General features: G+C 38.9%; 53 protein-coding genes, 2 riboswitches and 1 other annotated feature (1 of these 56 running past the window's edge). Of the genes, 15 read left to right on the top strand and 38 right to left on the bottom strand.

What is annotated here, in order from left to right:
* The 4 genes from alr to acpS form a co-directional block, all read right to left on the bottom strand.
* Positions 1-41 carry the beginning of an alanine racemase gene (gene alr, locus ACFSFW_RS22270; protein WP_304219391.1) on the bottom strand. 1123 nt of this gene lie to the left of the window's left edge, so 41 of the gene's 1164 nt are visible here — the first part of the coding sequence; it begins with the start codon at positions 39-41; the stop codon falls past the left edge of the window.
* Between the two features lie 189 nt (positions 42-230).
* Complete coding sequence (locus ACFSFW_RS22265; RefSeq protein WP_417398466.1) at positions 231-2606, bottom strand: immune inhibitor A domain-containing protein; 2376 nt, start codon at positions 2604-2606, stop codon at positions 231-233.
* A 291-nt stretch (positions 2607-2897) separates the two neighbouring features.
* Positions 2898-3914, bottom strand: a complete 1017-nt coding sequence (locus ACFSFW_RS22260; protein ID WP_099363883.1) for a LolA family protein — start codon at positions 3912-3914, stop codon at positions 2898-2900.
* A 252-nt stretch (positions 3915-4166) separates the two neighbouring features.
* Positions 4167-4526 carry a holo-ACP synthase gene (gene acpS / locus ACFSFW_RS22255; RefSeq protein WP_304219395.1) on the bottom strand — a complete coding sequence of 120 codons (360 nt, stop codon included), beginning with the start codon at positions 4524-4526 and terminating at the stop codon, positions 4167-4169.
* Between the two features lie 121 nt (positions 4527-4647).
* On the opposite strand from acpS, the gene ACFSFW_RS22250 reads away from it, so the two are divergent.
* Entirely contained in the window at positions 4648-5367 is a 720-nt protein-coding gene (locus ACFSFW_RS22250; protein WP_388041512.1) for a rhomboid family intramembrane serine protease, read from the top strand.
* A 38-nt stretch (positions 5368-5405) separates the two neighbouring features.
* Here the strand turns inward: ACFSFW_RS22250 and ACFSFW_RS22245 are convergent, their stop codons facing one another.
* The 9 genes from ACFSFW_RS22245 to ACFSFW_RS22205 form a co-directional block, all read right to left on the bottom strand.
* On the bottom strand, positions 5406-6869 hold the full coding sequence (locus tag ACFSFW_RS22245) for a PH domain-containing protein (RefSeq protein WP_388041509.1): 1464 nt from the start codon (positions 6867-6869) through the stop codon (positions 5406-5408).
* Complete coding sequence (locus tag ACFSFW_RS22240) at positions 6859-7338, bottom strand: PH domain-containing protein (RefSeq protein WP_304219402.1); 480 nt, start codon at positions 7336-7338, stop codon at positions 6859-6861. Before ACFSFW_RS22240 ends, ACFSFW_RS22245 begins: the two co-directional genes overlap by 11 nt.
* 597 nt (positions 7339-7935) lie before the next feature.
* Positions 7936-9441: a degradosome RNA helicase CshA gene (cshA, locus tag ACFSFW_RS22235; RefSeq protein WP_099355755.1), complete on the bottom strand. Its 1506-nt coding sequence runs from the start codon at positions 9439-9441 to the stop codon at positions 7936-7938.
* A 395-nt stretch (positions 9442-9836) separates the two neighbouring features.
* The gene (locus ACFSFW_RS22230; RefSeq protein ID WP_304219405.1) at positions 9837-10544 is read right to left on the bottom strand and encodes an alpha/beta hydrolase; all 708 of its coding nucleotides are present in this window, start codon (positions 10542-10544) and stop codon (positions 9837-9839) included.
* 430 nt (positions 10545-10974) lie between these two features.
* On the bottom strand, positions 10975-12348 hold the full coding sequence (locus tag ACFSFW_RS22225) for a UDP-N-acetylmuramoyl-tripeptide--D-alanyl-D-alanine ligase (RefSeq protein WP_388041503.1): 1374 nt from the start codon (positions 12346-12348) through the stop codon (positions 10975-10977).
* A gap of 243 nt (positions 12349-12591) precedes the next feature.
* A complete protein-coding gene (locus ACFSFW_RS22220) occupies positions 12592-13677 on the bottom strand; it encodes a D-alanine--D-alanine ligase (protein WP_388041500.1) in 1086 nt (361 codons plus the stop codon).
* A gap of 342 nt (positions 13678-14019) precedes the next feature.
* Complete coding sequence (locus ACFSFW_RS22215) at positions 14020-15342, bottom strand: hemolysin family protein (RefSeq protein ID WP_388041533.1); 1323 nt, start codon at positions 15340-15342, stop codon at positions 14020-14022.
* 208 nt (positions 15343-15550) lie between these two features.
* Positions 15551-15952 carry a MerR family transcriptional regulator gene (locus ACFSFW_RS22210; protein ID WP_304219497.1) on the bottom strand — a complete coding sequence of 134 codons (402 nt, stop codon included), beginning with the start codon at positions 15950-15952 and terminating at the stop codon, positions 15551-15553.
* Between the two features lie 116 nt (positions 15953-16068).
* Entirely contained in the window at positions 16069-16473 is a 405-nt protein-coding gene (locus ACFSFW_RS22205) for a rhodanese-like domain-containing protein (protein ID WP_388041498.1), read from the bottom strand.
* 337 nt (positions 16474-16810) lie between these two features.
* Between ACFSFW_RS22205 and ACFSFW_RS22200 the strand changes: the two genes are divergently transcribed.
* On the top strand, positions 16811-17248 hold the full coding sequence (locus tag ACFSFW_RS22200; RefSeq protein WP_388041495.1) for a VanZ family protein: 438 nt from the start codon (positions 16811-16813) through the stop codon (positions 17246-17248).
* A 199-nt stretch (positions 17249-17447) separates the two neighbouring features.
* Here ACFSFW_RS22200 and ACFSFW_RS22195 read toward each other — a convergent pair whose 3' ends face one another.
* From ACFSFW_RS22195 to nagE, 5 genes are all read right to left on the bottom strand, one after another.
* Positions 17448-18365: a DUF7916 family protein gene (locus tag ACFSFW_RS22195; RefSeq protein WP_388041492.1), complete on the bottom strand. Its 918-nt coding sequence runs from the start codon at positions 18363-18365 to the stop codon at positions 17448-17450.
* A 16-nt stretch (positions 18366-18381) separates the two neighbouring features.
* On the bottom strand, positions 18382-19107 hold the full coding sequence (locus ACFSFW_RS22190) for a GntR family transcriptional regulator (protein ID WP_388041489.1): 726 nt from the start codon (positions 19105-19107) through the stop codon (positions 18382-18384).
* Positions 19064-19858, bottom strand: coding sequence for a glucosamine-6-phosphate deaminase (gene nagB / locus ACFSFW_RS22185; protein WP_388041486.1), 795 nt, complete (start codon positions 19856-19858; stop codon positions 19064-19066). The genes ACFSFW_RS22190 and nagB overlap by 44 nt, the downstream gene beginning before the upstream one ends.
* Before the next feature lie 3 nt (positions 19859-19861).
* Entirely contained in the window at positions 19862-21031 is a 1170-nt protein-coding gene (gene nagA / locus ACFSFW_RS22180; protein ID WP_388041483.1) for an N-acetylglucosamine-6-phosphate deacetylase, read from the bottom strand.
* Positions 21032-21207: 176 nt separating this feature from the next.
* The gene (gene nagE, locus ACFSFW_RS22175) at positions 21208-22653 is read right to left on the bottom strand and encodes an N-acetylglucosamine-specific PTS transporter subunit IIBC (RefSeq protein WP_388041480.1); all 1446 of its coding nucleotides are present in this window, start codon (positions 22651-22653) and stop codon (positions 21208-21210) included.
* A gap of 321 nt (positions 22654-22974) precedes the next feature.
* On the opposite strand from nagE, the gene ACFSFW_RS22170 reads away from it, so the two are divergent.
* Complete coding sequence (locus tag ACFSFW_RS22170) at positions 22975-23124, top strand: hypothetical protein (protein WP_304219426.1); 150 nt, start codon at positions 22975-22977, stop codon at positions 23122-23124.
* A 71-nt stretch (positions 23125-23195) separates the two neighbouring features.
* On the opposite strand, the gene kynB is transcribed toward ACFSFW_RS22170, so the two are convergent.
* Entirely contained in the window at positions 23196-23825 is a 630-nt protein-coding gene (kynB, locus tag ACFSFW_RS22165; RefSeq protein WP_388041479.1) for an arylformamidase, read from the bottom strand.
* Between the two features lie 173 nt (positions 23826-23998).
* Here kynB and ACFSFW_RS22160 point away from each other — a divergent pair, with 173 nt between their 5' ends.
* Positions 23999-24832: a CAP domain-containing protein gene (locus ACFSFW_RS22160; protein WP_304219430.1), complete on the top strand. Its 834-nt coding sequence runs from the start codon at positions 23999-24001 to the stop codon at positions 24830-24832.
* A gap of 81 nt (positions 24833-24913) precedes the next feature.
* Here the strand turns inward: ACFSFW_RS22160 and tyrS are convergent, their stop codons facing one another.
* The 3 genes from tyrS to ACFSFW_RS22145 form a co-directional block, all read right to left on the bottom strand.
* Positions 24914-26158 carry a tyrosine--tRNA ligase gene (gene tyrS, locus ACFSFW_RS22155; protein WP_388041477.1) on the bottom strand — a complete coding sequence of 415 codons (1245 nt, stop codon included), beginning with the start codon at positions 26156-26158 and terminating at the stop codon, positions 24914-24916.
* 280 nt (positions 26159-26438) lie between these two features.
* Positions 26439-26662: a binding site (T-box leader), on the bottom strand.
* A 117-nt stretch (positions 26663-26779) separates the two neighbouring features.
* Positions 26780-27199, bottom strand: coding sequence for a GreA/GreB family elongation factor (locus ACFSFW_RS22150; RefSeq protein ID WP_304219434.1), 420 nt, complete (start codon positions 27197-27199; stop codon positions 26780-26782).
* Positions 27200-27465: 266 nt separating this feature from the next.
* Entirely contained in the window at positions 27466-28317 is an 852-nt protein-coding gene (locus tag ACFSFW_RS22145) for a VOC family protein (RefSeq protein ID WP_388041474.1), read from the bottom strand.
* A gap of 135 nt (positions 28318-28452) precedes the next feature.
* Between ACFSFW_RS22145 and ACFSFW_RS22140 the strand changes: the two genes are divergently transcribed.
* Positions 28453-28770, top strand: coding sequence for a winged helix-turn-helix transcriptional regulator (locus ACFSFW_RS22140; protein WP_388041472.1), 318 nt, complete (start codon positions 28453-28455; stop codon positions 28768-28770).
* A 156-nt stretch (positions 28771-28926) separates the two neighbouring features.
* Positions 28927-29778 (top strand): LiaG family protein, encoded by an 852-nt coding sequence (gene liaG, locus ACFSFW_RS22135; protein ID WP_388041469.1) that lies wholly within the window; start codon positions 28927-28929, stop codon positions 29776-29778.
* A gap of 217 nt (positions 29779-29995) precedes the next feature.
* Here the strand turns inward: liaG and ACFSFW_RS22130 are convergent, their stop codons facing one another.
* Positions 29996-30883 (bottom strand): polysaccharide deacetylase family protein, encoded by an 888-nt coding sequence (locus ACFSFW_RS22130; protein ID WP_388041466.1) that lies wholly within the window; start codon positions 30881-30883, stop codon positions 29996-29998.
* Positions 30884-31030: 147 nt separating this feature from the next.
* Between ACFSFW_RS22130 and ACFSFW_RS22125 the strand changes: the two genes are divergently transcribed.
* Positions 31031-31774 carry a metallophosphoesterase family protein gene (locus ACFSFW_RS22125; RefSeq protein ID WP_388041463.1) on the top strand — a complete coding sequence of 248 codons (744 nt, stop codon included), beginning with the start codon at positions 31031-31033 and terminating at the stop codon, positions 31772-31774.
* A 151-nt stretch (positions 31775-31925) separates the two neighbouring features.
* On the top strand, positions 31926-32093 hold the full coding sequence (locus ACFSFW_RS22120) for a hypothetical protein (protein WP_165918242.1): 168 nt from the start codon (positions 31926-31928) through the stop codon (positions 32091-32093).
* A gap of 37 nt (positions 32094-32130) precedes the next feature.
* Here ACFSFW_RS22120 and ACFSFW_RS22115 read toward each other — a convergent pair whose 3' ends face one another.
* From ACFSFW_RS22115 to ACFSFW_RS22070, 10 genes are all read right to left on the bottom strand, one after another.
* Positions 32131-32973 (bottom strand): SAM hydrolase/SAM-dependent halogenase family protein, encoded by an 843-nt coding sequence (locus ACFSFW_RS22115; RefSeq protein WP_388041460.1) that lies wholly within the window; start codon positions 32971-32973, stop codon positions 32131-32133.
* A 218-nt stretch (positions 32974-33191) separates the two neighbouring features.
* On the bottom strand, positions 33192-33755 hold the full coding sequence (locus tag ACFSFW_RS22110; RefSeq protein WP_304219499.1) for an undecaprenyl-diphosphatase: 564 nt from the start codon (positions 33753-33755) through the stop codon (positions 33192-33194).
* Between the two features lie 118 nt (positions 33756-33873).
* Positions 33874-35325 (bottom strand): cardiolipin synthase, encoded by a 1452-nt coding sequence (gene cls / locus ACFSFW_RS22105; RefSeq protein WP_304219450.1) that lies wholly within the window; start codon positions 35323-35325, stop codon positions 33874-33876.
* 204 nt (positions 35326-35529) lie between these two features.
* Positions 35530-36387, bottom strand: coding sequence for an MBL fold metallo-hydrolase (locus ACFSFW_RS22100; RefSeq protein WP_388041457.1), 858 nt, complete (start codon positions 36385-36387; stop codon positions 35530-35532).
* A gap of 285 nt (positions 36388-36672) precedes the next feature.
* A complete protein-coding gene (locus ACFSFW_RS22095) occupies positions 36673-36963 on the bottom strand; it encodes a DNA-binding protein (protein WP_099355730.1) in 291 nt (96 codons plus the stop codon).
* A 121-nt stretch (positions 36964-37084) separates the two neighbouring features.
* The gene (locus ACFSFW_RS22090; protein ID WP_388041528.1) at positions 37085-37567 is read right to left on the bottom strand and encodes a DUF1189 family protein; all 483 of its coding nucleotides are present in this window, start codon (positions 37565-37567) and stop codon (positions 37085-37087) included.
* 89 nt (positions 37568-37656) lie between these two features.
* On the bottom strand, positions 37657-38112 hold the full coding sequence (locus ACFSFW_RS22085) for a flavin reductase family protein (RefSeq protein ID WP_099363890.1): 456 nt from the start codon (positions 38110-38112) through the stop codon (positions 37657-37659).
* A 325-nt stretch (positions 38113-38437) separates the two neighbouring features.
* Complete coding sequence (locus tag ACFSFW_RS22080; protein ID WP_388041454.1) at positions 38438-39337, bottom strand: 2OG-Fe(II) oxygenase; 900 nt, start codon at positions 39335-39337, stop codon at positions 38438-38440.
* 603 nt (positions 39338-39940) lie between these two features.
* Complete coding sequence (locus ACFSFW_RS22075) at positions 39941-40708, bottom strand: MerR family transcriptional regulator (RefSeq protein ID WP_388041452.1); 768 nt, start codon at positions 40706-40708, stop codon at positions 39941-39943.
* Positions 40709-40852: 144 nt separating this feature from the next.
* Positions 40853-43936, bottom strand: a complete 3084-nt coding sequence (locus ACFSFW_RS22070; protein ID WP_388041449.1) for an efflux RND transporter permease subunit — start codon at positions 43934-43936, stop codon at positions 40853-40855.
* Positions 43937-44034: 98 nt separating this feature from the next.
* On the opposite strand from ACFSFW_RS22070, the gene ACFSFW_RS22065 reads away from it, so the two are divergent.
* Entirely contained in the window at positions 44035-44862 is an 828-nt protein-coding gene (locus tag ACFSFW_RS22065; RefSeq protein ID WP_388041446.1) for a TetR/AcrR family transcriptional regulator, read from the top strand.
* A 62-nt stretch (positions 44863-44924) separates the two neighbouring features.
* Here the strand turns inward: ACFSFW_RS22065 and ACFSFW_RS22060 are convergent, their stop codons facing one another.
* From ACFSFW_RS22060 to ACFSFW_RS22045, 4 genes are all read right to left on the bottom strand, one after another.
* Entirely contained in the window at positions 44925-46187 is a 1263-nt protein-coding gene (locus ACFSFW_RS22060) for a glutamate-5-semialdehyde dehydrogenase (RefSeq protein ID WP_388041444.1), read from the bottom strand.
* A gap of 13 nt (positions 46188-46200) precedes the next feature.
* Positions 46201-47322 carry a glutamate 5-kinase gene (proB, locus tag ACFSFW_RS22055; protein WP_388041443.1) on the bottom strand — a complete coding sequence of 374 codons (1122 nt, stop codon included), beginning with the start codon at positions 47320-47322 and terminating at the stop codon, positions 46201-46203.
* Positions 47323-47413: 91 nt separating this feature from the next.
* Positions 47414-48268: a pyrroline-5-carboxylate reductase gene (gene proC, locus ACFSFW_RS22050; protein WP_388041440.1), complete on the bottom strand. Its 855-nt coding sequence runs from the start codon at positions 48266-48268 to the stop codon at positions 47414-47416.
* Between the two features lie 321 nt (positions 48269-48589).
* A complete protein-coding gene (locus tag ACFSFW_RS22045; protein WP_388041437.1) occupies positions 48590-49567 on the bottom strand; it encodes an asparaginase in 978 nt (325 codons plus the stop codon).
* 171 nt (positions 49568-49738) lie between these two features.
* Here ACFSFW_RS22045 and ACFSFW_RS22040 point away from each other — a divergent pair, with 171 nt between their 5' ends.
* Complete coding sequence (locus tag ACFSFW_RS22040) at positions 49739-50449, top strand: MOSC domain-containing protein (RefSeq protein ID WP_388041435.1); 711 nt, start codon at positions 49739-49741, stop codon at positions 50447-50449.
* Between the two features lie 265 nt (positions 50450-50714).
* On the opposite strand, the gene ACFSFW_RS22035 is transcribed toward ACFSFW_RS22040, so the two are convergent.
* Positions 50715-51857 carry an alpha-hydroxy acid oxidase gene (locus tag ACFSFW_RS22035; RefSeq protein ID WP_388041432.1) on the bottom strand — a complete coding sequence of 381 codons (1143 nt, stop codon included), beginning with the start codon at positions 51855-51857 and terminating at the stop codon, positions 50715-50717.
* A gap of 146 nt (positions 51858-52003) precedes the next feature.
* Positions 52004-52121, top strand: a riboswitch (SAM riboswitch).
* Positions 52122-52214: 93 nt separating this feature from the next.
* Between ACFSFW_RS22035 and ACFSFW_RS22030 the strand changes: the two genes are divergently transcribed.
* From ACFSFW_RS22030 to ACFSFW_RS22010, 5 genes are all read left to right on the top strand, one after another.
* On the top strand, positions 52215-53324 hold the full coding sequence (locus ACFSFW_RS22030) for an iron-containing alcohol dehydrogenase family protein (protein ID WP_388041430.1): 1110 nt from the start codon (positions 52215-52217) through the stop codon (positions 53322-53324).
* Between the two features lie 74 nt (positions 53325-53398).
* Positions 53399-54235: a MetQ/NlpA family ABC transporter substrate-binding protein gene (locus ACFSFW_RS22025; protein ID WP_388041427.1), complete on the top strand. Its 837-nt coding sequence runs from the start codon at positions 53399-53401 to the stop codon at positions 54233-54235.
* A gap of 139 nt (positions 54236-54374) precedes the next feature.
* A complete protein-coding gene (locus tag ACFSFW_RS22020; RefSeq protein ID WP_388041425.1) occupies positions 54375-55412 on the top strand; it encodes a methionine ABC transporter ATP-binding protein in 1038 nt (345 codons plus the stop codon).
* Positions 55396-56058, top strand: coding sequence for a methionine ABC transporter permease (locus ACFSFW_RS22015; RefSeq protein WP_388041525.1), 663 nt, complete (start codon positions 55396-55398; stop codon positions 56056-56058). The genes ACFSFW_RS22020 and ACFSFW_RS22015 overlap by 17 nt, the downstream gene beginning before the upstream one ends.
* Before the next feature lie 140 nt (positions 56059-56198).
* Positions 56199-56276, top strand: a riboswitch (ZMP/ZTP riboswitch).
* 131 nt (positions 56277-56407) lie between these two features.
* Positions 56408-57607, top strand: coding sequence for a phosphoglycerate dehydrogenase (locus ACFSFW_RS22010; protein ID WP_388041422.1), 1200 nt, complete (start codon positions 56408-56410; stop codon positions 57605-57607).
* Positions 57608-57671: the final 64 nt, after the last annotated feature.

Here is a 57671-nt window from a genome sequence, read left to right as displayed (position 1 = left end):
ACTTCAACCCAAGTATCACGATAAAAATGGGTAGAGTCCATGAATAAACACCTTCTTAGATTATTAACTACTATATGAATTCGATTATTAAACTTAGTTGTGTCCATGTCAATGGTAGTTTTTCATCATACCCATCTTAACATATGACGAAAAAAAGAAAATATGTTGAAGAAAAACTAAAATGCACGCCAAAGACCCCTTTGGGTGGTCAAAGGGGTCTAAAAATATTTTTATTTAAAAATTAACACCTTACCTACTGTGCCATCAGCACTTTGGCCAACAACACGGAATTTCAGGCCGTACTCAGGAATGTTACGTCCTGCATCGACTAAGCCTGGGTTACTATAGTCAGCACTATCATCAAATAAAGGTGTGCGTTGTGTGAAGTTGTCTTTCATTGTAAATTGACCTGGGTAATCTAAGAACATTTTTTCTGATTTATCTAAGCTGAATGCAGCATCATGGAGCTGATAACGCGAAGATCCAACAGCTTTGTCATTCCAACTTACGGCGTGCTGATCCGCATCGACAACTCCTAAGAAACCATCACCCGGATGTGCCCCAGTCCAGTTATTGTCATAGCTTTCATCGACATACCAAACCACTAGACCTGGGTCATATGACATTAGGCTCTCTCCACGGCGGATGTTCTTTAAGCCTTCATCGACTCCATTATGGGATCTCCATTCTAGTAAATAGTAATGGTTTGTTTCATATTTCCCATCATGTTTTTCAAAGCCATCTAATGCAAATTGTGGTTCTCCTTCTGCTCCATCAGTGAACACTGTAGTTCCGTCCGCCGTTACTGTTACATTATCCGCAAAGAAACCATCAAGGTTTGTTGCCCAATCTGTCATTGAACGGAATTGTAGTTGGATTTCTTCACCAGCATAATCGCTTAAATCAATCGTTTCATGGACCCAACCATTACTAGAACCAGTATAACCTGGTAGGTTTTCACTAATTGCTGGATAACCATTAGGATCAAGAGTTGTTGATGTTCGGTCGCTTGACAGCGATGTCCAAGTGCCTCCTCCATCAGTTGAAACTTGAACCATAGCATAATCCCAATCTTGTTCGATATTATACCAAGCATCAAAGTCAAGGGTTGCACTTGAAGCCCCTGTCAAGTCAACCTTTGTCACCATTTTATGGTCTACTTCGTCTCCTTTACCACCGTAATACTCATATGATCCATCAGCAGGTGAATTTAGTACATTCAACTTTCCTGGCAAATCAATACGTACGGCATCATGATTGGTACCTTTTGTTACACCCTCATCTAGAAGGACAGTCGTACCATCACCAGTGATATCATTGGCATGAATTGTTGTCCCACTTAACCAGTTACCACCATGCCATGCTTGAAGCTTTTCTTTTGCATATGCACTCATACCTGGTGGTTCTGTTCCAGGAATATCTCCAGCCCAGCTTCCACTAGCCATTACTGACCAGTAGGCAACAGCCTCACCAGCTCCACTATATACAGTGTCATATTCATCCGGAAGACCTAGATCATGACCAAATTCATGGATGAAAACACCTGCAGCTCCGTCTTCAGGTTCAATCGTATAATCGTAGGCACCTAAAAGCCCACCAAAACGGTCACTATTTGAAGTTCCACCTGGTACTGCAACTAGATCACCAAGGTTCCAACGGTGTGACCAGATTGCATCCCCACCAAGAGAACCACCGCCTGCTTCTTCACCTACACCTGCATGGATAACCATAAGATGGTCAATAATTCCGTCTGGCTCATTATATACACCGTCTTCGTCATAATCGTCACGATCCCAAACATCGTATTCACTTAAGTCTACATTTGGGTCCGCTCCAGCTTTTGTTAATGCTTCATACACTAATGTACGTGGACGAGCATCACTGTCATCTTCCGTTGGGAAATTCCCACCATAATAAGCTGCGGGGTGATCCGCTGTATACCAACCTGCTACAGTTCCATCAACTGTATAACTACCACCTGATTGTTGATCATAGTACTGCTTCATGGATATTAAATTTTCACCGTTTGGTCCTTCATACCCATCCTCACCGAAAATCATGTTTTGGAAATGATCATGGGTATAGTCCTCATACCACATATCTGTTTCTTCTTTTGTTATTGAGCTTTTTTTATAGTCTGGGAAGTCAATGGCAAGGACTAGAACCTTATCACTACGAACCTCACCGTCATAGTCCTCTTCCTGCACAGGATCCACTGTATTTTTCTTAGCTTGTCCAAGCTTGTTCCCCTTTCCGTTTTTCAAACCATTATCATTTGATTTTTTTGCAGATTTAAGATTTGCATCAAGCCCTTTTGGTAGCTTGTCCTTTGTTTGACCAGAGTTCGCTGCTTTTGCCTGTAAAAACTTTTTCAACACCTTCTCCGCTTCTGCTGGGGAAGCGTCTTTTGCGATTTTGCCATTTTTCTTGAGCATTTCAATGAGTTTTTCATCGTTTGCGATTCCTAAATCGATTGGTGAGCCTTGTGAAGCTAGTTTTGAGGATACATCTGATGCGCTAGCGTTTGGTGACATGGCTGGACCTGCTAATAGTCCAACGCTTAGTGATAAAGCAAGTGCTGTGGAAAAAATCTTTTTCTTCTTCAATTTCATACCCCTCCAAATATCTGTTTTGCGTTCCGTACACTTTGTCCTAAGTTTCTTACAATCCCAGCCCCCTTCCACACTTGGACATGTCTCGCTTAAATAATGTAACAGAGTCTTTTAGAAAAATTTGTAGAAATTCAATATATAGAACTTTTTTCGTTCGTTAAATTCTACGTTCTATCAACTTCATCCGACAACTTCCTTCGGTTTCTGAAATAAATCTCAAAGGATGCTGTCGATATTTAGAGACAAAAAAAAACAGACCCGATTATTCGGGCCTGGGTTCGGAGTTTATTTTACAGCCTTGCCTTGTACTGTACGTGCAACTGAGATTAACTCTTCTTGAGTTAGATCATCTGATGCAATCATAAATTCTGCACCATTGTGTGTCCATGAAATTGCCTTATCAGTAAGAGTACCAACTGTGAATCCAAGGTCAACAGGCTCACCGCTTAATGAAATCGTTGTAGCAACCTCAGCAACCCGGGCATTTTCTTGGATCAATGTGAAGGTCTTCTCTCCACCAAAAGTCATAATGACACGTGTTCCGTTTTCCGTTTCGATTTTCTTTTCTTCTTTTAATTCAACACCAGCAAGTGCATCCTCTGAAGGATATAGAACTTCAAGTGGTTGCTTATCAACCTCACCCATAACTGGGATTTCACCAATATTGGCAGAAGACATATTCTTCTCAACATCAAATGCTGACTTATCAAAGCTTGCATCAAATTCAACCTTAGTGAATTCAACTAACAATAATACTTTACGATCAGGGTCCATTACCTTTACAGATACTGGAGCTAAGTCCTTTTTGCTAAATGTAATTTCTTGTTTTGGAAGCATATTATTATTTTTGTAATTTGTTTTTGTTTCAAAAATGTATTGATCCTTTGTAGCTGTAAATTTCGCTTCTGGATCTTCCTGAACATCATGTACTAAAGATTCAAAAAGATAAGCTTGGCTGCTGTTTTCAGGCCAGTCACTTTGGAATCGGAAGCTTTTGTTAAGAGCAGGTGTCAGAACAAATACGCCTTCTTCATTACGTAAAATCATCTGGCTTTGATCTTTTTCTGCATTCTTAAGGTTTACACGATAGAATGTCGGCTCCTTGTGCCAAATTTCCACTTCGTATACTTGTGGATCATTGCCTGTTTGAAGCGTCATCTTCGCATCTGCCTTATAGCCAGTCATTTTTTGGACCTTTGCATCTAATGCACTAACCACATCTTCCTGTGATTTTTCCCCACATGCTGCGAGTACAAGGGCAATGAGTAGCCCTAATAACAACAAAAATACCTTTTTCTTCATTTCCTCTTCAACCCCTTTGCCTCTTATCGCCTATTGGTTGAGACAAAGTGTATTATGTGACGAACAGGTAAGGAATCATTTCCGTGCGTATTAGGACCCCATTATTTTCCTAGTGTTCTTTCCAACTCAACTTTGCAGCTTACTTACTAAAGCATGTAAACTAAGTGAAAATCACACAGTTCATCATATTCATACACCTTGTCTCACCTACCGCACTAAAAATATATGAGGCAAAGTTGTGTAATATGCAGACTAGCTTGACAAGCTTTCAAGAATTACTTGCGCAACGGCATAATCTTTACTGTGCGTAATGGATAAATGGGCCTTTTGATTCATTGGTTTTGTAAGGACTGGCTTACCCTTTTCATCTGATAAAACTTCAATATCCAAAAAGCTCAAATTCTCACCAATTCCAGTTCCAACGGCCTTTGAATATGCTTCCTTTACGGCAAACCGACCTGCAAGAAACTCAACCTGGCGGGACTCAGCAAGACGAAAAAATTTTTCTTTCTCTGCATTTGTTAATATCCGATCTACGAACTTTTTCTGTCTATGTAAAATTTTTTTAATTCTTTCAAGCTCCACAATATCAATACCTGTTCCAATGATCATTTCAAAATCCTTTCTTCTATAAAAAAGCTTTCAATCATAAGATGGTACAAACCGTTAAAGGATGTTCGCCATCTTTTAAAGAATATAGTACGATAAGATAACTACACAAAGGAGTTATAAGATGTTTATAAGAACTGAAAGCTTTCGTCAATTTTTACGATTATATCCTATTATATCAATATTAATCGGGATTCATATTTTTCTTTGGTTGTTGATTTTATTATCTCTTCCATTTGGAACAACTCTTATGCAGCACATGATTGGGTTTAATTTCTTAATTTCTGAAGGCGAGTATTGGAGATTAGTCACTCCTATTTTTGTCCATAGTGGGTTTGGCCATATGTTGTTTAATTCATTTTCACTTGTCTTGTTTGGGCCTGCTTTAGAAAGCATGTTAGGTAAATTCAAATTTATCGTTGCCTATCTTTTAACGGGGGTAGCTGCAAACCTAGCAACCTTTTACATAGAGCCACTAGAGTTTGCCCATGTTGGTTCTTCAGGGGCTATCTTTGGATTGTTTGGTATTTACTTATATATGGTCTTGTTCCGTAAAGACTTAATTAATCAAATGAATTCGCAGCTCATCATGACGATTTTAATTATTGGTTTGGTCATGACATTTATAAATACAAATGTCAATATTATCGCCCATATCTTCGGATTCCTTGCTGGCGCTATTGTTGCACCACTCATTTTACCGAAAACCTCAGGTCAGCCACAGGTCATCATGGCAGGAAATTCATCTTACAGACCACGAATGAGGATTCCTAGACAATTTTCTACCAAGCACATTATTTGGTTGATTATTATCATCTTAGTGATTCTCGGAATTTTTCTCTAAAAAATTCAAGAGCTAAAGCGGAATGGCTTTAGCTCTTTTTAATCATTCATCGATATATCTTCTGTTATTGTCTTGTTTCTTTTTCTGTACCATTCCCAAATGATCCAGCAATCGGAAATCTGCAGATCCTTCACTTCAAACCCTTTGCCTGCGACAGCTGATTTAATAAAGGTTTTAACTGATCCAAGTTCTTTTTTCCTTTGGAAGTGGGATTGTTTCTTGTCCAAAGATTGGATTCGTTTTTTGTGATGAAGAACGGTTACTTTGCTAAAAAAGCGAAACTGCAATGTTAACTGGTCTTCTTCTATCTTCCAGCCAGCTACTTTATAGCGGCTATAGCCGAGCATTGCCCCAATTGGTAAAAGAAGCAAACTGAGATATCCCCATGAACTAAAGACATAAGACAACATGACAATTGCCGGGACAAGTGCTAGAAAAGGTAACATCCCCCTAAACATATATCTCCACTTTGCATTGGAAGGTGCGTAATTTTCAATTTCTTGCATCTGATAGTCAGGAACAAAATGATGTAACAAATGATTAATAGCATCTTTCTTTACTAAAGGAAATAGCACGGTTGAGAAATCTTCTCCTTTATTAATCGAGCCACCTGCACTTTCAATATATACCGTTGCATAGCCTAAAGGCTGCCTGATTAAATTCTCACCAATACGTATCGCCTGTATCCGTGTTAACGGAATGGTTGTCTGCTTTTTTTCAATCAATCCTCTAGTTATAAAAAGCTCATCTTCTCGTTTTACGACTGTGAAATTGGCGTATCGAAGGGTCATAATTAAAATTCCAACAAACCACGCGATCAATAAGAACAAAGCAATTAACACAAAGATATAGAGTAAAATCGATAGACTGACATAATTTTCAATCGTATTATATAGTTTTTCAAATGGTAAGTATTCTGCAAACTGACTCAGAAATGCAAGTACACCGGAAATAACAATCCCGATTCCCCCTGAGGTGGATGCAAGGACAAGCAGTTCCTTTGGTGTAATTTGATAGGTAAATCTCATTTTTTGAGTTTCGGTTTCTTCTTCCTGATGCTTTTTCGAACGAGATAAGATTTCACGTAATTGATTGGCTTCTTCTTCTTTAATAGCCGTTAGAACAGCCTCAGCCTGCATGCCCCCACCGGCTGTTTCAACCTGTAGTTTTACCAATCCGAAAATTCGTTGAATAATACCAGCGGAAACATCTATCGTTTGAATTCGCTCTATGGGTATATAGCGTTTTTTACGGATAATCACTCCATATTCAATTCGTAACTCTCCATTTTCAATCCGATAGGTGTAACGATACCAATGCAAGATCCCATAGATCAACATTAATAGAATAAAAGCAAAAGCACCTAATATATAATATTTTTCAAAATCATCGCCCGGCCCCACAAAAAAGAGGAATATTAAAGGAAGTATCATTTCCTTAAGCTGCTTTAAGAAACTTAAAATGCCAGCAACCGGATGCATTCGGCGTGATTCAAACATCATCTTCATCCACCCTTGCTAATCTTGAGATTGAGTCACGCAACTGGTCTGCTTCCTCCAAATCAAGTGCTGGTATTTCATGAACTGTTGCCGCTGTCGAAATGGTAACAGTAGCTAAATGATGTTTACGCAACAACGGTCCTTGCTGGGTATCTACGTGTTGAACGCGGTTCATTGGAATAATTGTTCTTTTCACAATGAAAACACCACGTTGGAGGTCAATTTCATGTTCATGCACCTCATATCTCCAACGCTTCCACTTTAGCTTCGGTAAAATGAAAATCGTTAATATTGATTCAATAATGCAAAGGATGAGTAGGCCTGTTAAAACCCAGTACGTCCAATCAAAAATAATCGTAAGGACTAAGACAGTTATGGCTAAAGTCCAACCAATCATAGACGAAATGATTGCAGATGTTTTCCATACTGTTAAGGCACGTGTACTAATCCGATTTTTTGGGATGTCCCTCATAATCCAACAAACCCTTCTCAATTGGAATATTATTCTTGCCAACCTTTTCAGTATAAATGATTTTGAGAAAATTTGACATAAGAAAAACAGTGCTTTTAGTGTGACACTCCAGTAATAACTTGACTAATTGATATACGAGTACATTCTGGAGGGTATGAAGAGGATTTCGAATAGAATTTTTTCTACTTTTCCTCTTCATATATCGCAATGAAGGGGATTTCAGCCAGATTCTCTTACACTTTCCCCCTTCATCTACGTTATGAAGAGGATTTCGACCAGATTCTCTATCGCTTTTCCCCTTCATCTAAGCTATGAAGAGGATATCAACCAGGTTCTCTATCGCTTTTCCCCTTCATCTACGTTATGAAGAGGATTTCGACCAGAATCTCTACCGCTTTTCCCCTTCATCTACTCTATGAAGAGGATTTCAACCAGATTTTCTACCGCTTTTCCCCTTCATCTACTCTATGAAGAGGATTTCGACAAGATTCTCTAGCGTTTTCCCCTTCATCTACTCTAAATCGTTCATCATTCTCACATACAAAAAAGGCGTGTAAACTGGTGTCAGTTTACACGCCTTTTTTTGGTTTGATAAAATTATTCTTCGTTTTTACGGAAGTTGCCGCGACGATTGCTACTTGAAGAGTAACGATTTCCGCCTGACCCTTGACGACCACCTGAACCTTGTCGTCCACCATTTCCACGACCGCGGTCGCGACTACCTTTATAACGCCCACGGTCACGTCCACCACCGCGGTTATTATCTCGGTTGTCTCTCTTTACGCGAAGAGGTGCTTCCTCAGTTAGTTTAATTGGAGTTGCATCTGGCTCTTTAGTCATTAACTTAATTGCAGCTGCAACAACAGAAACTGAATCATGCTCTTCTAAAAGCTCTTCTGCGATACGAGTATAATATGATAAATTATTGGCCTCAATCGTAGATACGATTTTTTCCATCGTGATCTTTTGTTGACCTTCTAAAGCCTCATCCAATGTAGGTGGCTTCATTTTGTCCATTTTACGTTTTGTGGTATTTTCCACGTTTTTAAGTTGGCCGATTTCTCGAGGTGTTACGAAAGTCATCGCCATACCATGTTTTCCTGCTCTACCTGTACGTCCAATTCGGTGTACATAGCTTTCAGGATCTTGTGGAATATCAAAATTATATACATGTGTAACACCGGAAATATCTAGTCCACGTGCTGCAACATCTGTCGCAACTAGTACTTCGATAGATCCTTCTTTAAATTTACGTAAAACAGAAATACGTTTAGCCTGACTTAGGTCACCATGGATTCCCTCTGCCGCATAACCTCTTAAAGTTAATGCTTCTGAAAGTTCATCAACACGACGCTTCGTACGTCCAAAGATAATCGCTAATTCTGGTGATTGGATATCTAATAAACGTGTTAGGACATCGAACTTTTTCTTTTCTTGTACTTCTAGGTAATATTGTTGAATATTTGGTACTGTTACTTCTTTCGCTTTTACTTTCACAATTTGTGGGTCTTTCATGAAACGTTCAGCAATGCGTTGGATAGGACCTGGCATCGTTGCAGAGAAAAGCAAAGTTTGACGTTCATCGGGAACACCTTTTAAAATTGCCTCAATATCCTCAATAAAGCCCATGTTTAACATTTCATCTGCTTCATCTAGGACAACCGTTTTTACATTTTGAAGCTTAAGCGTTTTACGATTAATATGGTCAATCACACGTCCCGGTGTACCAACAATGATATGAGGGTGTTTCTTAAGTGAACGAATTTGGCGGGAGATGTCCTGTCCACCATAGATTGGTAAAATTCGAACGCGGTTGAAGTGCCCGATTTTATGAAGTTCTTCTGATACCTGAATCGCAAGTTCACGAGTTGGTGCAATGACAATTCCTTGGATGTTGTCGTCTTTTACATCGACATTCTCGATAAGAGGAATTCCAAATGCTGCTGTTTTTCCTGTTCCTGTTTGAGCTTGACCAATTACGTCATGCCCTTTTAATGCTAATGGAATCGTTTGTGCTTGAATCGGAGTTGCCTCTTCAAACCCCATTTTACTAATTGATTTCATTAGGTCTTGACTAATCCCTAGTTCGTTAAATACTGCCAATTTTTTCATACTCCTTTTTGCTAATCTATTTGTACAATGACAAAATTGACTATTTAGACGGGAAATCTGTATAGACACTGGGCTTTTCGCCTCGAATAATACGATTTTAAGCTGGATACAACAATAGGCTGCATCATGATCGCAAAACCTACACATGAAGATAAGTGCGCGGTAGGTAGGCAACTGCCTAGTATTTATAGTAGATCAGAATCTAATTCTGCTTAAAAAAAGGACATTTTCCGTGAAATAACGGAAGTAATGCCCTCAGGGTTCACGTCCAAAAAGTTAATAAAAGGGTGTTACCAATTAATTAACAAGCTTTGCCCTTTTTAACACTGTAGTTGTAATCTTACCACTACCCCTTTATAAATGCAATAAAGCTGAATTTTCAATGATTAGTATATACATTCTTTTGTTGTTTCATGTAAGAATGAATCTACCTCTTTAAATAGTGTTTCCTGGTCCCCTCCATAACAAACATGATGCTTTGCACATGGTAAAAAAAGGAGTCTTTTTTGTGTAGATGAGATGACTTGATTTAAGTAATGTGCACTTTTAACTGGAACAATCCCATCACATTCGCCTTGCACAATTAAGGTAGGTACATTGATTCGGTTTAGCAATGGCCTAATCTTTCGCACAAGCTTTCGAAATTCAATTGTTGCGGACAGAGGAGTGTCCACGATTTTCTTCTTATATCGTAAATAGAGTTCGTTTTTATGAAGATTTTTGTTTAGACCATCACGAAGCATAAGTTTTATATCAGAAACGAGTTGCTTTGGGTTGATATAGTAAGCAGCAGCACTAAGTAAGACGAGTTTTTGAATTGGAAAACGCGTTGCTAAGTAACCAGCGATAATTCCTCCCATCGAAAAACCGATGACAAAAACCTGATCACAAGTATGAAGAAGCTCAACTAGTTCTTTTTCGGCATATTCAATCCATTCTGAGTAATGGGTTCCTTTTAAATTCAAGGTCTCGCCATGACCGGGCAAGGTTGGTGTTCGGACGACCCAATCTGTTGAATGGCGGATATGCTCTGCAAGTGGCTCAACTTCATATGGAGCCCCAGTAAAACCATGTATGAACAAACAGCCAATCATCAAAATTACTCCTTTCATTCAAATGCGCCTTGGCGTATTTGCGCCCGATTTTTAGGCCCACAGGAAGTGGGTCATAAAGACGTTGCCACAGGACGTGGCGTTCTTAGTCTTTGAACTTACTGCTCGAAAAATTACCTCTGAAAAATCGTGGCATCCGCCGGGGCTTTTTTACTTTATTCAATCAGAGGATGAATAAAGTAAAAAAGTATTTTTGAAATAATTGTAATATTTCTGTAACATTTATCGTTTTCAAACGTACTAATAAGTAAGAAACATATTTGGGAGGGTTTTAAATGGACAAGCTATTCAATGAAAACTCAGATTTTATGAAAGAATTATTATCATACTCCTTAGGAATCTTACTGACTATTCTAATTATACTACCATTTATAAACTAGAAAAGCTCGGCAGATGCACGCCGAGCTTTTTCTTATTTTTTGAAGGCAAAAATAACTTCTTCGAGCTTCATCCCTCTTGAACCTTTTACTAAAAGAATATCCCCTTCTGATAATAGGTTTCGTAATGCTTCTATTAGTTTTACCTTGTCTTGGAACGCGGAAACACGTTCTTCGGGAAACTGTTCTTTTGCCCCATTGGCGATATGCTCACCTAACGTACCGTATGTGAATACATAATCAACCTTGTCAGGCTGAATGAAGCGCCCCACTTCTTCGTGGTATTCATTTTCTTTGTCACCAAGCTCTAACATGTCACCCAATACAACTATTTTTTTACCAGAAGTCTTTAAATCATGAATGAGGCTGATGGCTGCTTTCATGGATAGTGGGCTTGCATTGTAAGCATCATTAATTAGTTTTGTCCCGTTGACTCCCTCAATTAGCTCAAGCCTCATATTCGTAATCTTTATTTGTTGCAAGCCACTTTCGATTTGGTCCCAGGATAATCCGAAATGACGAGCAACTTCAATTGCAGCCATTGCATTATTAACATTATGTTTACCTAAAACCGGCACATAAAATTCTTTGTTTTCTTGCTCATTAATGGAAAAATAGGTACCCTCATTTTCTTGTTTAATGCTTAATGGATACAGATCATTTTTCGTTGACTCACCAAAGGTTGTCGTATGGATATCCATTGCTTTAACCCGTTCTGTTAAAAGTGGTTCGTCTCCATGATAAATAAGCAAGCCGTCCTTCGCTAACCCATCAACAATTTCAAGCTTCGCCTTGGCAATTCCTTCACGAGAACCGAGATCCATCATATGAGATTCACCAATATTCGTTATAACTGCCACATCAGGTCGTGCTAATAATGTAAGGAATTCAATTTCGCCAAAAGCGCTCATTCCCATTTCGAGTACAGCAACTTCCGTATCTTCTTTTAATCGTAAAAGAGTTAAAGGCAAGCCGATATGATTATTGAAATTTCCTTCTGTTTTTTGAACACGCAGATTCCTTGATAAAACAGCGGTGACCATATCTTTTGTTGTTGTTTTTCCATTGCTTCCTGTAATCCCGACGACTTTTATCGAGAGCTCATCACGATAGTTTTTTGATAGAGTTTGAAGAGCTTCTAATGTGTCCTTTACAAAAATAACAGGAATTTGCTGTGGTGGATTTGGCTGGTCACTACCCCAAAGTACCGCTGCTGCACCATTATCAATCGCCGACTCCACAAATTGATGGCCATTAAAGGTTTCGCCAATGATTGGTATGTACAGATTTCCAGGTGAGATTGTTCTTGTGTCAATGGATACACCTTCAATCACGACATTTTGGAATTGTGGATCAAGCTTTTCACCGTTTGCCATCTGTGCGATTTGGGCCAACGTCTTTTTTATCATGAGTTTCTCTCCTTTCATAAAGAAACACTATTCAGAAGGAAGAATAGTGTTTTTTAATCAAATGCGCCTTGGCGTATTTGCGCCCGATTTTTTCGAGCTTGCTCGAAAACTTTCCTTTGAAAAATCGTGGCATCCGCCGGAGGCTTAACTTTATTCAATCTAGGTCTCAGCCCTTACTAAATTGTATATCTTAATTACATTCATTCCACCCAAAAGAGTGAGATTTGTATTGAATAAAGTTTTTTAGATGGTGTATTTAATCGTTTGTTTTTCGTTATGGCGCTCGATTGCAAGCTCGACTAATTTTTCAATAAGTTCTGGATAGCTCACACCAGCCTCCTGCCAAAGTAACGGGAACATACTGAATGGTGTAAATCCAGGCATCGTATTTACTTCATTAATGATGACTTTTCCTTCATTCGTTAGGAAGAAGTCCGCTCTAACTAATCCTGAGCAATCAAGTGCTTTGAACGCTTTAACTGCCTCTGTTTTGACATTTTCATATTGCTCATCTGTAATATCAGCTGGAATGATGAGAGCTGTATCGCCATCTTCATATTTTGCTTTATAGTCGTAAAAATCTTTCTTTGGTACGATTTCTCCAACAACTGAACAGCTCGGATTGTCGTTTCCAAGTACACCGATTTCAATTTCACGTCCAATGATTGCCTCTTCAATAATGACTTTACGATCAAACATGAAAGCTTCTTCAAACGCTTTTTCAAGACTCTCACGGTTTGTTGCTTTGCTAATACCAACGCTCGAACCAAGGTTTGCTGGTTTTACAAAGCAAGGATAGCCAAGTTCTTCTTCAACTTTAGCGTACGCTTCTTCTGGATTTTGCTTCCATTCGCTACGAACATATGAAGCATATTTTGCTTGAAGCAGTCCAGCTTGGCCAAAGATGTTTTTCATAATTACTTTATCCATACCTGCTGATGAAGCAAGTACACCATTGCCCACGTATGGGATATTCACAAGCTCAAGCAGACCCTGAACCGTTCCGTCCTCTCCATTTGGTCCATGTAACAATGGAAATACGACATCGATTGATTCATTCTGAACTGATTGCTGAGCAGGAAAAAGTTCTGCGTTTAGCGAAACAGGTGAAATTGGTGTTCCGGCCTCTTTTAATACTAATTTCTTCACGTCATCAACTGGACCTGTCAATTGATTCCCACGAATCCATTCGCCTTGTTCTGATATATAAATGGGATGAATATCATATTTTGAGTGATCTAATGCTTTGATTACAGCTAATGCGGTTTGTAAGGAAACCTTATGCTCAGCTGATTTCCCTCCGTATAGCAAGCCTAGTTTTACCTTCATTAAGCTTCCTCCTAAAAATTCGTATACCCTTTATTTTAACATTAACGCTTTTATATTATATAACAATTACATAACATTTCTATAATTTATTACATGTGTCTAGAAATGTGTCTGTCTAGGCTTGAACCTAATTTTTAGAATCTGTTGTGTGTGGAATTGCGCTTTTTTATCGGTAATTGCGCGTTAATCAAGCAGATTTGCGTGTTATTTTGATTAATTACGCTTTAGCCGGCGGATTTGCTCGTTATTCCACATAATTGCGCTTTAACCAGAAAAATCGCATTTTACCCAAAATGCCCTACATAAAAAGCCTTGACGAAAAAATCGTCAAGGCTTTTGCATCTATTCTAATGCGCTGGCGCTTTGGCCAATGGTGTAGACATGTTCTTGTTGGATTATTTTTTTGATTTCGAGTGATTTGATATGGTGACCATCCATTTCGATAATTCTAAATTCATAATCCCCGAACGGAATTTTGTCACCAGGGTGGATATCAATTTGCTCTGTTAAGATCCAACCACTAATCGTATCTACATCTGTATCATCAATTTTTAATCCGAACAAATCATTAACTTCACCGATTAAGACCTTACCATCTACAATGGTAGTCGTATCGTTGATTTTTTGAACGGCTGGTTTTTCATCTGTATCGAATTCATCACGGATTTCCCCAACTATTTCTTCGATGATATCTTCAACCGTAACCAAACCTGAAGTTCCGCCATATTCATCTATTAAAATCGCCATGTGTACGCGTTCTCTTTGCATTTTCGCTAATAACTCTTGAATGGGAATTGATTCGATCACATGGATAATCGGTCTCGTATAATCCTCAATTGTTTTTCCATCTGCACCTGTACCTGTCACAACATCGGTGAGAAGTTCCTTTAGGTTAACCAATCCAATGATATGGTCCTTATCCCCGTCAACGACTGGATAACGTGTGTACTTTTCACTCGTCATAATCGTTAAAATTTCTTGGACTGATTTGTCGTTTTCAAGCGCGATGATTTCGGTACGAGGTACCATGACTTCTTTTGCTACACGATCATCAAATTCAAAGATATTATTCACATATTTATATTCAGACTGGTTAATTTCACCATTTTTATAACTTTCAGACAAAATAAGTCTCAATTCCTCTTCGGTATGGGCAATGTCGTGTTCTGAAATTCTTTTAAAGCCGAATAATCCAGTTAACAAACGAGCAGAGCCGTTTAATACCCAAATGAACGGAAACATCAATTTATAGAAAAAGATTAATGGTCTAGCAAAGAACAAGGTAATTCTTTCTGCTTTTTGAATCGCAATTGTTTTAGGTGCGAGTTCCCCTACAACTACATGTAAAAAGGTAATGGTCAAGAAGGCCAATGCGATTGATAAAACAGATGAAAACGAATCCGGTATATTTAAAATACCGAATAATGGATGAAGTAAAGCCTCCACAGTTGATTCTCCAAGAAAACCAAGTCCTAGAGCTGTTACTGTAATACCTAATTGACATGCAGACAGGTATTCATCCAGGTTTGAGATGACAGTCTTAGCAGCAGTTGCGCTTTTCCTCCCTTCTGCTACGAGCTGGTCGATGCGAGTGCTTCTTACTTTTACAATCGCAAACTCCGACGCTACGAAAAAGGCAGTTAACGCAATCAAAATTGCAACCATGACCAAATTAAATATCTCCAAATAGTTTCCTTACACGCGAGAGGCGAGTAAGGATTACACCTCCTAAATAGGTAAGTTTTTAGTTTTTCAATTCTTGCAAGTACATTACAAGAATTGTTGTTTATATAAAGTATTTATGACAATGATTTTTTATTCTCTTAGAATGAATTTTTATTCTGTAAGTTTCATAACTATATGATTCTTTAACTCAAGTAAACAGAACCATAATTAATTTTGCAAGTGCCATGCTTTGTGAAGACATCTTATTCAATACCGACTTTTGTTGCTCTGCGGATAATCCCTCAAGCATCGGCTTTATTTCTTTAAGTTCCGTTTCTAGGTATTCCATTCGCTTTGATAAATCCTGTGTGTATCTCAAGACTTTCTCTTGCTCTACACGACTTGTTTTAAATAGCTCTACCTTTTCCTTGATTTCAAGTAAAGGAATGTTTAACTCCTTATACTGTGCTACAAGATGGAGAGTTTCCACAGCTTCATCACCATAGAATCGATAGTTAGAGTCTGAGCGTTCAGGCGTTAAAATACCAAGTTGTGTGTAATAATCAATCGTACGCTTTGATACATTTGCTTCTTTTGCTAATTCTCCAATTCGGTATAACTTCCCAACGGCTTCACCCCTTCTATCAGTCTTCTACTCTTCTATTATATGTATAATAAACCGTACAGTCAAACGTGATGGTTTTTTGGTACGGTTTGACCCCAATGTTACTTTTTCCTCTCCCCTGGTGTTGCTTTTGTTTTCAAGCTATAGAGGCCGCCTTTGATATGTGCAAGAGGCAGGTTCTTATGTCTTCTTCTTAAGACCTTGGCTGCTTGTTTACTACGTATTCCCGTTTGGCAATATAAAACAATGTCTTTATCGGTTGGAACCTCCACTTTCTTTCGTTTAATTTTAGATAATGGGAGATTAATGGCACCTTTAATATGATTTGTTTGGTATTCATAAGGGTTTCTCACATCAATGATTGCAATATCCTTTGACTTTTTCATTTTTTCTTTAAAATCAGCTTCCGATAATTGTTTGAGGTCCTTTACTGGTCTAAAGGTATCGTAAACTAAAATAATGAAGATAATTCCTAAACCTATTTGAAGTACTGTAATCGTATCCATTTTCCAACATCCTTTTCATAAGTTAATCCTATTATAAGCGAAAAAGAATAGAAACGAAAAACCTGTGTGACATCGTCCTCTTTTTGCGTTATTGTAGATTAGGTAATAGTTTAACTTTAATTAGTCACGGTTTAAACCCCGACTGAATAAAGTTAAAGCCTCCGGCGGATGCCACGATTTTTAAAAGGTAATTTTTCGAGTAGTAAGATCAAAGACTAAATACGCCACTTCCTGTGGCAACGTCTTTATGACCTACTTCCTGTAGGCCTAAAAATCGGGCGCAAATACGCCAAGGCGCATTTGATAAGATTGGAGTTTTATTCAATTGGGGCACGCAATGAAACGGTTTTTGGCTGGTACAGTGTTTATCACTTATTCATTATTTCTTGTATATTGGATGTTTTTTGCATTTTCCCGAGCAGAAGGGGCGGAATTCAGGTATAATCTCACACCCTTTTCAACAATCAAAAATTACTTTACGTATTATGATCATTTTCCTTTTCACATTTGGATCATTAATATTGCTGGAAATATAGGTGTTTTTATACCATTTGGCATCGTGTTGCCGATTCTTTTTCCAAAGCTTTCAAATTTCTTTTTATTTATCTTCGCTTTTGTCATCGGGATCACATCTCTTGAGGTTCTACAGCTTTTTAGTATGCTCGGTAGTTTCGATGTAGATGATATTATTCTAAATACAGTTGGGGCTGTGATTGGTTTTATTTTATTGCAAATTATGAGAGTTCGTAAAAGAAGACACAAAAAAAGGAGATGAGGTCAAATACGGTCATGTATTTGGAACCTCATCTCCTTTTTATCCCGCATTAACGGGCAGTATGCTCCACAATATAAATCCTTAATATAAAACAATTATATAAAGAAATTTCTCCATAATCACTGCCCGTAAAAGCCCGATTGGTTCAACTAACAATCAGCGCGGGATGAAGAACCCCCCCACTGATTGAAGTTTCACTTTATCGATTAACAGAAGCTGCCATTCTTATATATGTATGACGTTTTCCGCGAATAGCAATTGAATAGGTCATAATGTTTTCTGGGACAGCAATTCCATGATACCCAGCATCTCCAATATGGTAAATATCCGCACCTGCCATTTTACTATTTAATGCAATTTGACGGATAGTTGCTTCATCTGCGCCCTCTTGGCTTGTACCGATTGTCAGCATTACCATCGCTCCCTTTGCATGAACAAAACGGACATTTTTCTCAGTTGCTTCAAGCGTAATTCCCGGAACCGTCCCAGGTGCTGGCATTAAGATGACGTCTGCTCCTGCTTCAATAAAACTTTCTAAAGCTGTCTCTGATATGATTTCGCTTCCTGATTCATTGGAAACACCTGCACCATGCATTTTGCCAGCGATGATAAGGCCCTCACTTCCAAATACTTCACGAGCCTTCTTGATGGCAACGACAATTTCACTATTTGTAACACCGGTTTTCGGATTACCCGTTAAACAAACAAAATCGAAGCCAAGCTTTTTTGCTTCACTCAAGGATTCTTCTGTCGCCAAACGTCCTTTCGGAAGCTGGCTTAACGTTTCAAGTTGCATTGCATTTGGATCAACTGGCTCTAAATTCAATCCAATGGGTCTGCCTGTTAACTCCTTTAATTTCTCGACAATCGATTCGCCCTCTTGTGCTTGAAAACCTTCTACAAAAGGAGAAAACACATCAAAATAATTAAAGATTAACAAATCAGCACCAAATGCCGATGCCATTTCTGCGTTCGTTACTGCTGGATACATGGGTTGGAAGGAACCAATCACTTCGGATAAAATGGTTCTTCCCTCTGAAGCTTTTATGGCTTGCTTTAAGTCCTGGCCGTTCATTTTTTTGAAGTCTGAGGCTGTGCAATCTAATAAACGTTTCATGATGTTACCTCCTAATTTATGTTCGAACCATTTCAACTTTGTATTTATATCGGTCAGCTCTATAATAGGATTTTACAAATTCGAGCGGCTGTTGACCTTCTAGGTATGTAATTTGCTGAATGTAAAGAACAGGTGCTCCTACCTTTATGCCTAAAGCAGAAGCCTCCCGTTTGTGAGCTGTGGTTGCTTCTAGCTCCTGAACCCCAGAAGTAAGATGTAACCCAATTTCACTCTCTACATATCGATAGATAGAGTGCCCTGCCACTTCACTTGTTAAGCCGGGTACTAGATCTTCTGACATGTAAAAAACCTCAAACGCAATCGGCTGCTGGTCGGCTAGTCGCAAACGTTCTATTTGGTAGACCTTAGCCCCTTCTTCTATCTGTAGTTTAGAGGCAATTAGTGAATCTGCTTCAATTATTATAAAATCTAACACTTGTGTTCCTGGCTCGAGCCCTCTAGAGCGCATATCCTCAGAGAAGCTCGTTAATCCACGTACATTCTTTTCAAATTTCTTAACTGCTACAAAGGTCCCTTTTCCTCGTTCCCTTTGTAGGTAACCTTCATTTACAAGATTAGTGATGGCTTGTCGTACAGTCATTCGACTAATTTGGTACTTCTCCGCAAATTCTCTTTCAGATGGGATCATTTCACCAGGCTTAAGCTCTTTTTTATCGATTTTTTCACGAATATGTTGCTCAATCTGAAAGTAAATAGGTACGGGTGAATTCTTCTTTATCATGAGCAAAGCCCCTCTTCACTTCATCATCCACCAATGAAAGCGCCTCTTCGTCCGCAATAATCGTTACGTCAGGGTGATTCTTGAGAACAGTTGCAGGAATCGTTTCAGTAATTCCCTCATTGATTACCTTTTCGAGAATCTCTGCTTTTGTTTTTCCTGATACGAGTAAAAGAACTTTCTTACTTTTCATTATCATGGAAATTCCCATTGTAATTGCATGTGTTGGTACTTCATCAATGCTATTAAAAAATCGTAAATTTGCTTGGCGTGTTGATTCTTCAAGCTCTACAACATGTGTTTCTGAATTGAAAGGTGTTCCAGGTTCATTAAACCCAATATGACCATTAACCCCAATTCCAAGCAATTGAAGATCGACCCCACCTAAATCTGAAATCACCTTTTCATACGCCTTGCTTTCTTGTTCGTAATCCTTTGATAGCCCGTTAGGAATATGAATATTGTCTTGATTAATATTTATTTGTGAAAAAAGGTTTTCCATCATAAAATGGTGATAACTATTAGGATGGTTCTTTTCAATCCCTAAATATTCATCGAGGTTGACGGTATGAATATTCTCATAGGATGTCTTATTTTGCTCATGGTCCTTAATTAACTCTTTATACGTTCCAACTACGGTACCCCCAGTCGCAAGACCTAATACCGAGTTTGGTTTTTCTTTTACTTGATGTGAAATTATAGCCGCAGCGTATTGGCTCATTTCATCAAAATTCTTAACTGCTACAACTTTCATCTATTATCCCTCCCTATTTGAATACGCAAGTTTACCACGACAAAAAGTCATGATTACCTCTAATTGATCATTCACGATCACAACATCTGCATCCTTACCAGCCTTAATACTTCCTTTTCGATCAAACACATTAATTTGCTTCGCTGGGTTCACAGCAGTCATTTGTGTAATATCTTGCAGAGAGCAATCTGCAAATTTCATCATGTTTCGAACTGCATCATTCAATTTTAAGATACTTCCCGCTAAGGTTCCATCTTTTAATACGGCACGTTCGCCATTTACGATTACCTCTTGCCCCCCTAGGTCATACGTACCTGCACCAAGGCATTTTGCGCGCATAGCATCGGTTACAAGAATGGAGCCTTCACTCCCTTTAACTTTATAGGCAAACTTCACCATTTTTGGCGCTATATGAATCCCATCTACGATCATTTCACATTTTACTTCATCATGTAATAGAACAGCACCAGCTACACCTGGTTCACGGTGATGGATTCCACGCATCCCGTTGAATAAATGGGTAGCGTGCGAAACTCCTGCTTCTATCGCTTCTTCAACCTCATCGTATACAGCATCAGAATGACCAATAGAAGCAACAACACCTGTATTTTTCAAATGGGCTGTTAACTCCAGTCCACCTGGTTCTTCTGGTGCCAATGTAACAAGCCTTATATTGTTGCCTGATAAGGTTTGCCATTGTTTGAACAGTTCCACATCGGGGTTAATAATATTATCTGGGTGCTGTGCCCCCGCTCTTTTTGGAGATAAAAATGGACCCTCTAGATGTGCTCCTAAAATTTCTGCATGACCCGTGTTTTGTTTCGGTATAAAATCAGCAATATTGCCGATTGCCTGTTCAATATCTTGCTTCGACTTCGTCATCGTTGTTGCAAGAAAGCTTGTTGTACCTTCCTTAGGTAATGTTGTTACCATTGTTTCTAATGCATCACTGGTTGCGTCCATCACATCTGCCCCGCTTGCCCCGTGAATATGTAAATCAATCATACCTGGAATTAATGAGTAAGATTCATCGAAGTTAATCACTTCGTCATTATCACTTGCTTGAAAATCAGCCATTGGTGCTACTCTCTTAATCTTGTCTCCATCGATTTCAATAAACCCTTTTTCGATGATTCCGTCTTCTGCGTATATCGTTAGGTTTGTAATAAACATGTCAAGGACTCCTTTTATGTTTTATCTCATTCATTATATCTCGAGTGAAAGCTAGTTGTCTATACCACTTAATGCTTTGTTATTTTTACCTTACTTTTCCCCTCTTATCATAAAATTATTGTGCTTTTCTATAAATTAAAGGGCCGTCCAACTTGGGACAGCCCTCTTTTACGTTCTTATTTCTCTTTACGAATTTTATTGACTTCATCTGCAACGAATTGTACGTTTGTTCCAACAATAACTTGAATGCTGTTTTTACCAACGATATTGATTCCCGGAACCCCTGTTGCTTTAATTTTTTTCTGATCCACTTTATCCATGTCTTTAACTTCTAAACGTAAACGAGTTACACAGTTATCAACTGATGTTACGTTCTCATCTCCACCTAAACCTTCGTAGATTTGAGCTGCCATAGCTGCGAATTTTGTTTTTCCATCCGCTTGAGTCGCTTGACCTTCCTCAGCATCTTCTTCTCTACCAGGAGTTTTAATGTCAAACTTCTTGATTAAGAAGCGGAAGATAACATAGTAAAGCACGAAGAACACTAGACCTTGTAGCAATAACATATATGGCATATTTGCAAGTGGTAATCTAGAACTTAATACAAAGTCAACTAGACCTGCACTGAAACCGAAACCTGCAGTCCAATGGAATGTTGACGCGATAAATAATGAAATACCCGTTAATGCTGCGTGAACAACATATAATGCTGGTGCAACGAACATAAATGCAAATTCAAGCGGCTCTGTAACACCTGTGAAGAATGATGCGAAACCTGCTGCCATCATTAAAGAGGCAACTTGTTTTTTTCGAGCTGTTTTTGCAGTGTGATACATTGCAAGTGCAGCTGCTGGTAAACCAAACATCATCACTGGGAAGTAACCAGCTTGATACATACCAGTAACTCCTTTTTCTCCTTTTCCTGACCAGAAATTACCGATATCATTGATTCCTGCAACATCAAACCAGAATACGGAGTTTAGAGCATGGTGTAATCCAGTTGGGATTAATAATCTGTTAAAGAATCCGTATAATCCAGCACCTATCGAGCCTAAATCACTGATTCCTTTACCGAATGATACCAATCCTGTATAAACTACTGGCCATACAAAGAAAAGAATAGCTGAAGCAACAATCATCGCTACAGACGTCATAATTGGTACTAGACGTTTCCCACTAAAGAATGCTAAAGCATCCGGTAATTGTACCTCACTAAAACGATTATACATAGATGCTGCAACAAGACCAGAAATGATACCAATAAATTGGTTACCAATTTTTCCGAATGCCGCGTTTACCTCTGCTGGGTCAACCCCTTGAAGCATTGCAACTGTGCTCGTACCAAGTAGTGTAGTAATAACAAGGTATGCAACAAGACCACTCAAAGCAGCAGAGCCGTCTTTATCCTTCGACATACCTAATGCAACACCTACAGCAAAGAGAATTGACATATTGTCAATAATTGAAGATCCTGCTTTGATTAGAAATGCAGCTACTGCACTGTCAGCTCCCCAACCAGTAGGGTCAATCCAGTAACCGATTCCCATCAAGATAGCTGCCGCTGGTAATACTGCAACTGGTAACATCAACGAACGACCAATTTTTTGAAGATATTTCATCATGATGAATTCCTCCTATATTTTTGTGATTTCCTTCTATTCTCTGGTTTTTAACTACTTCAATATTTCAAGAATGATTTCAAAATGGTTAACGCTTACACGTTAGTGTAACCAAAGGATAGTCAGATTAATTACTGCAACTCATTTTAACACCAGGCTGTGTAGTTGTCTATACCACTTATAAAAGTTGTTTTACATCAAATATTTCGATTATTCAAATGAAAATCAGCATTTTTATCTACCAGAATATAACTAAAGGTGTATAGAAGTTAGAATTTTTATATATTAAACTGGGGATAAGCATTAATTAGGAGGTAGTATTCCGTGAAATTGGGCGATAAAGTCGTTTATAAAAACGATTTGTATGAAGTTCTATACGTTTATGAAAATGGAATGTATGAGATCAAACAAATGGAATTACTATTTAAGGTAGAGCTTGTTAATCAGAATGACCTCATACCTGCTGCTTGTTAATCCTGCGTTTTCCCTCCATTTAGAGGTTTAAAAAATCCATTGTCTTATGGCAATGGATTTTTCTTCGTTCCCTATAATTTCTTCAAAACGGCGCGAACAGGACTCCCATCTGCACCAACAATTGGAAGTGGCAGTGCGATTAATTCATAATCTCCAGGATCAACATGTTCTAAGGCAATTCCCTCAAGAATATGGATTCCATGCTTATGTAATTGATGATGGGCCTGTAAATCTTTACTATCCACTTGATCGACAGACGGAGTGTCCACTCCAATTAATTGAATTCCTTTTTCAGCTAAATATAATGCAATTTCTGGATTTAAACTTGTAATAGAGGTCGGAAATCGGTTCCGATTATCCCATGAATTAGTACGGATTAAGAGTCGTTCAACACCAGATAAGTCAAACTTCTTTAAATCCTCAATCTTAATTTCCTTTTTTCCTGATATCTCAATCACCCTTGCTTTTCCTACATATAGGTCAAGGTCTAGTTCATGCACTTTTTTTCCTTCATTGTCAAAGTGAAATGGAGCATCAATATGAGTTCCAATATGCGTACTTGTTGTGATTTGTCCTACATTAACAGTTGAAGCTTCTTCAATGGACCATGTGAGAGCGTAGTTAAAAGGGGTATCGCTTGGCCACTCTTGGGTTTTATGACTTAAAGGCTGAGAAATATCAATGATTTTCATTGCTTTCACCTCATGCGTTTTGTATTTGCTTTCTTCCTATATTTTAATGGAAGTTGATACTTTCGTTAAGGTTAACTTTGGTTTTTTTGCCTATCCGATTCTCTTTAATTACCACCAATACTTTCGCTACCGCAGATGCAAAATATAAAAGTAAATCGAATCATGCGAAGGAGGAATTTACATTGCAAAGATTTACTAAAACAGGTATCGCGATTCTTGGTTCTGCAATGCTTTTATTGTCCGCATGTAACAATAATAACGACAATGCTGCAGATGACAATAACCGTTCAGCAAACGTTGAAAGTGTGAATAATGGCTATATCATTAAGCAAGACCGGCCTTACCGCACGACAACGTCCAGTGATAAGTATCCACATACTACAAGCGTACAACACGCAAAAGGTGAACAACAGTATTATCGATTTATCAATAAAAAAATTGTTGTGACTCCTGGCGGTACAAACGCAATTCCAAATGATTTAAATCGTTTTATAGGTGGTAATGGAAATAACGCTGCACCTGCACCAAATAATGTGACGCCGGCGCCTAATTACCCAACAGGTGACACAGCGCCGGTTGAACAAAACCGTCAGCCTGCAACACAGCAGCCTGCTCCGGCCCCAGCCCCTGCCGCTGGAATTAGTAATTTTGAAAAACAGGTTATTGACCTTACGAATGCACAGCGTACGAAAAACGGCTTACCTGCTCTTAAAGCCGATACATCATTAAGTAAAGTGGCGAAAACAAAAGCTAACGATATGCAGCAAAAAAATTATTTCTCTCATACAAGTCCGACTTACGGATCTCCGTTTGATATGATGAGGGATTTCGGCGTATCGTACAAGACAGCTGGTGAAAATATCGCAAAAGGACAAGCATCACCAGAGGCCGTAGTAAATGCTTGGATGAACAGTGAAGGACATCGTAAAAACATCCTAAGTCCAAACTTTACTCATATCGGAGTTGGACACCAAGCTAGCGGTAATTACTGGTCACAAATGTTTATTGGAAAATAAAAAAAGAAGCGCCATGCTTAACTTGGCGCTATTGAAAAAAAACGGGGCTGACATCAATGGATGTCGCCCCGCTTTTAGTTGTTACATTTTAATTTTTACAAACTTACGCTTTCCAACTTGAACAATCATGTCGTTTGTTATTTCAAGCTCTAGATGAATATCTTCCACTTTTTCACCATTTAGTTTGACGCCACCATTTTGGATCATTTTCCGGGCTTCCCCTTTGGACTTTTGTAAATCCAATTCAACAAGTAAATCAATGATCGAAATGTTGTTTTGTCCTGCCCAAGTTACTTCTGGGATGTCTTCTGGGATGACACCTTTTTGGAAGACTGTTTTAAAATGTTCTTCCGCCAGCTGAGCTGCCTCCTCACCATGATACATTCTCACGATTGTTCTTCCAAGAAGCATTTTTGCATCACGTGGGTGTAACGTGCCGTTTTCTATTTTAGCCTTGATTTCATTCTTTTCTTCTAAAGAAAGGTCTGTCACTAAATCAAAGTATTTGGCCATCATTTCATCCTGGATGGACATTGTTTTGCCATACATATCATTAGGTGCCTCATCCACACCAATGTAATTTCCTTTTGACTTAGACATTTTTTCAACGCCATCAAGTCCTTCTAATAGTGGAAGAAGGATCACAACCTGCTTTTCTTTACCAAAATGCTCTTGTAAATGTCTTCCCATTAACACATTGAAATGCTGGTCATTTCCACCTAGTTCAATGTCACTTTCTAGTTCAACTGAGTCATATCCCTGCATTAGTGGGTAGAAAAATTCATGAAGAGAAATCGGCTTTCCAGTCTCTAAACGCTCAGAGAAATCATTTCTTTCAAGTAATCGGGCAACCGTAATACTTGCCGCCAAGTTGATAATATCCTCAAAATTTAATGTAGATAGCCATTTGGAATTATAATGAAGCTCAACCTTCTCCGTGTCTAATACTTTTCCAAATTGCTCAAAGTATGTTTTCGCATTATGTTTAACTTCTTCATCGGTCAACTGCTTGCGGGCAACGGATTTTCCAGTTGGGTCCCCAATCTTTCCTGTAAAGTCACCAATTAAAAGTTGGACCACATGGCCATTTTCCTGAAATTGTTTTAATTTATTTAACACCACTGTGTGTCCTAAGTGAACGTCTGGCGCTGATGGATCAAGCCCAAGCTTCACTTTTAATGGTTGGTTGGTCACAATGGACTTTGCAATTTTTTGTTTTAATTCATGTGCCGGGACAACCTCTTGTACCCCATTTGTGTAAATCGCAAATTGTCTTTCCAGTTCTATTTTCTGTTCGTCTGTTAACTGATCGATAAAGTTCTCCATTTGGTTTGCCTCCTGTTTGTTAATTTACTAATACTTTTTTTATTTGGATTACTCCCATATCTGCTGCCACTTTTGTCTGTGGCACGCAGCCTCAGAGACATTTCAACCCAAGCTCAACCTGCCTTTGTCCGTGAGATACCCTCTCAAAGACATTTTCACCCGCGCTCAGGCTATTTTTGTCCCCGAGACACCGCCTCAGAGACATTTCGGACCAATCTCGACCTACCTTTGTCCGTGACCAGCAAAAATCTGATGAAAACACAAAAAACCACGCCCCTAAAAAAGGGACGTGGTTGCACGCGGTACCACCCTTGATTGAAGATATGTATCTTCCGCTTCATTCGAATAACGGCTCGTCCGTTCTTTGCTAATTTTCACTAAAAGTGAGTTCACAAAGAAAGCTCAAGGAGGTAATTCACATTTATCTTTGTTCCGGTTTTCACCAACCACCGGCTCTCTGCTACAGGGAGATAAGCTGCTACTGATTCCTATCATCACTTTTCTATTCAATATAAAGGCTATTTTAACGAATAATTCACTATTTAACAAGCAAAAATCCACTTCCTTTTATACACATATTAAAAGAAGTGGATTGTAAGCGCTTAATATTTTTTAGCACTTTTACTGCAAAATTAAATTTCCTGCAAATGCTATATCTTGAATCATGACCGGAAGGCCTCCCGCTGGTGTACTCAACAATACTTTGTCGCCTACTTTACACAATAATAATTGTCTTCCAACCGGCGATAAAAATGAGATACATCCGGCATCCGGGTCCGATTGTTTTGGCAAACATATATAATAATCCTCTGTATCGTCTTCCCCATCAAACATGACCGTTACCTTTGTTCCAATAAAAACCTTAGGTATGGGTTCTCCCGCACCACTCTCTACATAGCTTTTAAGTTCACTGACATATGAACGAAAGAAAGTCTGATTCCTTTCCTTTAGTGGTGTGGAGGAAGAATATAGATTGTTTAATTCCTGCAAATGTTGGTCGATATACTGGAGCTGATCATTAAAATAATCCTTATGGCTCATAGTAGATATCCTCCTTGCTAGGATCAAACACTCTGCAAAATTTCATTTCCACCTTCATTTTTATTTCCACCTTCATTTTTATTTCCCCTTCCTTTTTGCATATAAAAATAGAGGCCTTCCTTAAACACAGAAAGACCTACCATACATTTCCAATAATATCATATTCATTCCTACAAAACTAGCAACCTAGCAGTGGTTTAGGTATAACTTATGTCTTCCTAATAAAAAAGCAGCTACCCGTAGATAGCTACTTTATCCATTATCACCTATGCAACAACAAGTTTTATTTTATTGTCTGAAGGGTCTTTTGTAACCACGACTCCAGCTTCTTCTTGAACATATGCGCCAATTTTCTTTAGGTTTTCAATAGTTGTTTGTAATGCATTTTCAGTTGGTAATACAAGTGTAAATCTCTTAATCCCTGCACTATTTTCAGATGGTGCAGGTGCCCCTACGCCACTCCATGTATTGAGACCAATGTGGTGATGATATCCGCCCGTTGAGATAAACAAGGCCATGCCTCCGTAACGAGTTACAACATCAAAACCAAGGCCTTTGGTATAGTATTCCTCTGTCTTTGCTAGTTCAGATACATGCATGTGAATATGGCCCATGACCGTTCCTTCTGGTAGTCCGGTCCATTTTTCACCATTCGCAGCAGCAAGTACACCTTGCCCGTCAAGAGGTTCTGTCACCATTTTCACTTCGCCATTTGACCATTCCCATTCTGCGTCGGGACGGTCTGCATAAATTTCAATTCCATTTCCATCTGGATCATCTAAATAGAGGGCTTCACTCACTGCGTGATCAGACGCGCCAATTGGTATATTATTTTGGACTAAATGATAAAGTACTTTACCAAGCTCTGCACGGGATGGTAAAAGCAATGCAAAATGGTAAAGTCCTGTGCGGCGTGGCTCCTTAGGCGTTATGTTTTCAGGCTGTTCAATTGATAACAATGCTGTTTTACCGTCTGCAGTTAAAAGCGCCTTTCTCTCCGATTGCTCTAATACCTTGAATCCAATTATATTTTGATAAAACGTTAAAGAACGCTGTAAGTCGGTTACCTTTAATTCTACAAGTTCTACAAATGTATATGGCGGGCGTTGATATTTCATATTTTTATGCCTCCTAAATTTCACATTTACTCAGTTACTTTATGTAAGTAATTATATTTTAGTAAATAGATTATGTCAAGTAAGTTTATTATTTCTTACAATGCGCTATAATATAGGTATAGGGGTGAAGGAAATATGGATTCAAATGTAATTTGTCCTAAATTTGAAAAAGCTATGAGTTTACTTGGCCAACGCTGGACAGGACTCGTTATTTATCAACTTCTTTCAGGTCCACAGCGTTTTTGTACAATTGAATCATCGATTGGAATTAGTGGAAGAGTTCTTTCAGAAAGACTCAAAGATCTGGAGAATCAAGGTATTGTAAAAAGGGACGTGTACCCAGAAACCCCTGTACGCATTGAATATTCGTTAACCGAAAAAGGTCTGGCCTTAAAACCTTTGATGGATGAAATTCAACAATGGTCGCAGGACTGGGTTAAAATAGAATCATAAGTCACCAATGTAGAGCAGATTGTATGGAAAGCAATCTGCTTTTTTTCTTTTCATACGCCTCAGGTCCTATTTGGAAATATATCGGTGGTGCGTTACTTAATTCTTTTTCCTCTTTTATGATAAGGATAGAATAAATGATAAAGGCAGGTTAGAAAAATGAAGAAAATCTTAATTATATTTTTCATTCTTATTGGGGTTTATCTCGTAATGACAAACCTCTACCGAATTCCAGGGCTTCCTTTTGGGAATTCTGGAGACTCAGCTAAGGTTACAGAAAGAATCGATGAAATCAAAATCGATATAACATCCATTAGCACGACCGTTATCCCTGAAAATCGTGATGACGTAAAAGCAGAATTAAAAGGGAAAGGTGAAGTTCATGTTTCAAAAAGCGGTGACTCAATAGAAGTCACGTATGAACGTGGGTTCTTCAACTGGAACGGGTTCCCTTTCTTTGACAATACCAAACTCACCGTCTATATCCCGGAAGACTTTGATAAAGAACTCTCACTTAGAGTCGGATCAGGTCATTTAGAATTTGATGGAAAACCTATGAAAATGAACGAACTCTCAGCCGATGTCCATTCTGGAAATTTACGTTTGCAAAACCTTTCTGTTGAACATTTTACACACAATGTAGCTTCGGGAAATTCTAGAATTGAGAAGCTTACAACAAAAAGTGGTGAAATAGATGTCCGTTCCGGGAATGTAACCGTTGATGAGTATGAGGGGAAGCTTGAAGCTGAAGTGCGCTCTGGACGATTAAAAGCAACCATTTCGAAACTTACTGATTCCATTGAGGCAGATGTTCGATCAGGCTTACTTGACCTTGACTTACCAAATGATGCTGATTTTACATTAGACGGTAAAGCAAATAGCGGCTACATTTCTAATGATTTTTCCCTTGATGACTCCACAAGGAATAAAGGAAGCATTGAAGGTAAACATGGTGCAGGTACCTATGATGTGAAAATTGAAGTGAGTAGCGGAAAAGTAGACATCAGATAATAAGAAAAGCGCAAGGCGCCCGCCTTTCGGCGACAAGCATAAGACGAGCGCTGACAGAAGGCGCTTCTTGCCTTCCGAAGCGATTGGCTTATGACCACGAGCCGATGGTGCCTGGAGCTAGCCACGAAAAATAGGTGAAAAGTTTTTATACTTTGTTACCTTTTAAAATAAAAAGAATCGTAGGTTTCATTTACAATGATGCCTACGATTCTTTTATTTATTGATAGGCAGGTAGACCAAGCAATGTTTCGAGGTCCACTATTTCATAGCCCTGCTCTTGTAATTCTTCAATGATACTTGGCAAGACCTCATATGTATCGTACTCATCGGCGTCTGTGTGCATGAGTATGATGTCACCGTTTCGAATGTTTGTAAGTACATTGGAGGAAATGACATCCGTACTTCTTTGAGCCCAATCAAGGGAATCAATTGACCAGAGAATGATTGAGACATTATTCTCTTTTGCAACCTCTGCCACCAACTCATTTGTTGAGCCGTACGGCGTTCTTACCAATGCGGGTGCTTGACCAATGATCTCTTCAATCGCAGTTCCTGCCAGCTCTATTTCATTACGGACTTCGGGTTCAGACAACTGATCTAGTTGAACGTGATGGTAGCTATGACTTAAAACAAGATGTCCTTTTTCATAGGCTTCTTTCACTACCTCTGGATGCTTCTCGGCTTCACTTCCCAAAAAGAAAAAATTCCCCTTAACCCCGTATTGATCCAAAACTCCAATCACAGCTGATGTCACCGTACTATCTGGCCCATCATCAAATGTTAATGCCACTTGTTTTTTATTAGGTCCATTGATATACACATTTTCTTGAGTTTTTGAGAATTCAATAATCTCTTCCCGCCATTTTTGCATGGACGTTACGGTCTTTTTTTCTAAGTAAGGAGATTCCCCTTTTATCTCAAGAAGGTACTCATTTTTCCAGGATCGATCAACAGAAAATCTTTCGTTTGGAATCGTTTCTTCTTTCTGTTCAATATTGTGATCCCCGTATGCAACTCCCCCAACTTCTTTCATTTCTTTAGATGAACAAGAAGCTAACAAAAAAACCGAACATATAATACTAAATAAAATCACCCTTTGAACCATGACAGCGCTCTCCCCCTTTTCTTCATTCTAAACACACGAAACATGGATGGAAAGAATATTTAGCAATTTTAGTTAATTTAATAATGACAAAATTTTCAATCTACTTTATTATTAGATTACTATAACTAAAACCAAGGGGGCTTTCACATGAGCATTGCGCTCATTTCCGATATACACGGAAATATGACAGCACTTGAAGCTGTCTTGGAACATATAAAAGTTCGCGAAATCAAGACCATCATTTGTCTTGGAGACCTTGTAGGAAAAGGGCCAAACTCAGCCGCCGCAGTTGACCGGATTCAAGAAGTGTGTGAGGTTGTGCTGTTGGGAAATTGGGATGACTTTATTCAAAATGAACATCCTGATGACGGAATCACATGGCACCGAAATCTGCTTGGTAAAGAACGCCTTTCATACTTAGGAACACTTCCCTTCCATTTTGATTTTTATATGAGTGGGAAATACATTCGGTTGTACCATGCCTCTGCAAAAAGCGTCCACCACCGTGTTGTCCCCATGATTCATTCCGACGAGGAGAAAAGGGCAATGTTTGATTACTCTGAATGGATTACTCCTTTAGAGGAAAAGACACCAGACATTATTGGTTTCGGAGATATTCATGCTGCCTTGATTGAACCAATGAATACAGAGAAAACCCTTCTAAATGTAGGAAGTGTCGGTAACCCGCTTGATACAACACAAGCAACCTTTGCCATCCTACACGGGAACTATCAATCAAGGGAAGTCGCACCTTTTTCAATCGAAATTGTTCGAGTTCCATATGACATTGAAAAAGAATTACGTATTGCTGCTGAAATGGGGGTGCCGTACTTTGACAAGTATGCAGTAGAGCTTCGTGAAGCCGTTTATCGAGGGTCGCCAAAAAAGTAATAATAACTAATTCGTCAAACTTGCACAAGACAAAATTTTCAAGGTAAAATAAGATAAAATAATAATTTTCCACGTATAGTTTTCATAATTATGGGATATAATGTTTTTATTTTAAAGCCTCTAAATATAAAAACCTGAGAGGGGAATTGCCATGACTACCAATAATGAATCCAAAAAAGAGATCGCGGTTAATTCGACTGTCCAGCTAAAAGGGATAGTAAAAGCAATATTTAATGATTCCATCCATGTACAAATCGGAGGAAAAATCATCACGCTTCCCGCTTCAAACCTATTAAAGCAAAACAAGCCTTTAACATAATACACAAAAAAACACCGTTCATTACCTGAACGGTGTTTTAGTTTGTTTTCCGGATTTTAATTATCCATTCTGCACCAGTACCTATTGAAAATTTTTCAGCAAAGGACTCCTGATTAAGAGCCACTCCGATTTTGTCTAGAGAATTTATATAGAGTAGTGGATTCCCAAGCTCACTGTCAGCGAAAGAACGTCCATACTTCATTGTACTTTTATATACAATACTTCCATCACGATCAATGATGACTTCGAAGATATCACCATATTTATTACCAAGTTGATTAAAAAGGGACCTGTCAATATTGGTCCAAAGGTTACCAAAGCGGACATCTAGGATATCAATATTCCCAATAATTGCGTCATTATCTACTTTCACTTCAAAAACAGGCAACTCTACCAAGGACTCTACCGGAACTGTTGGCCCGACCTCTTCATAAGTGATCAATCGAGAAGCTAGTCTAGCCCCTGTATAGGCATACACATCCCTTCCATGAAAGGTGTATGATTCACCTGAAAAAGGCAAACGGTTTTTACTTTCATCAATCATTCTCGCTTCTTTAATTCCAAACGCCCGCTTGATATGAGTAATTGTTCCGTTATCAGGTGTCACAAGAAATTGGTTCGTCTCTGTCTGCACCACGATGCTTAAACGATCAGAACCAACACCTGGATCCACAACAGAAACAAATACAGTCCCCTCCGGCCAATACTTTATAGTCTGAAAAAGCCGGTAGGAGCCTTCCCAAATATTAAATGGCGAGATGTCATGGGTTAGGTCAAATATCGGAAGCGTTGGGTGAACTGATAGAGCAACACCATACATTGCGCTTACCGCCCCATCACTCGTTCCAAAATCGGTTTGCAATACTAAATGATTATTCATACCTATACCTCCATCTTTTATTGTTCTATCCCAGGAAGGCATGCTATCAATAAACAAAAAACCACGTCATTATCAAAATACGATAAGGACGTGGTCCCCTCTTACATCGCCATTCACTTAGACGAAAAAATTTACACTCTATATTGCCCCTAATGCTTGTAAAATATCCACTTTTACTCTGCGAAAGCATCTGTAAAAACAACGGAAATTATTCGTTATCAGAAGTTTTTTTCATTTGTTATTGGAAACTCAAGCTGCTCTTTTCGATTCCGTAATTTGATCCTCGATACTGTCACGAATAAAAGATACGCCGAAAGCATGGCTAGAATGGCTGCTACGATAATATCACCAGGGTAATGTACCCCCACCCAAATACGTGAAAAACCTACTAAACATGCAAGTGCCATCCAAAGATATCTACCCGGTTTCTTAAACAAGAAAAAAGTAAAACTAACCGCAAAAAAGATCATCGTATGGTCACTTGGAAATGAATTATTAACTGCTTTTTCAATCAATTGATTGACATTTGTTAGTTCAGCGAAAGGCTGATTATTGGAATGAAACATTCCCGCCACTCTTCCTAGTAGTACCGCTACCCCTACCGAAAGCAAAGCACTGACTGCCATGATACGGTTTTGTGAGCCTTTAATTAGATAATAAATCACTGCTAGGATGAGGACATACAAGGTATAACTCGCTATATAAATCATTGGCTGATTTAAAAATGATAATTCCTCACTTAACCCATTAATTTTGTAAAACACTTCAGTATTCATGTCCATTAAATTCAAAGAATCTCCCCCCAAAATCCATCCTACCCTAATTTTAGGCAATTTCAAATATAAAAAAAAAGTGCAGCTTACACTTTTTTTAAGATAAGCCACACCAATATTTTGTCGACTATAAGATGGGAGATAAAAGTCTTGAAATGGATTCCTTAAATTTAATATTAGCGCCTCTTTTTCCATATTCATCAAATGTCAGTAATTTAGAAAGCTTTATGTCTTCTTTGAAAATAGCTGTTAGCTCTTTAGAAATATTTTCATCATATAAAAACGCATTGACCTCAAAGTTTAGTCTAAAACTTCTTACGTCAATATTCGCTGTACCCACTGAAGAAATTTCCTCGTCAACAACAAGTGTTTTTGAATGAATAAAGCCATTGCTGTATATATAAACATTTGCTCCAACTGGTAGCAATTCTCCGATATGCGAGATGGTCGCCCAGTAAACGAATGGATGGTCCGGTTTATCTGGAATCATGATGTTCACTTGGACCCCTGAAAGGCATGCCACCCTAAGTGCATCAAGTAAGCTTTTATCAGGGATAAAATATGGTGTCTGCATATAAATTGATTTTTTCGCCGAATAAATCATTTTAATATACGCATTCTTAATCTGCTCAAACTCTGAATCTGGCCCACTTGTAACAATTTGAATTCCGACATTGCCTATTCTGACATTCTCAATCGGAAAAAGTTCTGGATCATACATAATATCATAATCACGGGATGCTTGATTCCAGTCTAAAATGAAGCGAGCCTGCATGGTGTCAACAGCATTTCCCCTAATGCGTAAATGCGTATCTCGCCAATATCCAAACCTCGTGTTCAAACCTAAATACTCGTCACCGACATTGAAGCCGCCTACATAACCAACCTTTCCATCAATAATGACCAATTTCCGATGGTTACGAAAGTTCATCCGTAAATTGATAAACCGTAGCTTTGAAGGGAAAAAGACCTCAACTAGACCACCAGCTTCACGAAACTCTTTAAAAAAACGTTTCGTCAATGTTCTGGATCCTAGCTCATCATAAAGAACGCGGACCATAACACCTTCTTTAACCTTCTTGGTTAAATGCGCCATTAATTTTCGACCTAGATTATCATTTTTAATAATATAATATTGCAAATGAATGGATTCCTTTGCTTCCTCAATATCCTGAAATAGACGTCTGAATTTTTGTTGTCCATCCGTAAAAACTTCCACGGCGTTGTTTTTTGTAAACAAGGCCTGGTCATTTTTAAGATTCATGTAAATGAGGTCTTGATTATCTTTTGTAACATGATTATTAAAGTGGAATTTTTGTGTACGTATCAGTTCTTTCTGTTTTTCTAGAACCTCTTCAATCCCACTCTTCTTTAAATCATCCCACTGAAAGAGATGGTCACGTGTTAAATTTCGACCTAATAGCAAATACAAAATGAAGCCGGCTACTGGTATAAAGAAAAGTACTAATAACCATGCCCAAGTCGAACTGGCATCTCTTCTTTCACGAAAGATTACAACTACGGCGAAAACAATGTTTAAGACCATAACCAACCCTAATAACAACGAAGAGATATTCACCATATTCCCCTCTCTCACCAAATCATTCTACTTTAAAATATACTATATAAAAGATTGTTTATGAAACAATTAACTTACTCCGGGACAGAGGGACAGGTTCCTTGTCCCACCATTTATACCTAATAAGGCTGGGACAATGGACCTGTCCCCGTGTCCCAGCTAAGTGTAAGAAACCTGGCTTTTTAAGACAGCCAGGTTTCTTTTCTAGTGAATATTTTTATCTATGTATCGGCCATAGTCCGGAATTGCAATTTGGTCAAAATCTCTAACTAATCTTGTTAAGGATTCCTCTAACAGCTCATCTGTCATCGGCAAACCATGTCCCGTAATGGCAACACTTGGTTCTAACTTAGCTAGTGTTTCAACCGATTTCTTTGCTGCCTGCCAATCCGTTGTTAAATATCTTGGCGGCCCGCTGATCTCCAGTTCTTGCGTAAATACTTTATACAAGTACTCTTGCTTCACTGTCACAAATGCATCACCCACAATAAGAGCGCGATCTCTTTCACGGAAAAAAGATACATGACCTGGCGCATGGCCTGGCGTATGGATCCAACGAAATTCTGGCAAATGAGGAACAGTTCCATCCGCTGGAAGCTTTTCGACATGACTTCCTAACTGGATTGGCTCATTCGGAAATAACGGTGACAATTTCGCCACCATCCCCCCTTCCACCGACGGGTCTGGTTCAGGATAGCTTTTTTGCCCTGTTAAAAATGGCATTTCCAATTCATGAGCGTAAACAGGTACATTCCAGTGCTCAACTAATTCAACGATTGCACCTACATGATCAAAATGGCCATGTGTTAAAAGAATCGCCTTCGGTCGACTATCCTTGCCAAAGCGTTCCTCACATACTGCAATCATTTCCTCTGCAGAACCTGGCATTCCCGCGTCCACAATCACAAATTCCGATGTACCCGGCTCACCAACTAGCATAAAGTTCACAATTTGGATGGTATGCGAATAAATATCCGGTACTACCTGTATTCCGACTCCACTACCTATAGAGGTTGCCGGAATAAATTTATAATCACTTCCATATTGCATGTCCTTTTCCATTAAAATCCTCCTTACACATTCACCTAGTGATAGTGTTTCACAGGATTGGTAATTTATTTATCCCGCATTAACGGGCAGTATATCCACACTCAAAACTTTAGTGAAAACATAGAAGTTTAGACGGGAAACTACCCGTAAAAGCCCGATCATCGAACAAAGACTAATAGCGCCACGTCCTGTGGCAACGTCTTTGTGACACACATCCTATGTGCCTCAACTAACAATCAGCGGGCCATAAAGAATCCCCGCTGATTGAAGTTTCACTTTATCCAGAAGGACCTTACGCTACTCACCCAAGTTTGATAACCATTGCTTTAATTTACTCTTTGGGTAATACACTGTTCCGTTTAATACGATATGAGGAATATCTGGATGCTCCTTAATCAATTGCTTTGCATCTTCTTTGGAGACCCCAATATGATAAGCGATATCCTTTTCTTTAATCAGTTCGTATAAATCATCTTCCTCAAGCTTTTCCATTACACCCTTCGCTTCAGGATTCTTAAAGTTTTTTAAGCCATCACCGATGAAATAACCTGCTGCTGCGATTCCTATGGCCAAAAATAAAAGACCCATTTTCACACCCCACTTTGTAGTACTTCACTTAGGAACGAATCCACTATGTATGTACGGTTTTTTACGTAAAAAGTTTCAAATATTTTCCTGCAATAAAAAAGAACCGGCACACCGATTCTTTTTACGTATGTTTCTTCACTCGACTCGGATAATGAAAAATCATCCGAAGTATCGTGTAAAATAACAAAATAAATATAATGGTATTCACAATCCAATGGGTACCAATCAGGATGTTGGCAACCGCAAAAATGATAATTGGTTTTGTTAACGCAAACGCACACATCTTCCACAGAAATTGAAATTTCAAATGGCGATGTGTAACCTTACTGACTCCTACACCCGCTCCCGCTAAAGCCGAAATCCCTGCGATTCCTAAAAATAACATTAAAAACGGGTAAAATAGAAGGACTTGAATGGTATAGATATTTTGAGGAATACCACTGTCCTTATAGGAGTCGTCCAAAAGTAAGTTAATTTCAATTGGAAGTGCGACGATAAACAATAATAGAAGGAGGAATAGAATTGTATTTCTCATTTCCAACCTATTCAGTCGCTTCATTGCTGCCTTATTCGGCAATCGCAAACTATCCATAAATATTGACATGAGTTTCACATAAAGCCACTCGCTTCATTTAAGAGTTATTTTAACTTAAAGATACCTTTCCAAATAAGGAAAGGTACCCAAATGATTATTTATTTATAAAATTCATCAGGAATATTGCCGAATTTACGGTTGTGATAAAGAAGTGGTGGCTTACTATAATTTTCAATCTCTACCACTTCACCGATTAGGATTGTATGGTCACCCGCTTCAATCGTCTTATGAGTTTTACAATGTAATACTCCCGCAGTTCCCTTAAGGATTGGAAGATTGTTATCAGACATTTCCCATTCACAATTACCAAATCGATCTGTTCCCTTACTTGCAAAAAGGGCACAAATATCCCCTTGGTCCCCAGCTAATACATGAACCGCAAATTTATCAGCATTTGTAAAAATATCGTAAGTGGACACTCGCTTATCAATTGACCATAAAATCAATGTTGGATCTAATGAAACAGAGGCAAATGAGTTTACTGTGAGACCAAGTGGTACTCCATTCTCATCAGTCGTCGTTACAACCGTTACACCCGTCGGATAATTCCCCATGACGTCTTTAAAAGTTTGTACTTTATCCAAAGTTCACACACCTTTCTATGCACTGACACACTTCATTTTAGTATTTTCAAAAGCTTAATTTCAGCTTACTTAATTTTATTAGTTTAACTATATCATGATTACAATAACAATTCTAATTGAATGCATTTCGTTTAGTGCCTATAAAGTGAAACTTCAATCAGTGGAGGTTTACTTCATCCTCCACTGATTGTTAGTTGAGGCACATAGGATGTGTGTCACAAAGACGTTGCCACAGGACGTGGCGCTCTTAGTCTTTGTTCAATGATCGGGCTTTTACGGGCAGTTATCCCCACACCTAAATTTCTTCGTGCTCACTTAAGCTTTGAGTTAAGAGAGGTTTACTGCCCGTTAATGCGGGGTATATATTCCCTTGGCGTATCCATTTCGTTGCAACCCATTTTTCACCTTCAGATACAGGAATACTCGAATGAAGGGACATCCGGTCTACCTCACCCTTACTATTTCCGTACTGAAAATAGACAGCAGATCCTTTCTTCGGAACAATCGAAACACCTGCTTTAGGAAAAACAGTCTCTCCCCCTGCAGGTACATCGTTTAAATAAATGAGGAATGTTCCCACCCGCTGACCACCTTTATCGGGGTCTACCTTACTTGGTGGAAAATAATCAAAATGACTTTTGTATTCCTCACCAATTCCATAATTCAATACCTGGAGCCCTTCTCCATTTTCAAGCGGAAACTCCGTTAATTCCGCAATTCTATTTTCTACTTTCTTAATAAACTCATTTTCTCGCAGATAAAAATACATACCTTTGCTAGTTCGACCAGTAGCCGCTTTTTCTTCACCAGTCTTCGGATCAATAACAGTAGAAGGCATAAGGCGGCTTCGCGACATTTCAATCAACTGGTCACATTCCTCATAACTTAGGAAGTGATCTAAATGTAAAATAAAAGGCTTTTCTACTTTTGAGAGGACCTTAATTTCACGGTCACTTGTATGTAAAACACTTCCCTTTTTCGCAATTTCGGGCTGTTCATATTCATATGGAGCTTGCACACCTGGTGTGTTTATTGGTTTATTTCCAACGATTCGAAACAGAGTGGTATATGATAATTTAGGGTCATAGCCTTTTCGAATCATTGCATCGACAATCGCTTCAGGGTTAACGCCACTGTTTAACGTTTTAATAATCCAATCCATGAGTGCACCTGGAATTTTATTCACTTTCTCCATTTCTACCTCTCCTTTATAGCCCTAGATTGAGCGATTGGGACTAGTAACCGTCCCTTCCACTACGTGTAATCCCTTACATTCTATTGTAATATAAATAAGTAAAATTGTGGTAGCAATTACTTTATTTCCAAAGTTTTGTCGCAATCAGCACTCTTTTCTGACTCTCCTCTACTGATTTCCCACTCTCTTTGTCGCAATCGGCACTCTTTTCTGACTCTCCTCTGCTGATTTCCCACTCTCTTTGTCGCAATCAGCACTGCATTCTGACTCTCCTCTACTGATTTCCCACTCCCTTTGTCGCAATCAGCACTCTTTTTCGACTCTCCTCTACTGATCTCCCACTCTCTCTGTCGCAATCAGCACTACATTCCGACTCTCCTCCGCTGATTTCCCACTCTCTCTGTCGCAATCAGCACTCTTTTCTGACTCTCCTCTACTGATTTCCCACTCCCTTTGTCGCAATCAGCACTGCATTCCGTCTCCCCTCTACTGATTTCCCACCCCCTAGTCGAAATCCTCCAGGACCGCGTACGAACTGCATCAATCCTCTCTCAGAACAAAAATGAGCAAGACCCCGAGGATCTCGCCCAATACTCATACACCTTATTCAATCTTTTGCCCTGTGTACGCAATTATCGCATCTCTCAAGAATTCTGCAGTTCCTGGCTGTTCTTTGTCATAATAAGCTGTGAATCTCTCGTCATCGACGTACATTTGTGCCAAACCTGCATGTGCCTCTTTGCTATATTGTGGCCAAAAATACATGATCCACTGTTTATGCAGTTCAGCCGCTTTCTGGCCAAGTTCTCCAGCTGGATCGCCAGTCTTCATCGCATCACTTAAGGTCTCCATTAATTCCTCAGAAAGACGGGTCACCGCCTCATGGTCCTCTTTAGACATATTCATGAATTTCTCGTTTGATTGTTTAACTGTTTCATCGCCATATTTTTCACGGATTTCGTTTCCGTATTTTTTCTCATTTTCTTCGAGGGCTTTCTTTTTAAAGCCTTCAAATTTTTCTTGATCAGACATACTAACTCTCCCTTCTTTTTGCGCAATGGTTTTCTCGACATTGGCAATGAGTAGATCGATTTGTTTTCGTTTATCAAGGAGCTGCTCTCGATGTTCCTTAAGCGCTTCGGATTCGTCAAAGGCAGGATTGGTCATAATTTGTTTGATATCTGTTAGATTGACCCCGAGTTCACGGTAAAAAAGAATTTGTTGAAGACGATTGACTTCATTTTGGCCATATATGCGGTAGCCCGATGAATTGATTCTTGCCGGCTTAAGAATTCCAATTTCATCGTAGTACCTTAAAGTTCTTGTGCTTACTCCTGCTAGTTTTGCTAGCTTTTGTACCGTATACTCCACCTCATCACCCCCTGATAAATTCAATTTACACCTTTACGCAACGTCAAGGTCAACACATTTTCAAAAAAAATTTTAAGGCGAGCAAAATAACTTCCAAAATAAAAAGCCCCACAAGATATGTATAACCTTGTAGGGCCAAAAGAATTAGTTTTCTTGAATGTTTTTACGGTCTTTCTTAAAGATTTTAGACAAAATTTCATAGACGATTGGCACGACTAGAAGTGTTAATAGAGTCGAACTAGCGAGTCCACCGATAACGGTAATACCAAGTCCTTTCGAAATTAAACCTCCGCCACCTTCGCCAAATAATAACGGAATTAACGCACCCATTGTGGCAATTGCCGTCATTAGGATTGGACGAAGACGTGTTGCACCAGCCTCAAGAACAGCTTCACGCATTGTTAATCCATCACGTTCCATATGAATGATTCGGTCTACTAGAACGATGGCGTTTGTAACCACTATACCGATCAACATCAACAGACCCATCATAACCGATACCGAAATGGTTTCGTCTGCTATCAATAATCCAACAAACGAACCAATAATTGCAAATGGAAGGGAGAATAGAATTGCGAATGGTGCAACTCCTTCACCAAATGTCACAACAAGGATGAAGTACACAATGGCAATCGCTGCGAGCATTGCAAGACCTAGTTGAGTAAATGTTTCAACCATGTCTGCTTGAACACCAGCAATATCAAGTGTTACGCCTTTTGGAAGGTCTAGCTCATTAACTTCTTCTCCAACTTTAGCTGTTACTTTTGAAATATCATCGCCAATAATAGTTCCTGAAACGGAAGCATAGTACTCACCTTTACTACGAGCAAGTGTATTTAAGGCTGTACCTTCTTTAACCGTTACTAAATCAGATAGAGGCATAGTTGTACCCACTGCTGTTGGTACTTGTGTTTTAAGAAGATCGTCTATTGATTCTGGTGTAGCTACTTCTTCCTGCTGAACAACAACCTCTAATGTATCTCCGTCTTTTTCAACAGTTGTGATAACCTCTTGTGAGCGGTCTGGATTTAGCATCATCACAATTTGACCAGTTGTAAGTCCATATTGTAATAATTCATCCTGCTCAACATTGAATGTGTACTCTACATATGCATCCTCAGCACTTGACGATACATCCTCTAAGCCGTCTTCATCTTTCATGACACCTTCAACCATATCAACTGCATCATAAAGCTTATCTAAATCTTCACTGTATAATGTATAACTTACTTCATTTGTGCTCATTGACATTGCAGAGAAATTCTGGCTCTTCCACTCACCTGATTGGCCAATATTAAACACATACTCTTCGACTTCTTCGCGGACTTCAGGGAAGTTCTCCATTTCCGGATCAAAAATGAGGTACATGAGCGCACCATCACCGCCGCCTCCCATCATCGCTGCCATTGGGTCGCCGCTTTCCGTAACAGAAACCTGAAGAATATCAATATCTTCTCGTTTTAATAGCTCTTCTTCGACTGCTGCAACATTATCTAAGGTTTCATCCTTTAACTCACCCGTACCTGGCGTGTAAGTTAGATACATTACCTTTTCTTCTTCACTACCCATAAAACTAAAACCAATTAGCGGTGTTAATGCTAAGCTACCGACTAATAATAATACGGACAGTACTGACACAATAATTTTATGATTAAGCGACCAATTTAAAATACCTTTATACCAGTTTGCAAGCTTACCTACTTCTTTATGCTTTGACTCTGTTTTTTCAACATAGAGCTGTTTCTTAAACAACGTATGTGATAAAGCAGGAACAATTGTAATCGCAACTAGCAAGGAAGCCCCTAAAGCAAAAGTCATTGTTAATGCGAACGGCATGAACAATTCTCCAACCATACCACCTACAAAAATTAACGGTGCAAATACCGCAATCGTAACTAATGTGGAGGAGAGGATAGGCTTGAACATTTCAAGTGTTGCTTCACGAATTAAGGCACGACCATTTAGCTTTTCTTCTTTTAAATGTAGTCTTCGATAAATATTTTCAACAACGACGATGGAGTCATCGATTACACGTCCAATTGCAACGGTAACAGCTCCTAGTGTCATTAAGTTTAACGTAATATCCATCCACTTCAGTAGCAATAATGCCATAAAAATGGAAACTGGAATCGAAACAATTGAGATAATTGTTGATCTAAAATTGCGAAGGAAAAGTAGGATAATTAAGACCGCGATTAAGCCACCAAATAGTGCTTTTTCTACCATTGTTGCAACTGACTTTTCAATCGGCTCTCCTTGGTCTAGTGAGACATCAATAACGAGACCTTCAACTCTTTCCTGCTCGTCATCAATAAGATCCTTAACTTCGTTTACCACATCCACTGTGTTTGCTTGTTGCTCTTTAACAATTTGAATAGCAATAGCGTCTTTTCCGTTCGTACGAGATACGGATTGAACGCGTCCTACCTCTTCAATTGTAGCAATATCACCAAGCTTCACGAATGGCTGTGGATTATTTTCAGTAGGTGTAACAGGAATTAACATTTCCTTTAACTCATCTGCTGTCATGAACTTTCCGTCAATCGCAACAGCTTGTTCACCTTCTTTAAATTCAAAAAGTCCTAGTGATACTGACATATCACTTGCTTGGATCCTCTGTTTGACTGTATCCTCTGTTAAATCAAGCTCAGCCATTTTTTTAGTATTATAAGTAAGTTGTACTTCCTCAATATGCTGCCCTGTGATCGTTGCAGAACCAACCCCATCAAGCTTTTCAATCTTTGGAAGTATAACATCTTCAACTGTTGAAGTTAATTCCACAATATCTTCTGTTGTACTACTTACACTTAATGCCACAACCGGCATCATATTCATGCTAATTGCCGTAATAACAGGCTCTTGTGTGGCTTCTGGCAATGTAACTGCGTCTAACGCAGATTGTAGGGCACGCTTTGCCTCGTCCATGTCCTCGCCATACTCATATTCAACTTGAATATTAGCCATGTTCGAATAGGAATTGGAATAAACAGATTTAACCCCATCAAGTCCCTCGACCGCTTTTTCAATTGGCATCGAGACATCTTCCATCACCTGTTCAGGAGTTGCACCAGGATATACATCCATAACCATTAGGAAAGGAATGGATATATCAGGAATCGTTTCTGTCTTCATTTGTGTACCTGAATAAATCCCAGAAACCGTTATAATAATTGTTAATAACCAAACTGCTAGTTTATTTTTTAATACAAAGTTGGCTATACCTCTCACACTTACACCTACCCTAGATTGACTTATTAAACTCATTTATTTATAATAATGACCAATCAGTCATTTGTCAATGAAAGAAAACGGGAGAGAACCACGAAATGGTGAAAAAACAACTTATAATGGAAAAGGCGCTAGAGCTTTTCGCAAAGCAAGGTTTTGAGGCAACATCCGTACAACAAATAACTGATCAGTGTGGGATTTCAAAGGGAGCTTTCTACCTCTCCTTTAAGTCAAAGGATGAATTAATCATCGCCCTAATCGACCAGTTTATGGAGCAAATTTTTTCTGATATTGACCACTTAGTCAGAAACAAAAAAGATACAGAAAATCTTCTGTTTGAATATTATTATGTAAGTTTCCAGTCATTTAAAGAACACTCACATTTTGCGAATATCTTAATGAAAGAGTATACTCAGTCTCTTAACGAAAAATTAATTCTTAAAATGCATTATTATGACAAACTAGGTAATACAGTGATCCTCATGATGATTGACCGCATTTATGGAGAAAAAGCGGAACATATAAAATACGACCTACTCTATTGTATAAAAGGTTTTATGAGAATGTATTCGGAGCTCTTTTTGTATCAGCTTGTTCCATTGGATATTGACCTCCTTTGTCAGTCCCTAGTGGAAAAAACAGATTTATTAGCTCACGGCATGACCCTTCCTTTTCTAAAAAAAGAGCTTATGGAATCTTCCACGCAGGGTGAGGTCACGAAGGAACAAATGATTTCGTTAATTGAGGAGAAAGTAAAAGAAATGGAGGATTCCATTGAAAAGGAATCTCTGTTGCTATTGCAAGAACAGGTGGATGAACGAACATATAGCCCTGCGATTATTAACGGGCTCTTGGAAAACATCCGGAACCTTCCACATTGTAAATGGATCGCTCATTTACTAAGCACCCATTTTGAGAAACAATGAATTTTTCGCTTTCATCAAAAAACACGACAGGATGCTGAGCATTCTGTCGTGTTTCGTTTCTATTATCTTATTTGGCCATTTCCGGTCATTAAGAATTTTACTGTAGTTAGTGCTGGTAGTCCCATTGGTCCACGTGCATGAAGCTTTTGCGTTGAAATGCCAATCTCCGCTCCAAACCCTAAGGCTCCACCATCTGTAAATCGGGTTGAAGCATTATGATAAAGAGAAGATGCATCGACAAGTTTCATGAATACATCTGCTACTTCTTGATTTTCTGTAATAATCGCTTCTGAGTGCTTTGTCCCGTACTGTTCAATATGGTCAATGGCTTCGTGCACATCTTCAACAATTTTCATCGCAATATGCAAACTTAAGTATTCATTTGCCCAATCTTCTTCACCTGCTAGGATAGCGTTCGGGATAATTGATAATGCCTGTTCATCGCCATGCACTGTAATAGAATGTTCCTGTAATGTTTTCACAAGGGCATCCTTATGCTTTAGCAACCAATCCTTATGGATAAGGACTGTTTCCGCAGCATTGCAAACAGCCGGTCGATCCGTTTTTGCATTCACAAGGATAGGCAACGCCTTATTGACATCAGCTTCAGCGTCAATATAGACATGGCAGTTTCCAACACCTGTTTCAAGTACAGGAACTGTCGCCTGTTTAACAACCGTTTGAATCAAAGAGGCCCCGCCGCGTGGAATAAGCACATCAATATATTCCTTCATCGTAAAAAGCTGTCCTGTAGCTTTTCGATCCGTACTTGCAATAAATTGAACAGCTTCCCTTGGTATCATCGTATGCTCTAGCGCATATTGAATCACCTCAACGATTGCTTTATTTGTGTGAATCGCTGATGAGCCACCTTTTAAAATAATTGCATTTCCGGATTTCAACGCAAGCCCAGTTGCATCAACCGTTACATTTGGTCGTGCCTCATAAATCATTCCAATAACGCCCAAAGGTACGGTTACTTTTTTCACCTGTAGGCCGTTTTCTAATGTCCAATCTGAGATGACTTGGTCTGTTGGGTCCTCCAAAGCAGCAACTTGGCGAAGTCCCTCTGCAAAATCAAAAATACGTTCCTTTGAAAGGGTTAGCCGATCCATGAATGCTGGCGTGTATCCGGCGTCTTCCCCTTTTTGTAAATCAACCTTATTTGCTTCTAAAATGGTTTCAAAGCTTGCTTCCAAATGTTCAGCTAATATATATAATGCCCTGTTTTTATCGTCAGTTGATAGAATACCTACTTGTTTAGCCGCTTTTTTTGCTTCACGGGCTTGATTTCTAATATCTACATTTTCTTTTACTAAAGTCACCTAATTCCTCCTTTTAAACTCCTATTGTGATTGGTGCATCAATATGGCAAACAAAATCTCCCATTTCCATGATGACAGTGGAATCGATTACTTGATCTCTTTGAGACTGTAGCATCCGTCCTAAATCCTCTGAAGAGATTTTCACCAAACCTCTGGCTATTTCTTCTTCATCCGAGCCCACTACACGAACAACAGCACCTTTTTCAAACCTACCTTCGACCTGAAGAATTTCCTTTAGCCGTAGGCTCTTTCTGTTCTTTACAATTCTCTCTGTTGCATCGGCATTTATGATTATTTCTCCCTTGGACCCCGAGTGAAAGGCAATCCACTTTTTCTTTTGATTAAGTATTGTCACAGATTTTTTACAATCAAAATACGTACCCGTCGCCTTTTCTTCCACGGCATCCACGATTATATTTCCTTTGTTTGCATTTCCTAAGAAGGTGGAAATCCCAGAAGCCATCGCAATCTTCACGGCTTCAATTTTAGATTTCATGCCACCTGTACCAACAGCACTTCCAGATCCACCCGCAGCATTCTCGATTTCATCCGTAATTTCAGACACTCGCTCAATCAGCTTAGCATCCTCATGTGAAGTCGGGTTTTTATCATATAAACCATCTATATCAGATAAAATGACCAGTTGGTCGGCATCCACTAATCCAGCAACTTTAGCCGCCAATGTATCATTATCACCAAAGTTCAAACGCTCTGTCGAAAGCGTATCATTTTCATTAACGATTGGAATAATTCCCCGCTCTAATAAAACGTTCAACGTGTTGCGGACGTTTTGATAACGTGATTCATCCAAAAAGTCGCTTCTTAAAATTAAAATTTGCGAAGCCACATAGCCGTGCGATAAAAAGAGGTGGGAATACGATTCCATTAATAATCCTTGACCAATCGATGCAGCTGCTTGTTTTTCCGGCAATGAATCTGGGCGTTTAAGACAGCCAAGCTTTCTATATCCAGCAGCGACTGCCCCTGATGATACAAGGACAACCTCGTGCCCTGCATCCTTCAGCTCGGCAATTTCATTCGTCAGTTTTTCTAGTTTTATCTTACTAATTTCTCCGTGACGACTCGTTAACGAGCTACTTCCGACCTTAATAACAACTCTTTTTTCTATGGACATCCGATCAATCCTTATCTGTTTTTGTTTTTGATTGCCGGACGATAATACTTTTACAAGCGCTTATCGCCCGTAAAAGGGTTATATGCTTATGTTAAACAGCTTGAACTTTTTTCTCATTAGCTCCTTCAAGCTGTGAACTGATTTCTTGGGAACGCTTTGCTGCATGTTTAATAGCTTGTGAGATCGCCTTACCGCCACCATTTTTATCTAAGGCTGCTAAACCTGCAGCTGTGGTTCCATTTGGGGAAGTCACATTTTCTCGTAATGTGGTCGGTGTCTCATTCTGTTGCTGAATCATTTTTGCTGCCCCGACAATCGTTTGAGCAATAATATCTCTTGTCACATTTTCCTGTAATCCTGCTTTTCTCACTGTTGCTTCCATATGTTCCATTAGGTAATAAATATAGGCAGGTCCACTACCCGCTACTCCTGTAAACACATCCATTTGCTCCTCTGGAATTTCGTAAACTTCACCAATTGATTCGAGTAGGTCTTTTGCTAGTAACATATTTTCAGTAGTAGTCGTGGAACCAGCTGAAATTGCTGTTGCAGACTCTCCAATCATGCTAGATGTATTCGGCATCACCCGAATCACCTGTTGCCCCGCTGGTAAATGCTGCTCCATGTAGGTTGTGGTAATACCCGCTAAAACGGATAAAACGAGTTGGTGCGGTTGAAGTGAATCTTTGATGGACTGTAATGCAACTTCTGCATCCTTAGGTTTCATTGCGAGGACGATCATATCGATATTTCGTAGGTTTAGATGTTGGCTTGTTAAACCATTAATTTTATAATTTTCTTCAAGCTGTTGTAGTCTTGCAGTATTCGAACGATTGGTAACAAAAATCTGGTTCGAAGGGACTTTTCCAGCTGCAACAATTCCTGAAATCATTGCCTCTGCCATTGATCCTGCCCCTATAAAAGCGATTGTTTTTTCATGTAACATCAAATGTCTCCCTTGTGGTAAAAATTTTAACAACGTATTTATCGTAACATCTTTAAAACCATTATCAAGGGTATCTCGGAAAGTCATATGCATATGATTCAATTAGCGAGTGTAAACGCTACCAAAGTAAGCTAATCACATCAAACCACCTTCTATCCGCTCAAAACACGCCTGAGCCAATAATTTGCCAGTTAGTGGGACAAAGGGACAGGTCCCTCGTCCCAAAATGTTACAAACTACTACTAAAACCGACAAAAAGGACAGGTCCACCGCCTTTGCTTACTTTTCAAATAACAAATGAACCTATTCTTTTCCTAGAATTTAATGATGAAAATGACCTTCATTTATATCTTTAATGCCCGCTGCAATAAGAACTGCTAATTTAATTCGTGCCTTCTTGCTGTCATAATCACTAGCTAATAGGACTCCCGCATTTTGTAAGGACCAAGCACTTCCCGGGAAGTCATAAACCATCTTTACCTCCCCTTCCTCAGCACTTGTTGTAAGAAGTACATATATCCCTTTTTCAACTGCCCTTTTTACACTATCAAGGATATAAGGCGGTGCATGACCTCTACCAGGGGCTTCTACAATAATTCCTTTAGCCCCATGATCAGTAGCACAATCTATAAACTTACCATCTGAACCAAGCGAGGTTTTTACAAGCTCAACAGTAGGTAATGAGGTTTTCAAAGTATATGTTTCCCGTTTTACTGGTTTTTGGTAGATAAATATTGTATCTTGATCCACAATTCCTAGGTAACCAAAGCCAAAAGACGTAAATCCATCAACGTTTGAAGCATGTTTTTTCTTGATGTATCGCCCTGAAAAGACCCTCTCATTAAATAAAGCAACCGTTCCAAGACCCCTACATTCTGGATATGCAGCTAATAGAATGGATTGGCGCAAGTTAACAAAAGCATCCGTTCCATTCACTTGAGGTCCCCGCTGTGAACCAGTGATCACAACTGGCCTTTCGTCAGCGATAACTAAATCCAAGAAATATGCCGTTTCTTCTAATGTATCCGTCCCATGAGTGACTACGACTCCATCTACATCTGAGCTTTCAAAGACCTCTTCAATCTTTTCCTTCAAAGTAATTAAATGACCAAACGTCATATGATTACTAGGTATCTGAAAGACAGATATCACATCAACATCTATATATGAAGGGAGATCACACATTTCAGATAGTTCTTCACCAGACATCACACCAGCTGTTAACAGCCCCGTTTCTGGATTTCGTTTACTGGCAATTGTCCCACCTGTACTTAACATAATGATTTTTTTCTTATCCACGGTTACCCTCCTCAATCTAAAACAACCATTAGAAGCTTTTAATTTAATAGTATAACTCGCCACCACTTGTTTCAATAGTTTGAATTAAAAGAAATTACCATCACTTTAAGCCATATTGGACAAATTCCTTCTATTCAATAGTGGTAAACTAAAACTAGAGGTGATAGATAAATGGAGAGCCAACCATACATTAACCAATTATTTATTGGCAAACCCAAAACAATGGGTGACCCAAATGCGAAAAAGCTTATGGATAAAGAATGGACAAGTGGTATTTTTAAAGAACCCATTCATAATCCGGTAATGCTTGGTAAAGAGAGTTTAACCGGGGATGGTCAAGCTGATTTAAAAAATCACGGCGGACCTGAAAAAGCCGTTCTGGCCTATGCAGCAACTCATTATGAAAAATGGCAAAGTGAATTGAATCATGATCAAATTGTCGCAGGAGCAATGGGAGAAAACTTCTCTATTGTGGGTCTTGATGAATCCAATGTTTGCATCGGGGATATTTATGAGGTAGGAGAGGCTTTGGTTCAAGTTTCACAACCACGTCAGCCGTGCTGGAAGCCTGCTCGTCGCTTTAAAATACTAGATTTTGCATTACGGATTCAAAATAGCGGACGAACCGGATGGTATTTCCGCGTTGTCAAAGAAGGCATTGTTAAAGAGCAGGATAAAATCAAGTTAATAGAACGCCCATACCCTGAATGGACCATTGCTCGTTGCAATGAAGTCATGCATGAAAAGAATGAGGATATGAAGGCAACTGCGCAACTTGCAGACTGCAAATACCTTGCAGCGAATTGGAAAGAAACACTAGCAAAACGACTAAAAGGTGAATCAAAATCAATCGAAAACCGTGTTTACGGACCGAATATTTAGATTTGCCGGAACTTGAAAAATTTTTGTCTAATCTGTAACAGGTTAAACGGTTAAATTGGACTGAATATATTTGTTTAGCATGAAGGACAAAACAGATTGGCATTGAGGATAAAGTGGCCTTCATTGCCTCGATGAAGACCACTTCTACCGAGAATCGAAGATAAAATGTCCTTCATTACATCTATGAAGACCTATTCAACCCAGTATGGTGAACTAAACGCCCTTCATTAGACCCAATGTTCTTCTCATTCTAGCGACTTCAAAATTATGATTTTATTAATCGAATTGATTTAAGGTCTTTAACACAGGAGACACCAGATAAAGCGATGGAAACCTTTGTATCTTGAACAAAGTTGCCAATCACCTTCTCTACACCTTTCTGTCCTGCAGCCGCAAGTCCATACACAAACGGTCTACCAATAAAGACCGCCTCTGCTCCTAACGCAAGTGCCTTAACAATGTCAGAACCGCGTCGAATTCCACTATCAAATAAGACGGGAATTTCACCCTTTATCTCTTCCACTATAAGTGGTAATGCATCAATGGCAGCAATCACACCATCAAGCTGCCTACCTCCATGGTTGGAAACAATAACTCCATCCACACCATTTTCAACCGCAAGTCTAGCATCATCCGTACTAAGAATTCCCTTTAATAAAATTGGCAATGAGGTCCGTTCCTTTAATTCAACGACATGAGTCCAGTTAAGTGAAGGATGATGAATATTATCTAAGATTCCCTGAATAATAGACTCTGAATCTTGACTATCTAGGGAAGATAAGAATACCGAATCTTGTTCATAATTGGCTTTCCCTACACCCTGCCTTAATGGTGAAAAACGATTCTTCATATCTTCTTCTCTCCAGCCCATCATAACCGTATCAACTGTTAGAACAATTGCCTCGTAACCCGCCTCCTCAGCTCGTTTTACCATATTAAAGGAAACCTCTTTGTTGTTCGACCAATAGAGTTGAAACCATTTCGGGCTATTACCAGATACCTCCGCTACCTCTTCAATTGAATAGCTAGAAACGGTGCTTTGGACAAAAGGCACTTGATAAGCAGCGGCCGCTTTTGATACAGCTAATTCTGCCTCTTCATGTGCCAATTTTAGCATTCCAACTGGGGCCAGCAAAAAAGGATGAGGGTATGTTTTCCCGAACAAGGTGATGCTTGTATCGATATTTGATACATCTCGTAAAACCCTCGGTACAATGGAATACTTGGCAAATGATTCTTGATTTTCCCGTAAGGTTACTTCCCCACCTGCTCCTGAACGAACATACCCAAATCCTCCAACAGACATTTTCTTTTTCGCTTCCTGCTCCAATTCTTCATAGGAGACTGGAAAATATTCATCTTTCACAATATTCTCTATGTACGCATCTTTCACTTTTGATATATTCATTGTATAAAGCCTTCTTTCCATATTTATTGTAATTAACCTACTACTTAAAAATGAGGTAGTCAATTGAATTTTTGACAATTTAGAAAAAAAAGATTGACTTACCTTTTAAACAAGTTTAATATCAAAATAATAAATTTCATAACAATCTCTTATTAAGAGCGGCTGAGGGACTGGCCCTGTGAAGCCCGGCAACCATTCATGTTTTACTTAGACATGAACAGGTGCTAAATCCTGCAAAATACATTGTATTTTGAAAAATGAGAGAGGTACTACTTCTAAAGTAAATCCACGCCTCTCTTTATGAGAGGTTTTTTTATTTTCTGGTAAATCACTTAAAAGAATGGAGGGATGGAGTATATGTCAATACAAACAGTAAAAGGAGCACCCGGTCATTTTAGAATTGGCGAAGGGAGCCTTAAGGAATTAGAAATCCTTTTATCTGAGCTAAAGGTTCAAAAAATTCATATAGTATGCGGTAAGAAGGCCTGGAATGCAGTATCCACCTATTTACCGGAGATAATAACCAATTTACCTATGTCAAGTTTTACCTTCATTGAGGGTCACTGTACCTTAGAAAGTGTAGAAAGTATTTCTAATCATCTATCAGTAAACTCAGTTGATGCAGTTATTGGTATCGGAGGCGGAACTGCACTAGACACTGCGAAGGCTTCAGCAATTAATGCAGGTATAAAATCAATATTGATTCCAAGTATTGCATCTACATGTGCGGCATGGACTCCACTTAGTGTGTTTTATGACCAAAATGGAGTTTTTACACACTACACTGAATTCCCTCTTGCCAATACCTTAGTACTTATTGAGCCTGCTGTTATTGCCTTAGCTCCAGTAAAGTACCTACGAGCAGGAATTGGTGATACACTAGCGAAGTATTACGAAGCAGAGGCATTATTGTCTGCGTTTTTCAAAAATCAAGAGCTACCGGTTTGGCTAAAGGTTTCAAAGTTCTCAGCATCTATTTGCAGAGATGTTCTACTACAGGATGCAACAGTGGCTATCCAATCTGCCTCTAAAGGAAGTGTCTCTGATGAACTGGTTAGAGTGATTGAGGCCATTATTATGACTGGTGGTATGGTCGGTGGTTTCGGTGGAAAGGCAGGAAGAGTAGCAGGAGCACATTCCATTCATAATGGCCTTACTGAAGCAAACCAAGCCAGAAACTTTTTACATGGTGAGCTTGTTGCATATGGAACTCTGGTCCAGTTAGCTCTAGAAAATAAAGAGCAAGAGCTTTTAAGACTATCAAGCTATTATCATGAATGGGGACTTCCAGTAAATTTAAAAGACTTAAATATTGATCCAGAAAACAAAACTCTTTTGGAAGCGATAATTAAAAAAGCAACTCTCCCACAAGAGTCTATCCATTTTATGGATATCAATATTTCAGAAGATGCACTCTTATCAGCCATACGTAACGTGGAAGATCTTACTTTCACAAAAATTGATTAAACCTACATATTACAGATATATGAAAAAATCTAAATCTGATTAAATATGAATATACAACGAAAAGAGGAAAAAACATGAAAAAGTGGTTGTTAGCTAGTATACTTGTTTTAATTATTTCGACTCTTGCAGCTTGTGGTGGAAGCAGCGAGTCTAGTGGTTCAAAGGACGAAAAAGCAGAAGGTTTATATAGTGATGAAAAGCTAGTTATTGGAGTAACAGCTGGTCCTCACGAACAAATCCTTGAAAAAGTAAAAGAGCTTGCTGAAAAAGAAGACCTAAATATCGAAATCAAAGTCTTTACTGACTATGTGATGCCGAATATTGCTTTAGACGAAAAAGAGCTTGATTTAAATATTTTCCAAACGGAGCCATACTTCAACGCATTTAAAGAAGACCGAAAATTAGACCTTGTCAAATCATTTGACACTGTATCATTCCCAATGGGAGTTTATTCATTAAAGGTAAAGGATATTGCGGAGCTAAAAGATGGCGCTAAAATTGGTTTACCTAGTGACCCTACAAACAGCGGACGTGCACTATTACTATTTGAAAAAGCTGGTCTGATTAAATTAAATCCAGATACTGGTCTTAACTCAACTGTTAAGGATATTGAGGAAAACAAAAATAATTATGAGTTCATTGAACTTGACTCTGCACAAATTGCACGTCAACTAGATGAGCTTGATGCAGCAGCGATTAATACGAACTTTGCGATTGAAGCAGGATTTACACCATCCAAGGATGCAATTTTTATCGAACCTAAGGATTCTCCATTTGTAAACCATGCTGCCGTAAGAACAGAAAACAAAGATGATGAAATTATTACGAAATTAGCGGATATTTATCGCAGTGAAGAAATAGCAAAATTCGTTGAGGAAGAATTTGACGGATCTGTTGTTCCATCTTGGTAAGCAATTTGAGAGGAGGACGCGGTAACCTTTTTACTGCGTCCTCCTTACTAGCAATACTAGTTTTTAACGTAGGATGATTACTACAAACCTTTTTATCTTTAAAAAGGACGTTATACCAGCAAAGAAGGGAGTTTTACAAATGATTGAACTAGTGGGAATCTCAAAAACTTTTACAGCTAAACAGGGTTCAATTCACGCGTTAAAGGATGTTTCCATTTCAGTAAAAAAAGGGGAGATATATGGTGTAATTGGTTATAGCGGTGCAGGAAAAAGTACCCTTATCCGATGTGTGAACCTTTTAGAAAAACCTGACTCTGGGTCTGTAATTGTGAATAATGTAGATTTGACAAAGCTCTCAACTGGAAAACTCCGTGAAGCTCGGGGACAAATCGGAATGATTTTCCAAGGCTTTAATCTTTTGAAAACAGCAACAGTGTATGAAAACATAGCACTTCCATTAAAACTTAATGGCTTAAGCAAGCAGGAAGTCGAGGCGCGGGTAACAAAATATTTAAATATTGTAGGACTCGAGGAAAAGCATCATGCCTATCCTTCTGAGCTTTCAGGTGGACAAAAGCAAAGAGTAGCGATTGCACGTGCACTAGCCCATGAACCAGAGATTCTTTTAAGTGATGAAGCGACAAGTGCACTTGATCCTGATACAACAGAAGCGATTTTAGACTTATTATTAAAGATTAACAAAGAGCTTGGGATCACCATTTTACTTATTACTCATGAAATGAATGTCATTCAACGGATATGTGACCGGGTTGCTGTTATGGAAAATGGCGAGGTTATTGAGAAAGGACCAACGAGAGAGATTTTCACATCTCCTCAGCATCAAACAACAAAAAGATTTGTGAATAGCCTATTCTCACATAAGATTCCGGACGAAATACTCACTACCTTAAATGAAACAGGTCAGGTCGTCACCCTTTCCTTCTTTGGAGAATCTTCAGGTGAACCAACATTAGCTTTAGTCAGTAAGAAATTTGATGTCTTTCCAAACATCTTATCTGGAAGCATTACCCGCTTAAAGGAAGAAAACTTTGGTCAGCTTTTGATTCACTTAAAGGGTGACCTCGTCGAGATTGAAAAAGCCCTAAGTTTCTTAGAACAACAACATGTACATGTGGAAGGAGTGAGAGTAAGTGACAAGAATAGAAGAATTTCTTGAGCTTTGGGGCAGTGATCTTTGGGAAGCTACTATCCAAACTTTCCAAATGGTTGGAATTGCATTAGGGATTTCCATATTAATTGGTCTGCCATTAGGAATATTACTTGTTTTAACAAGACCAGAAAAGGCCTTAGCTAATAAGTATGTATATCAAATTTTAAACATTATTATTAATATTATTCGTTCCGTCCCATTCATCATCTTATTATTCTTCATCCTTCCTTTTACAAAGTTCATTGTTGGGACATCAATTGGTGTAAAAGGTGTTATTGTTCCTTTAGTTGTTTATACAGCTCCTTATATTGCAAGATTAATGGAAACAGCTCTATTAGAAGTAGACCGTGGAGTATTGGAAGCCTATGAAGCCATGGGAATAAAAACCCGGCATATCATATGGCATGTACTTGTAAGAGAATCCCGTTCATCCATTATCCTTGGCTTAACCATTGCTACCATTGGTCTAATTGGTGCTTCGGCAATGGCCGGGTTAGTTGGCGGAGGTGGATTAGGAGATCTCGCCTACCGCTACGGTCACCTCCGCTATGAAGTGGACGTTATGTATATAACCGTTATATTGCTCATTATCTTAGTACAAGGACTCCAATCCCTAGGCAATAGTTTGGCATCACGTTTAAAGAAGGATTAACTTTCTCAATTGTGATACTTCTAGCGGGTTTTTAAATATCATTGCGTATGAAGCCTGCGCCTAGTCCATCGCCCCAATTTTTAAAATAAATTAAAACTTGAAATATATCAAAAAACTTGGTATCATACTTACAAATCAAAAGGACTATATGTAACTGGCGCACGCGGATTACCGCGAGGGAGCATATAGTGTCGGAGCCGTTCGCCTGGGCAGAGGTAAGGGAAAGTCCCTTGCCTCTTTCTGTTTATCGTGAGGCGAAATGCCAATCCTTTTAACAGATCCAGACATTCATAAATTTTTATTTTAATAGTTTTTTAGTTAAATCTTAATCAAAAGTGAGGTAGACGAGATGAGCACACTTATTGAAAATCAGGTAAAAACGGTTAAAACATTAAATAATATTTCTGAAAGCGGACTAAAGGTGTTCAAAAATGACCGTTTTGTAATTGATGATCAAAGTGAGAACCCAGATGCGATTGTTGTTCGTAGCTTCGATATGCATGACCTTGAGTTTGGCGATAATTTAAAAGCAATTGCACGTGCAGGTGTTGGTGTTAACAATATTCCAATCCAAAAGTGTACGGAGAAAGGGATTGTTGTTTTTAATACACCAGGTGCTAATGCAAACGCAGTAAAAGAAATGGTATTAACTGCATTAATGGCTACATCCCGTAATGTTTTTTCAGGGATTGCTTGGACAAAGACATTAGAAGATAAAGGTGAGCAAATACCTCAACTTGTTGAAAAAGGGAAAAAGCAATTCGTTGGAAAAGAAATCAAAGGTAAAACACTCGGTGTTATCGGATTAGGTGCAATCGGTGCACTTGTTGCAAACGATGCGCTTGATTTAGATATGGATGTTATCGGGTTTGACCCATTTATCTCAGTAGATACGGCTTGGAACTTATCACGTAATGTACAGCGTGCCATGTCACTTGAACATCTTTTTGCAGAGTCAGACTATATTACCGTTCATGTACCTTTAACCAAGGACACAAAAGAAATGTTTAATAAAGAAACTTTCAGCATTATGAAGCCAGGTGTTCACATCATTAACTTCTCACGTGGAGAGCTTGTGAACGAAATCGATATGGCAGTGGCACTTGAAGATGGAATCGTTGGAAAGTATATGACAGACTTCCCAAATGAAAATGTGTTAAAAATGAAGAATACCATTTGCACTCCACACCTTGGTGCTTCTACAAATGAATCAGAGGAAAACTGTGCGATTATGGCAGCTCGTCAGACGAAGGAATACTTAGAAACTGGAAACATTAAAAACTCTGTAAACTTTCCAAACGCTGCGCTTCCTTATACAGGAAAAACGCGCGTAACAGCTTTCCATAAAAACGTACCAAACATGGTGGGGCAAATCACATCTGCTATCTCTAACTATGAGTTAAACATCGCAGACATGGTTAACCGTAGCCGTGGTGAGTATGCCTATACGATGATTGACATTGATAATGAAGTAAATGGGGAAATCGTTCCTAGTATATTAGAAAGAATTAAGCAAATTAACGGAATCATTTCAGCACGTGTAATATAATAGAGTAGGCGCATGAATTACTCATGCGCCTCTCACAGATCCGTACGTGCGGGTCATCGCATAC

The organism is Ferdinandcohnia salidurans, from assembly GCF_042680725.1.
GTDB classification, from domain to species: Bacteria; Bacillota; Bacilli; order Bacillales; family Bacillaceae_L; genus Ferdinandcohnia; species Ferdinandcohnia salidurans.
This window is presented reverse-complemented; position numbering and strand designations above follow the sequence as displayed.

Coding starts and splice junctions, on each gene's coding strand:
- ACFSFW_RS22065 (WP_388041446.1), top strand. CDS start 44,035: ATGGTGAAAAAACAACTTATAATGGAAAAGGCGCTAGAGCTTTTCGCA.
- ACFSFW_RS22225 (WP_388041503.1), bottom strand. CDS start 12,348: ATGATAAAAAAGACGTTGGCCCAAATCGCACAGATGGCAAACGGTGAA.
- ACFSFW_RS22230 (WP_304219405.1), bottom strand. CDS start 10,544: ATGATTGGCTGTTTGTTCATACATGGTTTTACTGGGGCTCCATATGAA.
- ACFSFW_RS22095 (WP_099355730.1), bottom strand. CDS start 36,963: ATGGGTCTTTTATTTTTGGCCATAGGAATCGCAGCAGCAGGTTATTTC.
- ACFSFW_RS22085 (WP_099363890.1), bottom strand. CDS start 38,112: ATGGGGAATTATCCGACGGGTGTAACGGTTGTAACGACGACTGATGAG.
- ACFSFW_RS22220 (WP_388041500.1), bottom strand. CDS start 13,677: ATGAAGGTAAAACTAGGCTTGCTATACGGAGGGAAATCAGCTGAGCAT.
- nagA (WP_388041483.1), bottom strand. CDS start 21,031: ATGTTTATTACAAACCTAACGATATACGCAGAAGACGGAATCATCGAA.
- ACFSFW_RS22020 (WP_388041425.1), top strand. CDS start 54,375: ATGATTGAACTAGTGGGAATCTCAAAAACTTTTACAGCTAAACAGGGT.
- ACFSFW_RS22035 (WP_388041432.1), bottom strand. CDS start 51,857: ATGAATATATCAAAAGTGAAAGATGCGTACATAGAGAATATTGTGAAA.
- ACFSFW_RS22110 (WP_304219499.1), bottom strand. CDS start 33,755: ATGGACATGAATACTGAAGTGTTTTACAAAATTAATGGGTTAAGTGAG.
- liaG (WP_388041469.1), top strand. CDS start 28,927: ATGAAGAAAATCTTAATTATATTTTTCATTCTTATTGGGGTTTATCTC.
- ACFSFW_RS22080 (WP_388041454.1), bottom strand. CDS start 39,337: ATGGAGAAAGTGAATAAAATTCCAGGTGCACTCATGGATTGGATTATT.
- ACFSFW_RS22145 (WP_388041474.1), bottom strand. CDS start 28,317: ATGAAATATCAACGCCCGCCATATACATTTGTAGAACTTGTAGAATTA.
- nagE (WP_388041480.1), bottom strand. CDS start 22,653: ATGATGAAATATCTTCAAAAAATTGGTCGTTCGTTGATGTTACCAGTT.
- ACFSFW_RS22140 (WP_388041472.1), top strand. CDS start 28,453: ATGGATTCAAATGTAATTTGTCCTAAATTTGAAAAAGCTATGAGTTTA.
- ACFSFW_RS22100 (WP_388041457.1), bottom strand. CDS start 36,387: ATGGAAAAGGACATGCAATATGGAAGTGATTATAAATTTATTCCGGCA.
- ACFSFW_RS22130 (WP_388041466.1), bottom strand. CDS start 30,883: ATGGTTCAAAGGGTGATTTTATTTAGTATTATATGTTCGGTTTTTTTG.
- ACFSFW_RS22030 (WP_388041430.1), top strand. CDS start 52,215: ATGTCAATACAAACAGTAAAAGGAGCACCCGGTCATTTTAGAATTGGC.
- ACFSFW_RS22200 (WP_388041495.1), top strand. CDS start 16,811: ATGAAACGGTTTTTGGCTGGTACAGTGTTTATCACTTATTCATTATTT.
- ACFSFW_RS22195 (WP_388041492.1), bottom strand. CDS start 18,365: ATGAAACGTTTATTAGATTGCACAGCCTCAGACTTCAAAAAAATGAAC.
- proC (WP_388041440.1), bottom strand. CDS start 48,268: ATGTTACATGAAAAAACAATCGCTTTTATAGGGGCAGGATCAATGGCA.
- ACFSFW_RS22150 (WP_304219434.1), bottom strand. CDS start 27,199: ATGAGCCATAAGGATTATTTTAATGATCAGCTCCAGTATATCGACCAA.
- ACFSFW_RS22215 (WP_388041533.1), bottom strand. CDS start 15,342: ATGGTTGCAATTTTGATTGCGTTAACTGCCTTTTTCGTAGCGTCGGAG.
- ACFSFW_RS22125 (WP_388041463.1), top strand. CDS start 31,031: ATGAGCATTGCGCTCATTTCCGATATACACGGAAATATGACAGCACTT.
- ACFSFW_RS22010 (WP_388041422.1), top strand. CDS start 56,408: ATGAGCACACTTATTGAAAATCAGGTAAAAACGGTTAAAACATTAAAT.
- ACFSFW_RS22115 (WP_388041460.1), bottom strand. CDS start 32,973: ATGAATAATCATTTAGTATTGCAAACCGATTTTGGAACGAGTGATGGG.
- nagB (WP_388041486.1), bottom strand. CDS start 19,858: ATGAAAGTTGTAGCAGTTAAGAATTTTGATGAAATGAGCCAATACGCT.
- tyrS (WP_388041477.1), bottom strand. CDS start 26,158: ATGGAGAACTTTATCGATCAGTTAACAGACGAACAGAAAATAGAACTG.
- ACFSFW_RS22120 (WP_165918242.1), top strand. CDS start 31,926: ATGACTACCAATAATGAATCCAAAAAAGAGATCGCGGTTAATTCGACT.
- acpS (WP_304219395.1), bottom strand. CDS start 4,526: ATGATCATTGGAACAGGTATTGATATTGTGGAGCTTGAAAGAATTAAA.
- ACFSFW_RS22245 (WP_388041509.1), bottom strand. CDS start 6,869: ATGATGTTTGAATCACGCCGAATGCATCCGGTTGCTGGCATTTTAAGT.
- ACFSFW_RS22040 (WP_388041435.1), top strand. CDS start 49,739: ATGGAGAGCCAACCATACATTAACCAATTATTTATTGGCAAACCCAAA.
- ACFSFW_RS22240 (WP_304219402.1), bottom strand. CDS start 7,338: ATGAGGGACATCCCAAAAAATCGGATTAGTACACGTGCCTTAACAGTA.
- ACFSFW_RS22260 (WP_099363883.1), bottom strand. CDS start 3,914: ATGAAGAAAAAGGTATTTTTGTTGTTATTAGGGCTACTCATTGCCCTT.
- ACFSFW_RS22190 (WP_388041489.1), bottom strand. CDS start 19,107: ATGATAAAGAAGAATTCACCCGTACCTATTTACTTTCAGATTGAGCAA.
- ACFSFW_RS22250 (WP_388041512.1), top strand. CDS start 4,648: ATGTTTATAAGAACTGAAAGCTTTCGTCAATTTTTACGATTATATCCT.
- ACFSFW_RS22205 (WP_388041498.1), bottom strand. CDS start 16,473: ATGGATACGATTACAGTACTTCAAATAGGTTTAGGAATTATCTTCATT.
- ACFSFW_RS22025 (WP_388041427.1), top strand. CDS start 53,399: ATGAAAAAGTGGTTGTTAGCTAGTATACTTGTTTTAATTATTTCGACT.
- proB (WP_388041443.1), bottom strand. CDS start 47,322: ATGTCCATAGAAAAAAGAGTTGTTATTAAGGTCGGAAGTAGCTCGTTA.
- ACFSFW_RS22090 (WP_388041528.1), bottom strand. CDS start 37,567: ATGTCAATATTTATGGATAGTTTGCGATTGCCGAATAAGGCAGCAATG.